Source organism: Kribbella catacumbae DSM 19601, from assembly GCF_000372465.1.
Classification (GTDB): domain Bacteria; phylum Actinomycetota; class Actinomycetes; order Propionibacteriales; family Kribbellaceae; genus Kribbella; species Kribbella catacumbae.
Genome location: NZ_AQUZ01000049.1, coordinates 1 through 57,671 on the forward strand (window position 1 = coordinate 1; position 57,671 = coordinate 57,671).

General features: G+C 67.2%; 45 protein-coding genes and 3 tRNA genes (1 of these 48 running past the window's edge). 20 read left to right on the forward strand and 28 right to left on the reverse strand.

All coding sequences use genetic code 11. The features are described from left to right. Positions 1-125: 125 nt before the first annotated feature. On the forward strand, positions 126-1,535 hold the full coding sequence (locus A3ES_RS0134915; RefSeq protein ID WP_020391488.1) for an IS1380 family transposase: 1,410 nt from the start codon (positions 126-128) through the stop codon (positions 1,533-1,535). 422 nt (positions 1,536-1,957) lie between these two features. Here A3ES_RS0134915 and A3ES_RS49480 read toward each other — a convergent pair whose 3' ends face one another. From A3ES_RS49480 to tenA, 4 genes are all read right to left on the reverse strand, one after another. Next, on the reverse strand, positions 1,958-3,385 hold the full coding sequence (locus A3ES_RS49480) for a helix-turn-helix domain-containing protein (RefSeq protein WP_020391490.1): 1,428 nt from the start codon (positions 3,383-3,385) through the stop codon (positions 1,958-1,960). 271 nt (positions 3,386-3,656) lie between these two features. Then, positions 3,657-3,732, reverse strand: a tRNA-Lys gene (locus tag A3ES_RS0134930). A gap of 69 nt (positions 3,733-3,801) precedes the next feature. Next, complete coding sequence (locus A3ES_RS0134935; protein ID WP_020391491.1) at positions 3,802-5,355, reverse strand: phytoene desaturase family protein; 1,554 nt, start codon at positions 5,353-5,355, stop codon at positions 3,802-3,804. Beyond that, positions 5,355-6,020 carry a thiaminase II gene (tenA, locus tag A3ES_RS0134940; RefSeq protein WP_020391492.1) on the reverse strand — a complete coding sequence of 222 codons (666 nt, stop codon included), beginning with the start codon at positions 6,018-6,020 and terminating at the stop codon, positions 5,355-5,357. Before tenA ends, A3ES_RS0134935 begins: the two co-directional genes overlap by 1 nt. Positions 6,021-6,113: 93 nt before the next feature. On the opposite strand from tenA, the gene A3ES_RS0134945 reads away from it, so the two are divergent. After that, positions 6,114-7,877 (forward strand): aminotransferase class V-fold PLP-dependent enzyme, encoded by a 1,764-nt coding sequence (locus tag A3ES_RS0134945; protein ID WP_020391493.1) that lies wholly within the window; start codon positions 6,114-6,116, stop codon positions 7,875-7,877. Here the strand turns inward: A3ES_RS0134945 and A3ES_RS56840 are convergent, their stop codons facing one another. The 4 genes from A3ES_RS56840 to A3ES_RS0134965 form a co-directional block, all read right to left on the reverse strand. Then, positions 7,878-8,009 carry a hypothetical protein gene (locus tag A3ES_RS56840; protein WP_272944659.1) on the reverse strand — a complete coding sequence of 44 codons (132 nt, stop codon included), beginning with the start codon at positions 8,007-8,009 and terminating at the stop codon, positions 7,878-7,880. 667 nt (positions 8,010-8,676) lie between these two features. Beyond that, a tRNA-His gene (locus A3ES_RS0134955) sits at positions 8,677-8,749 on the reverse strand. Positions 8,750-8,800: 51 nt separating this feature from the next. Then, the gene (orn, locus tag A3ES_RS0134960) at positions 8,801-9,409 is read right to left on the reverse strand and encodes an oligoribonuclease (protein ID WP_020391495.1); all 609 of its coding nucleotides are present in this window, start codon (positions 9,407-9,409) and stop codon (positions 8,801-8,803) included. Between the two features lie 48 nt (positions 9,410-9,457). Beyond that, positions 9,458-10,360 (reverse strand): class I SAM-dependent methyltransferase, encoded by a 903-nt coding sequence (locus tag A3ES_RS0134965; protein ID WP_157630906.1) that lies wholly within the window; start codon positions 10,358-10,360, stop codon positions 9,458-9,460. Between the two features lie 153 nt (positions 10,361-10,513). Between A3ES_RS0134965 and A3ES_RS0134970 the strand changes: the two genes are divergently transcribed. From A3ES_RS0134970 to A3ES_RS0134980, 3 genes are all read left to right on the forward strand, one after another. Further along, the gene (locus tag A3ES_RS0134970) at positions 10,514-13,738 is read left to right on the forward strand and encodes a tetratricopeptide repeat protein (RefSeq protein WP_020391497.1); all 3,225 of its coding nucleotides are present in this window, start codon (positions 10,514-10,516) and stop codon (positions 13,736-13,738) included. Positions 13,739-13,771: 33 nt separating this feature from the next. Further along, positions 13,772-14,140, forward strand: coding sequence for a M23 family metallopeptidase (locus A3ES_RS0134975; protein ID WP_020391498.1), 369 nt, complete (start codon positions 13,772-13,774; stop codon positions 14,138-14,140). Positions 14,141-14,210: 70 nt separating this feature from the next. After that, entirely contained in the window at positions 14,211-14,696 is a 486-nt protein-coding gene (locus tag A3ES_RS0134980) for a GNAT family N-acetyltransferase (RefSeq protein ID WP_020391499.1), read from the forward strand. Between the two features lie 48 nt (positions 14,697-14,744). Here A3ES_RS0134980 and A3ES_RS0134985 read toward each other — a convergent pair whose 3' ends face one another. Both A3ES_RS0134985 and A3ES_RS0134990 read right to left on the reverse strand, forming a co-directional pair. Further along, positions 14,745-14,948, reverse strand: coding sequence for a cold-shock protein (locus tag A3ES_RS0134985; RefSeq protein ID WP_026163488.1), 204 nt, complete (start codon positions 14,946-14,948; stop codon positions 14,745-14,747). A 223-nt stretch (positions 14,949-15,171) separates the two neighbouring features. Beyond that, on the reverse strand, positions 15,172-16,569 hold the full coding sequence (locus A3ES_RS0134990) for an MFS transporter (RefSeq protein WP_020391501.1): 1,398 nt from the start codon (positions 16,567-16,569) through the stop codon (positions 15,172-15,174). A gap of 47 nt (positions 16,570-16,616) precedes the next feature. Between A3ES_RS0134990 and A3ES_RS0134995 the strand changes: the two genes are divergently transcribed. The 4 genes from A3ES_RS0134995 to A3ES_RS0135010 all read left to right on the forward strand — a co-directional run bounded on the left by A3ES_RS0134995 (position 16,617) and on the right by A3ES_RS0135010 (position 21,020). Next, entirely contained in the window at positions 16,617-17,054 is a 438-nt protein-coding gene (locus A3ES_RS0134995; RefSeq protein ID WP_020391502.1) for a MarR family winged helix-turn-helix transcriptional regulator, read from the forward strand. A gap of 353 nt (positions 17,055-17,407) precedes the next feature. Next, entirely contained in the window at positions 17,408-18,223 is an 816-nt protein-coding gene (locus tag A3ES_RS0135000) for a hydroxypyruvate isomerase family protein (RefSeq protein WP_040456296.1), read from the forward strand. A gap of 8 nt (positions 18,224-18,231) precedes the next feature. Then, positions 18,232-19,998, forward strand: coding sequence for a glyoxylate carboligase (gcl, locus tag A3ES_RS0135005; RefSeq protein WP_026163491.1), 1,767 nt, complete (start codon positions 18,232-18,234; stop codon positions 19,996-19,998). 11 nt (positions 19,999-20,009) lie between these two features. Continuing rightward, a complete protein-coding gene (locus tag A3ES_RS0135010) occupies positions 20,010-21,020 on the forward strand; it encodes a 2-dehydropantoate 2-reductase (RefSeq protein WP_020391505.1) in 1,011 nt (336 codons plus the stop codon). Positions 21,021-22,101: 1,081 nt separating this feature from the next. Here A3ES_RS0135010 and A3ES_RS0135015 read toward each other — a convergent pair. Genes A3ES_RS0135015 through A3ES_RS0135035 form a run of 5 tightly spaced genes read right to left on the reverse strand, consistent with a single transcriptional unit; the run spans position 22,102 to position 28,386 of the window. Continuing rightward, a complete protein-coding gene (locus A3ES_RS0135015) occupies positions 22,102-23,850 on the reverse strand; it encodes a glycoside hydrolase family 35 protein (protein WP_020391506.1) in 1,749 nt (582 codons plus the stop codon). Between the two features lie 28 nt (positions 23,851-23,878). Then, positions 23,879-25,231 carry an ABC transporter substrate-binding protein gene (locus tag A3ES_RS0135020; protein ID WP_020391507.1) on the reverse strand — a complete coding sequence of 451 codons (1,353 nt, stop codon included), beginning with the start codon at positions 25,229-25,231 and terminating at the stop codon, positions 23,879-23,881. Between the two features lie 11 nt (positions 25,232-25,242). Beyond that, the gene (locus A3ES_RS0135025) at positions 25,243-26,649 is read right to left on the reverse strand and encodes a ricin-type beta-trefoil lectin domain protein (RefSeq protein WP_020391508.1); all 1,407 of its coding nucleotides are present in this window, start codon (positions 26,647-26,649) and stop codon (positions 25,243-25,245) included. A 13-nt stretch (positions 26,650-26,662) separates the two neighbouring features. Next, a complete protein-coding gene (locus tag A3ES_RS0135030; protein WP_020391509.1) occupies positions 26,663-27,523 on the reverse strand; it encodes a carbohydrate ABC transporter permease in 861 nt (286 codons plus the stop codon). Continuing rightward, positions 27,520-28,386 carry a carbohydrate ABC transporter permease gene (locus A3ES_RS0135035; RefSeq protein WP_020391510.1) on the reverse strand — a complete coding sequence of 289 codons (867 nt, stop codon included), beginning with the start codon at positions 28,384-28,386 and terminating at the stop codon, positions 27,520-27,522. Before A3ES_RS0135035 ends, A3ES_RS0135030 begins: the two co-directional genes overlap by 4 nt. A gap of 98 nt (positions 28,387-28,484) precedes the next feature. On the opposite strand from A3ES_RS0135035, the gene A3ES_RS0135040 reads away from it, so the two are divergent. Continuing rightward, entirely contained in the window at positions 28,485-29,516 is a 1,032-nt protein-coding gene (locus A3ES_RS0135040; protein ID WP_020391511.1) for a LacI family DNA-binding transcriptional regulator, read from the forward strand. On the opposite strand, the gene A3ES_RS0135045 is transcribed toward A3ES_RS0135040, so the two are convergent. From A3ES_RS0135045 to sucC, 3 genes are read right to left on the reverse strand one after another with little or no spacing between them, the layout of a single operon-like run. Then, positions 29,517-30,392, reverse strand: coding sequence for a 2-hydroxy-3-oxopropionate reductase (locus A3ES_RS0135045; protein WP_020391512.1), 876 nt, complete (start codon positions 30,390-30,392; stop codon positions 29,517-29,519). A gap of 14 nt (positions 30,393-30,406) precedes the next feature. Continuing rightward, complete coding sequence (sucD, locus tag A3ES_RS0135050; protein WP_020391513.1) at positions 30,407-31,297, reverse strand: succinate--CoA ligase subunit alpha; 891 nt, start codon at positions 31,295-31,297, stop codon at positions 30,407-30,409. Positions 31,298-31,308: 11 nt separating this feature from the next. Beyond that, positions 31,309-32,463, reverse strand: a complete 1,155-nt coding sequence (sucC, locus tag A3ES_RS0135055) for an ADP-forming succinate--CoA ligase subunit beta (protein ID WP_020391514.1) — start codon at positions 32,461-32,463, stop codon at positions 31,309-31,311. Between the two features lie 140 nt (positions 32,464-32,603). Here sucC and A3ES_RS0135060 point away from each other — a divergent pair, with 140 nt between their 5' ends. Then, the gene (locus A3ES_RS0135060) at positions 32,604-33,995 is read left to right on the forward strand and encodes an OFA family MFS transporter (RefSeq protein ID WP_026163493.1); all 1,392 of its coding nucleotides are present in this window, start codon (positions 32,604-32,606) and stop codon (positions 33,993-33,995) included. A gap of 511 nt (positions 33,996-34,506) precedes the next feature. Here A3ES_RS0135060 and A3ES_RS54540 read toward each other — a convergent pair. Continuing rightward, a complete protein-coding gene (locus tag A3ES_RS54540; protein ID WP_157630907.1) occupies positions 34,507-34,791 on the reverse strand; it encodes a hypothetical protein in 285 nt (94 codons plus the stop codon). A 166-nt stretch (positions 34,792-34,957) separates the two neighbouring features. On the opposite strand from A3ES_RS54540, the gene A3ES_RS0135075 reads away from it, so the two are divergent. From A3ES_RS0135075 to A3ES_RS49490, 6 genes are all read left to right on the forward strand, one after another. Then, complete coding sequence (locus A3ES_RS0135075) at positions 34,958-36,643, forward strand: thiamine pyrophosphate-binding protein (protein WP_026163495.1); 1,686 nt, start codon at positions 34,958-34,960, stop codon at positions 36,641-36,643. Between the two features lie 51 nt (positions 36,644-36,694). Continuing rightward, positions 36,695-37,921 (forward strand): formyl-CoA transferase, encoded by a 1,227-nt coding sequence (gene frc / locus A3ES_RS0135080; RefSeq protein WP_020391519.1) that lies wholly within the window; start codon positions 36,695-36,697, stop codon positions 37,919-37,921. Positions 37,922-37,960: 39 nt separating this feature from the next. Beyond that, positions 37,961-40,105 (forward strand): acetate--CoA ligase family protein, encoded by a 2,145-nt coding sequence (locus A3ES_RS0135085; protein WP_020391520.1) that lies wholly within the window; start codon positions 37,961-37,963, stop codon positions 40,103-40,105. Positions 40,106-40,207: 102 nt separating this feature from the next. Beyond that, complete coding sequence (locus A3ES_RS0135090) at positions 40,208-41,707, forward strand: Nramp family divalent metal transporter (protein ID WP_020391521.1); 1,500 nt, start codon at positions 40,208-40,210, stop codon at positions 41,705-41,707. 1 nt (position 41,708) lies between these two features. Next, complete coding sequence (locus tag A3ES_RS0135095; protein WP_237745147.1) at positions 41,709-42,272, forward strand: hypothetical protein; 564 nt, start codon at positions 41,709-41,711, stop codon at positions 42,270-42,272. Between the two features lie 74 nt (positions 42,273-42,346). Next, on the forward strand, positions 42,347-43,336 hold the full coding sequence (locus tag A3ES_RS49490) for a TerC family protein (RefSeq protein ID WP_020391523.1): 990 nt from the start codon (positions 42,347-42,349) through the stop codon (positions 43,334-43,336). 159 nt (positions 43,337-43,495) lie between these two features. On the opposite strand, the gene A3ES_RS0135105 is transcribed toward A3ES_RS49490, so the two are convergent. From A3ES_RS0135105 to A3ES_RS0135120, 4 genes are all read right to left on the reverse strand, one after another. Further along, positions 43,496-44,254 (reverse strand): GntR family transcriptional regulator, encoded by a 759-nt coding sequence (locus A3ES_RS0135105; protein WP_020391524.1) that lies wholly within the window; start codon positions 44,252-44,254, stop codon positions 43,496-43,498. A 183-nt stretch (positions 44,255-44,437) separates the two neighbouring features. Then, positions 44,438-44,602 carry a hypothetical protein gene (locus A3ES_RS54545; RefSeq protein WP_020391525.1) on the reverse strand — a complete coding sequence of 55 codons (165 nt, stop codon included), beginning with the start codon at positions 44,600-44,602 and terminating at the stop codon, positions 44,438-44,440. A 125-nt stretch (positions 44,603-44,727) separates the two neighbouring features. Continuing rightward, entirely contained in the window at positions 44,728-45,903 is a 1,176-nt protein-coding gene (locus A3ES_RS0135115) for an NAD-dependent formate dehydrogenase (RefSeq protein ID WP_237745148.1), read from the reverse strand. Positions 45,904-45,993: 90 nt separating this feature from the next. Then, positions 45,994-46,944 carry a LysR family transcriptional regulator gene (locus A3ES_RS0135120; RefSeq protein WP_020391527.1) on the reverse strand — a complete coding sequence of 317 codons (951 nt, stop codon included), beginning with the start codon at positions 46,942-46,944 and terminating at the stop codon, positions 45,994-45,996. 478 nt (positions 46,945-47,422) lie between these two features. Here A3ES_RS0135120 and A3ES_RS49495 point away from each other — a divergent pair, with 478 nt between their 5' ends. Next, on the forward strand, positions 47,423-50,461 hold the full coding sequence (locus A3ES_RS49495) for a ricin-type beta-trefoil lectin domain protein (protein ID WP_063746033.1): 3,039 nt from the start codon (positions 47,423-47,425) through the stop codon (positions 50,459-50,461). A 52-nt stretch (positions 50,462-50,513) separates the two neighbouring features. On the opposite strand, the gene A3ES_RS0135130 is transcribed toward A3ES_RS49495, so the two are convergent. The 3 genes from A3ES_RS0135130 to A3ES_RS0135140 are packed head-to-tail and all read right to left on the reverse strand — an operon-like array spanning position 50,514 to position 54,613. After that, entirely contained in the window at positions 50,514-51,257 is a 744-nt protein-coding gene (locus A3ES_RS0135130) for a YdcF family protein (protein ID WP_063746034.1), read from the reverse strand. Further along, on the reverse strand, positions 51,226-53,595 hold the full coding sequence (locus tag A3ES_RS51830) for an XRE family transcriptional regulator (protein ID WP_020391529.1): 2,370 nt from the start codon (positions 53,593-53,595) through the stop codon (positions 51,226-51,228). Before A3ES_RS51830 ends, A3ES_RS0135130 begins: the two co-directional genes overlap by 32 nt. Positions 53,596-53,638: 43 nt before the next feature. Continuing rightward, a complete protein-coding gene (locus A3ES_RS0135140) occupies positions 53,639-54,613 on the reverse strand; it encodes an aldo/keto reductase (protein WP_020391530.1) in 975 nt (324 codons plus the stop codon). 167 nt (positions 54,614-54,780) lie between these two features. Between A3ES_RS0135140 and A3ES_RS0135145 the strand changes: the two genes are divergently transcribed. Further along, a complete protein-coding gene (locus A3ES_RS0135145; protein WP_020391531.1) occupies positions 54,781-55,953 on the forward strand; it encodes a zeta toxin family protein in 1,173 nt (390 codons plus the stop codon). Positions 55,954-55,986: 33 nt separating this feature from the next. Here A3ES_RS0135145 and A3ES_RS54550 read toward each other — a convergent pair whose 3' ends face one another. Beyond that, positions 55,987-56,163, reverse strand: a complete 177-nt coding sequence (locus A3ES_RS54550; protein ID WP_020391532.1) for a hypothetical protein — start codon at positions 56,161-56,163, stop codon at positions 55,987-55,989. A gap of 237 nt (positions 56,164-56,400) precedes the next feature. Continuing rightward, positions 56,401-56,477, reverse strand: a tRNA-Arg gene (locus A3ES_RS0135155). A gap of 197 nt (positions 56,478-56,674) precedes the next feature. Here A3ES_RS0135155 and A3ES_RS0135160 point away from each other — a divergent pair. Next, positions 56,675-57,671, forward strand: partial view of a PrsW family intramembrane metalloprotease gene (locus tag A3ES_RS0135160; RefSeq protein WP_026163497.1) — the 5' portion only. It continues 671 nt past the right edge of the window; only the first 997 of its 1,668 coding nucleotides appear in the window; it begins with the start codon at positions 56,675-56,677; its stop codon lies off the right edge, out of view.

A 57,671-nucleotide genomic window follows, 5' to 3' on the forward strand; every position in this document is an offset into this window, starting at 1 on the left:
GCTAGCCCGGGGCTTTCACGGCTGTTGAGGCGGAGGCTGTGTCCTTGAACTGAAAGGTGCTCCTGACCAGCGACGATGTGGTTTGTCTAGGACCATGTCGTGCGAAGTCGAGGAGCACCTTCGAGGTGAAGACTACTGGGTTGTATCCGTATGTCCGCGTTGATGCGGCCGGATCGGGTGTGGTGTCGCAGGCCGGTGGCTTGTTGCTGACCGAGGCGGTCCGGGCCAGTGGCCTGGTCACGGAGCTGTCGGGGGCGTTGGTGCCGTGGCGTAAGCCGTTGGCCAGGCATGATCCGGCCAAGGTCATCGCCGATCTCGCGATCATGCTCGGGTTGGGTGGGGATTGTCTGGCCGATATCGCGGTGCTGCGTGGTGAACCGGGCCTGTTCGGTCCGGTCGCCTCGGACCCGACGGTGTCGCGGACGGTCGATGCGCTGGCCGGCGACGTCGAGGCGGTGCTGAAGGCGATCAACGCTGCGCGGGCTGCTGCCCGGGCGCGGGTGTGGGCGCTGGCCGGTGAGCACGCACCGGACACCGGACGCGATGGCGAGGATCCGTTGATCGTGGACCTCGACGCGACGCTGGTGGGTGCGCATTCGGATAAGCAAGGCGCGGCGCCAACCTTCAAGCGGGGTTACGGATTCCATCCGTTGTGCGCGTTCGTCGACCACGGATCTGACGGGTCTGGTGAACCGCTGGCGATCAGGTTGCGGCCCGGGAACGCCGGCTCGAACACGGCCGCTGACCATATCGCCGTGGTCCGTGACGCTCTCAAACAACTCCCCGGACACCGGTCGGGGACGCGGCCGGGGCGCCGGGTGCTGATCCGTACCGACTCGGCCGGCTGCACCCACGAGTTCCTCGACTGGATCGTGGCGCAGCGGCTGTCGTACTCGGTCGGGTTCACCCTGCCCGATGACTTCGCCCAAGCCCTGCCGCGGATCCCGAAGCAGGCGTGGACACCGGCGATCGACAGCGATGGCCGGGTCCGTGACGGCGCCTGGGTCGCCGACGTCACCGCCTTGGTCAACTTGTCGAAGTGGCCGGCCGGGATGCGGGTGATCGTCCGCAAAGAACGCCCCCACCCCGGCGCCCAGTTGCGCCTCACCGACATCGACGGACACCGCATCACCGCGTTCGCGACCAACACGGCCCGCGGACAACTCGCCGACCTCGAACTACGCCACCGCCGCCGGGCACGCGCCGAAGACCGCATCCGCTGCGCCAAGGACACCGGACTCAGAAACCTCCCGTTGCACGACTTCGACCAGAATCAGATCTGGTGCGCGATCGTCGCTCTGGCCTGCGAACTCACCACCTGGATGCAGCTACTCGCGTTCACCGACGCCGACGGCACCACCCACGAGGCTCGCCGCTGGGAGCCCAAACGCCTACGCCTGCGACTGTTCTCGACCGCCGCCAGGCTCGCCCGGACCGGCCGCCGCACCATCGTGCACCTCGCCTGCAACGGCGCCTGGACCACGGTGTTGCACACCGGCCTCACCAGGCTCCACACCCTCACCGCGCCCAGCTAAAACAACACCCCACCCATCACAGCAACCGAAACAGACCCGGCCCCTGGAACCGGCGCCCACCCGAGACGACACTCGGGCCACTGTCCTACCCACCTGCAAGAATCAACCCCGAAACCGGCCACCAAGCCGCGAGCCGCCGCCCGCGACAGAGTCACGAAAGATCCGGGCTAGCGCTGCGAAACGCTGAGCGGATCGCTGGCTTGGTCAGCGGCTCGGATTGCTTGGCCGAGCCGCCGCTCCCAGAATTGACGAACGTCAGTTGACGGTTGCATTCACTTCATTCGCGCGGAGTTTGAGCCAGATTTCGAAGCCTGGTCCGAGTTGAGTTCGCGGACCAGGTTGAGGTCGCGGGTGCCGGTGAAGCGGGCTGAGTCTTCGGCGTAGTACTGGGACATGTTGGGGTCGCAACCTGGCAAGCATTTCTAGAGATCGGGGTCTTCGAAGGCTTGTTGGATGGCGTTTGTGGCGGCGGGGTTGGGGGCTTTGCGGTCGTAGTAGTGGTCTTGGGTCATGGAGATGCGGGAGTGGCCTAGTTGGTTGGCGGCTCCGCGTGCTGTTTGGCCGGCGTCGTCGAGGGCGGTGGCTACGGTTTTGCGGAAAGCGTGGGAGGTGATCCAGGTGAGGGTGTCGGTGGGGACTGGGGCGGCTGCCTGGTCGACCTGGGCGAGGAGGGATTCGGTGGTCTCGGGGGTGGGGGCGTAGGCCCGGAGGAGTGTTGTGGCCATGGTGCGGTCGACCTTGATGCGGCCGGTTTCGATGAGTTGGATTCTGGTCTTGGGCCAGTTGAGGGTTTTGGCGACCTCCTCGCGGGAGAGGCCGGCTCCTCGGCGGGCGGCGCGGAGGGCTTGGCCTAGGTCGCGGCGGGTGGTGCTGCCGATGGGGGCTAGGGCTGCGCGTAGGGAGCGGCGGACGTTGTTGGGGTCGCGGTAGCCGCCGATGGTGTCGGTGAAGATGGGGGCGTCGAGGCGGATGCCGGTGGCGGCTCGGGTGCGGAGGGTGGCGATCAGCCAGTTGGGGAGGCCGACCTGGCGGTTGCTTGCCTTCGATTTGACGGGTTTGCGGATGAGGCCTTCGCCCGTGATGCGGACGATGGTGTGGGTGATGTCGACGGTGGCTGCGTCGAGGTCGATTTGGGACCAGAGGACGGCGAGGGATTCGCCGATGCGGGCGCCGGTGCCGAGCATGAAGGTGACCAGGTCGGGGAGGTCGGCGTGGACGGCTGCCTCGTCGGCTTTCAGGTGCTTGCGGAGGAGCGTGACCTCGTCGGCTTGGATGGCCCGAGCGGGTTTCCTGGCGGGGTGTTCGATGCTTTCGACTTCGCGGACCGGGTTGACGGTGATGGCGCCGTAGCGGACGGCGAGCTGCATCATGCCGGAGATGATGGCTCGGCAGGTCTTCGCTGTCGGAGGGCCGGTGTTCTTCTTGATCTTGGAGATGACTGTGTCGACGCGGGGTGTGTTCACCTCGCCGATGCGGAGTTCGCCGAGGGCGGGGCGTATGTGGTTCCTGATGGCCCGTAGGTAGGTGTCCAGGGAGGTGGGGGAGCGCGTTTCGTCGGCGATCTGTTCCTTGAACTTGGTTATCCAGAGGTCGAGGAGGTGGTTGATCTTGTGCATCGCGGTGAGCTCGCCGGATTGGCCGGTCTTGGCGCGGTCCTTGAGCTTGATCAGCAGCTTGTTCTTGGCTGCCGTCGGGGTCTTGCCGAATGCTGATACCAGTCGGACCTGACCGTCATGATCTCGGAACTTCGCTTGCGCCCGGTGGCTGATCGCGTTGCCGTCGTCGTCCGTCTTGATGACCTGGGTTCGGACGTCACCCCAGGTTCCGATGGGTAGAGGTGGTCTCGCCATCTCAAGCCTCCAACCTGTTCGATGGTTGGCTGCTCAACGGCTGGTCCGGTGGAAGATCCGGGGTTGCACGGACGATGCGAAACGATGAGAGATGACGCACAGTTACGATCACATGAAGATCGCCGGGCTGGAGTCGGCGGTCGACGCAGCTCGTAGAGGAGGGCGCCGCTGTGCGGCCGGAACGGGCCGGACGCCAAAGGGGTGCGTAAAGGGTGCGCTGGCAACACAAAGGCCCGGGAACAGATTGCGATGTCTGCCCGGGCCTCGGTGTTGGTGCGCCGCCAGGGACTTGAACCCCGAACCCGCTGATTAAGAGTCAGCTGCTCTGCCAATTGAGCTAGCGGCGCATGTTCTTTTGTTGCTTTCGAACGAAGAGGATCGTAGCAGGGGTTTTGGGTAGATACGAAATCGGTTGTTCAGGGGCGGAGCTCGAGGACTGCCATGGCTGCGTTGTGGCCGGCGATGCCGCTGACCGCGCCGCCGCGGCGGGCGCCGGAGCCGCAGATCAGGAGGTTCGCGACGTCGGTCTCGACGCCCCAGCGGCCGGCTTCGGTTTCGTCGTCTGCCCAGGGCCATTGCAGGTCGCCGTGGAAGATGTGGCCGCCTGGCATGCCGACCGATTCCTCGATGTCGAGCGGGGTCTTCGCCTCGATGCAGAGGTTGCCGTCGGCGTCGCGAGCGATGCACGGTTCGAGTGGTTCTGCCAGGTACGACTCGAGCCCGGCCAGCACCCGGCGTACCGACTCCGTCCGGGCCGTGTCGTTGTCGGAGGCAAACAAGCGCGCGGGGAAGTGGACGCCGAAGACGGTCAGTGTTTGGTGGCCGGAGGCAACCAATGCGGGGCTGAGGATCGACGGGTCGGTGAGCGAGTGGCAGTAGACCTCGGACGGCGGCACCAATGGCAGCGAGCCGTCAGCAGCCGACCGGTACGCCGTCTCGAGCTGGCTGTAGTCCTCATCGATGTGGAAGGTGCCCGCGAACGCCCGGGCCGGGTCGTCACCGGAACGCAGCCGGGGGAGCCGGGAGAGCAGCAGGTTGATCTTCAGCTGCGACCCCTCGGGCTTGTCCACGACGGGATGCCCACGCAGAGCAGCGAGCGTCGCCGGAGCGACATTGGCTAGCACGTAGGAGCAGTCGACGGATCGCTCACCGTCACCACCGATCCAGGTGACCGCGGCGCGCGTGCCATCGGCGTCGACAGAGGTGACAGACGCGTCGACGACCAGGGAGGCGCCGGCGCGACGGGCAGACGCGGCCAGTGCGTCGGTGACCGCGCCCATGCCGCCGACGGGTACGCGCCACTCGCCGGTGCCGTTGCCTATCAGGTGATAGAGGAAGCAGCGGTTCTGAATCAGCGACTCGTCATGCAGCCCAGCGAAGGTGCCGATCACCGAGTCGGTCGCCACAACGCCACGCACGGTGTCGTCGGTGAACAGACGCTCCACAACCTCACCGAAAGGCCGCTCCACCAGCGCCTCCCACAGAGCCGGGTCTACCTGCTTGCGGAGCTCTGCAGCCGAGGCGAGTGGCTCCAGCAGCGTCGGGGCGACTACACCCGCCAGTGACGCCACCGAGCCGTAGAAGGCCGTCCACGCCTCGTACTCCGAGTCGCTGCCGGTCAGGGCCGCAAAGGACTCCCGCGTGGTCGCGCCCTCGGGCCGCTCGACCATCAGGCCCAGGTCGCGCCCGTCCCGGCGTACCGGCGTGTACGACGCCACTGAGCGCGAGCGGAGCTCTAGGGAGAGGCCTAGGTCGGCCACGATCTTGTCGGGCAGCAGACTGACTAGGTACGAGTACCGCGACAGCCGGGCATCGACACCCGGGAACACTTGCTGGCTGACGGCCGCGCCGCCGGTATGACCTTGCTGCTCGAGTACTAGCGTGCTCAGCCCGGCACCGGCCAAGTACGAAGCCGCGACGAGGCCGTTGTGGCCGCCGCCGACGATCACGACGTCGTAGAAGTCCTTCATCAGACCGGCCAATCCAGTTCGCGGTACGCGGCGTCCCAGAACATCCACTCGTACCTGGTCGTAGCGGAAAAGTGCCGGTGGCAACGGTCGCGTTCACTTGGGCCTACCTCGGCGCCGAGCTGGTCCGTCACCGCCAGCACCGACTCTACGACCGCATCGAACTCCTCGGAGCTGTATGCGGCGATCCACTCCGCGTAGACCGGGTCCGGCGACGAGTGCTTGACCAGCTCCCGCCCCACGTCGCGGTAGATCCAGTAGCAGGGCAGCACAGTCGCCACTGCCTCGGCGTACGTCCCAGTGGCGCACACGGCGGTCAGATAGGACATGTACGCCGTTGTAGTCGGCCCGGACCCGATTGAGTCGACGTCGGCAGAGGTGAGGCCTAGTGAGCCCAGCAGCGAGCTGTGCAGCTCCCGCTCGACCTCAATCGCATCGGCGGCGTGCCGGGCGAACATGCTGACCGCGTCCTCGTCCACGGCACGTGCGGCGACCAGGGCGAGTGCACGGGAGTACGAGCGCAGATAGTGACTGTCCTGAACGATGAAGTAACGGAACGCGTCCCGGCTCAGGGTCCCGTCGGTCAGCCCGGTGATGAACGGATGCCGGACGATTTCGGCGTACACCTTGGTGGCGCCGGAATCCCACAGTTCCTCGGAAAACGTCATCCCTGCTCCTCATGCTCGGCTGCGACCGACCCTAGTGCCCAGGCCCTCCAGCTAAACGCGACGAAGATCACTCAGCGGTCGTACTCTGGCGCCATGACCATGCAGGGGGAGAGCCGTACCGGCATCGCCGCTGACCAGGACGGTGGCCGTCACACGATGCCGCCGGACACCGCGCTGCTGGCCCGGATCCGTGGGTCGGTGATCGGTGACGACCAGGTGATGCCGGGGCCGTACGGGCCACGCCGGGTGACGTACGCCGACTACACCGCGTCAGGCCGGGCTCTCAGCTTCATCGAGGACTTCATCCGTGAGGAGGTCCTGCCGCGGTACGCGAACACCCACACCGAGTCCAGCGGCACCGGCCTGCAGACCACCCGGCTGCGCGAGGACGCGCGCAAGATCATCCACGACAGCGTCGGCGGCGACGACGAGACCGCGGTGATCTTCTGCGGCTCCGGCGCGACCGGCGCGATCGACAAGCTGATCGGCGTGCTCGGCCTGCGCATCCCGGCCCGGCTGGACGACGAGTACCACCTGATCGACACGATTCCGCCGGAGCAACGGCCGGTCGTCTTCATCGGCCCGTACGAGCACCACTCGAACGAGCTGCCGTGGCGCGAGTCGATCGCCGACGTCGTGGTGATCGGGCAGGACCACGACGGTCACATCGACATCCCGCAGCTGGAGAGCAAGCTGGCGGAGTACGCCGAACGGCCGCTGAAGATCGGCTCGTTCTCGGCCGCCAGCAACGTGACCGGCATCGTCAGCAACACCCATCGGGTCGCCGCGCTGCTGCACCGGCACGGCGCGCTGTCGTTCTGGGACTGCGCCGCCGCCGCGCCGTACATCGAGATCGACATGTACGGCGGCCGCGACGCGGATCCGCTGGCCTACAAGGACGCGATCTTCCTCAGCCCGCACAAGTTCATCGGCGGCCCCGGTACGCCGGGCGTGCTGGTGGCCCGGCGTGAACTGCTGAGCAACCGCGTTCCCGACGTACCGGGTGGTGGCACGGTCGCGTTCGTGAACCCGACCGAGCACCGCTACCTGGACGACCCGGTCCATCGCGAGGAGGGCGGCACGCCGGCCATCATCGAGTCGATCCGGGCCGGCCTGGTGTTCCAGCTCAAGCGGGCGGTCGGGATCGACGTGATCCGCGCGCACGAGGACGCGTACCTGCGCCGCGCGGTCGAGTCCTGGCGGCACGAGCCGGGTATCCAGATCCTCGGCAACCTGGACGCCGAGCGGCTGTCGATCGTGTCGTTCGTGATCAAGGCGCCGTCCGGCCGCTACCTGCATCACAACTACGTCGTCGCGCTTCTGAACGACCTCTTCGGCATCCAATCCCGCGGCGGCTGTTCGTGCGCGGGACCGTACGGACATCTCTTGCTCGGCATCGACCTGGAGAAGTCGCATGAGTTCGCCGACGAGATCGTGCACGGCTGCGAGGGGATCAAGCCCGGCTGGGTCCGGGTCAACTTCAACTACTTCATCTCCGAGGCGGTCTTCTCGTACGTCGTGGAGGCGGTCAAGCTGGTCGCCCAGGAGGGTTGGCGCCTCCTCAGCGACTACCGCTTCGACCCGGCCAGCGGCCTCTGGAAGCACTACCGCGGCCCGGTGGAGCCACCGATGCGCCTGTCCCAGCTGGGCTACGACGCCGACGGCCAACTCCGCTACCCCCGCCACCACGACACCGCCCCCGAGTCAGCCCTCGAGACCTACCTCGCCGAAGCCAGGGACCTGCTCTCCGCCTGTCAGCAAGCCGACGACCACAACGAGGCAACGGTCAACGCGGAGTTCGACCACCTGAGATGGTTCGACCTCCCCACCGGCTGCCTGGCCCCCACCACCCGCTGACTACGGAGTAGAAGTCCGCAACCCCTCTTCGTAGCCACCGCCGGCAACCCGAGTCCACGGCACCCCGTTGACCAGCAACGTCCGCCCACCAACCGGCGCCTTGGTAGTAACAAGCACAGGCTCAGCCGTCATCGAACACCCACGCCGATAAACCCTCTGAGTAACCCGTACTCCGACCGCACCCGCCCCCTCGGCATACGCAACCGCCCGCACCTTCTGAGCACACCCCGTAGGCGTAGCGACAATCAGCACCAACTGATTCGCCTTCACCGCATAAACGTCCATCACCGCAGCAGCAGTAGGCCGAACCACCTGCACCACCGGAGAACTAGCAACCCCCCGAGGCACCGGCACCGACTCCTCGTCAGCCTCGGACCCCCCAAACACCTTCGCCAACACAAACACGCTGAACGAAAGCACCCCCACCAAAAAGGTCACCACCACAGCAACCCCATACCCAACCCAAACACTCCCCGAAGCCTTCACCCCACGGATCCTCCCAGCCCCCACCCACCAAACCAACCAGACCCGCCCAAACCCAGTTGTTCAGTCAAACCGAGAAGACGAGAGGCGAGCAACTGACAAAGCCAGCCACAACAAGGCGAGTGACAGACGAAGCCAGCCACAACAAGGCGAGTGACAGACGAAGCCAGCCACAACAAGGNGACAGACGAAGCCAGCCACAACAAGGGGGGTGTGGGTGGCGAAGCCCCCACCCGCGCGGAGCGAAGCGACGCGCAAAATAGCGAAGGCGACCCAGGCTCGCGCTGTCCGCGAGCATGGATCGCCGTCGCCTTCGGGTGAGTAACGGGACTTGAACCCGCGGCCCCCTGGACCACAACCAGGTGCTCTACCAGCTGAGCTATACCCACCATGTTCTCACCGCCTGGATCAGCGCGGCTCGGTAATCATAGCGATGAAGGTCAGTTACCTGAAATCGGGGCGTTGACCAGGCTGGCGGCGGCCTTCGCGGTGTCGGTGTCGGGGCCTGGCTGGGGTACGAAAACGGTCTGCCGGTAGTACCGCAGCTCGGAGATGCTCTCGGTGATGTCGGCCAGGGCGCGGTGGTTGCCGGTCTTGGCCGGCGTCGCGTAGTACACCCTCGGGTACCAGCGGCGGACGAGTTCCTTGATCGAGCTGACGTCGACGTTGCGGTAGTGCAGGTGCGACTCGACCTTGGGCATGTCGCGGACCAGGAAGGTGCGGTCGGTGCCGACCGAGTTGCCGGCCAGCGCGGCCTTGCGCGGTTCTTTGACGTAGCCGGAGATGAAGTCGAGGACCTGCTGTTCGGCGTCGGCGAGCGCGATGCCGTTGGGCAGTTCGTCGAGCAGCCCGGAGCCGGTGTGCATGTCGCGGACGAAGTCGCCCATCTGCTCCAGGGCTTCCGGGGGTGGCGCGATCACCAGGTCGATCCCGTCTCCGAGCACGTTGAGCTCGTAGTCGGTGACCAGCACCGCGACCTCGATCAGGGCGTCCTTCGCCAGATCGAGCCCGGTCATCTCACAGTCGATCCACACCAGCCGGTCGTTCATGAGGACCCACCTTACGGCGACCCGCCGACAGCGTCGCGCCCGGCAGCGTCAAGTCCGGGCGTGGCGGTCGGTCTGGCCGATGTGGATGCTCCGCACGGACAGCCCCGCGAGGTCCGTACGCCGGCCGAGGTAGTGCTCGTTTGCGGGGTCGAGCAGCTGTTGCCAGATGGCCAGATCCGCAGCCGGCAGCGCCAATTCCCCGGGGAGCTCAGACCCATGTCCATGCCCATGACCTTGGGTAGCGCCGGGCGTGAGCCGCTCGATCCGATGCTGGAAGCCCGCGACGACGTCGGCTCGGTCCGCATCGGAGAGCGGTACCGGCTTCTCTGTCAGGACACTCTTGGTAGTCACGTCGACCAGTCCTGCTCGGCTGAGGGCATCGGTCCAGCCGTAGGTCATCGGCACCGATCCCGGAAGCGCATCGCGCATGGCTGCGAACCAGCGGTCCTGGGCCAGGTCCAGGCGGAGTTCCAGCCCGGGCTCGCCGAGACCGAGATCCCACGGGAGGCAGCGGGACGGCAGGCCACCTTCGGCGAGGGCCAGGCGACCTCCCGGCGCCAGTAGCGACATCAGCGCATCGATGGCGGCTTGCTGGTCGGCTGCGTGGTGTACGGAGGCCGAAGCCCAGATGAGGTCCGCCGGAGCGCCGATTGCCGCCCGCAACGGTTCGGGTCCGTCATCCATCGAAACCAGCTCACAGCGCACGGCACCGGCAGTATGGGCCCGCGCTTCCTCCAGTACGTCGGCGTCGGCGTCGATAGCGACCACGGTGCCCGCAGGCATCGCCGCAGCCAGCGCCTTCGCCATTCCGCCGGCACCGCACCCCACATCGACGGCCAGCTTGTCGGTCGGCCGTACCAGGCCCGAGGCAACTATTTCGTTCCAGCTCGCGTCGCCGGTCGCGTTCTGCCGGAGGTGCCCGGCCTGCTCCGCCCAATTGATCTCGATCATGCGGTCCATCATGTATTTCCCGCCCTACCCAGGACATCCTTCCTTGCGGAATCGGCAAATCTCCCGCCGAGTTCAGGGCTAACACGGTTGCGGTGTCACTACCCACAGTGCTGTCCTGTTCAACAGCCGGGGGGTTGAACGGGAGGTGGGGCTATGCGGGGCACTGGGGACCGGGAGGCCGTAGAGGGGACTGTCGCGCGGCCGCGGCTGACCAAGCTACTGAGTGAGGGCTCGCGTCGCCGCCTCTTGACGGTGGTAGCCGACGCCGGCTTCGGCAAGTCCACACTGCTCGGCTCCTGGGCCGCTGAGCATCCCTGCGCGTGGTACACGGTCCGTGCGGAGGACCGCTCGCTCGCTGCGATGGTCACCGGCCTGGTCGACACCCTGCGCTTCCAGGTGCCCGCACTATCGGCAGTACTGACCGCTGAACTCCAGGGACCGCGTGGCCCCGACGCTGACGCGGAGCAGGGGACCAGAGCACTCGCGTACGCCACCCTGCTGGCCGACGCGCTCGAACAGAACCTCACTGGCGACGTGGTGCTCGTGCTGGACGACCTCCACGAGCTCAACCCCGGTGACCCGGCGACCCGACTGATCGAGGGCCTGGTGCGGGTAGCACCGCCCTCCCTGCATCTCGTAGTGGCGTCCCGCACGGCGATGCCCTTCGGTATCGACCGGCTGCGCGGTCGCGGCCAGGTGCTAGAGATCGACGCGACGGCGCTGGCCTTTACCGTGCAGGAGACGCTCGCCGTGCTGGACGTAGTACTGGGTGAAGGGGCTGAAGGGCTTGCTGAGCCGTTGCAGGCCGCAGTACAGGGGTGGCCGGCTGCGGTGCGGCTCGCTGTTGAGGCACTGCGGACAGTGCCGGCCCCGGAGCGGCAGGGACGGTTGCGGCGGGCTCTGCGGTCGGACGGCCCGCTGTACGACTACCTGGCCGAGGAGGTCTTCGCAGCAGAGCCTCAGTCCGTACGCCGGTTGGTCGCTGCGGTGGCCGTATTGCCGAAGTTCAGTGCGGAGCTCTGTCAGGCGGTAGGGCTCACCGAGAGTGCGGAGACCCTGCATCAGCTCCGTACTAGAGGCCTGCTCGTCTCGGCCGGTGACGTGGATGGCTATGAGCTCAATCCGCTCGTCCGGGACTTCGCCATCGACCGGCTGTCCGCGAACGAGCTCGGGATGGACGAGCTGACTCTGCAAGCCGGGCAGTGGTTCGAGTCCGTCGGCGAGCAGCGGGACGCTTTGGCCTGCTACCAAGCCGTAGACCCGGCCCATGTGGCCCGAATGCTCACCGAGCGAGGGCAGGGCATGGTGAATGGCGGCCTGGCCGAATCGGTCGTTGTGGCCATCAGCGCCCTGCCGCAGGAGCTGCGGGATGCCGCGATGGACCAGCTGGAGGGTGAAGCACGGCAGGTGCTCGGGGACTGGCAGGGCGCGGAGGACTGCTTCGACCGGATCATCGAGCCGGAGGGCGAGATCCCGGTCGCCATTGCTTGGCGGCTGGGCCTGATCCATCACCTGCGCGGCCGAACGGACGTAGCGGTCGCCATGTATCGGCGAGGGCGGATCGACGGGCAGCAGCCCGCTGACGAAGCACTGCTGCAGGCCTGGTGGGCAGGAGCGCACTGGCTGCGTGGCGAGTTCGACGAGTGCCGTGAACTGATCGCGGGTGCAGAGGTGTCCGCCAAGGTGTCCGGCGACGATCGGGCGCTGGCAATCGTGCACACGGTGCTGGCGATGCTTGCTGCGGTCGACAGTGATCCACGCGGCAACGCGTCCCACTACGTGCGGGCGCTGGAGCACGCGGGGCGCGCTGGTGACCTGCTGCAGTCGATTCGCATCAGGGTGAACCGTGCTTCGCACCACATCGGCGAGGGTGACTACACGCTTGGCCTGGAGGAGCTGGAGGTCGCATTGGAGTTGGCCGACCGCGCCGGCTTCGCAGTGTTCCGAGCACTGGCCTTGAACAACCGAGGCGAGGCGCTACTGCGACTTGGCCGGCTGGACGAGGCAATCGGCGAGCTAGAGGCGTCGCGGGCGCTCTACCAGAAGCTGGAGTCGAAACGGGTCGCGCAGCCGCTCGCAGTACTGGGGGAGGTCTACCGCGAGCGAGGGGACCGGGCGATGGCCAGGGCGTGCTACGAGGAAGCCATAGCCATGGCAGACGACACCAAGGACATGCAGTCGCTTGTACCGTCGCTGGCCGGCCTTGCCAGAGTCCTGGCGGTAGAGGAGCCCGAGCGGGCTGCGGAGCTTGCAGAGATCGCGAGGCAGGCAGTGGCCTACGGGCCGGTCCTTGGACAGTCGGGTGCGCTTGTAGGGCTTGGCTGGGTGACACTGCACGCGGGCAACAAGGCAGATGCTGCCGCTGCTGCAGAGGAATCGGCCGCGCTCTGCCGTCGACGCCGCGACCGAGCAGGGTTGGCCGATGCACTCGAGCTATACGCGGCAGCTGACGGCGGCGAGGTGCTGCACGAAGTACTGAACATCCGGCGCGAGTTGGGCGATCCGCTGGGAGAGGCACGAGCCGAGTTGATGCTGGCCCGGCGTACGCCGGGTCCTGAAGGGCGGGAGTTGGCGTTGCGGGCTCACCAGCAGTTCCTGGCAGCCGGAGCCACCCGGTACGCCGCAGCGGCACTGGCGGCCAGTCAGCAGACGGGACCGGCTCCGGTGCGCATCGAGTGCCTCGGCGGCTTCCGCGTACTACGGGACGGCAAGGCGATCCAGCTGGGGGAGTGGCCGTCCAAGAAGGCCCGTGACCTCCTGAAGATCCTGGTAGCCCGCCGGTGCCGACCGGTCGCGCGGGTGCAGCTCCTGGATCTCCTCTGGCCGGACCAGGGCGAATCAGTCGCATCACCCAGACTGTCGGTCGCGCTGTCGACAGTGCGCTCTGTGCTCGACCCCGAGAAGCGCTACCCGGCCGACTGCTTCGTCGGAGCCGACCGCGCCACCATCTGGCTGGACGGCGACCAGACTTCGGTAGACGTCGAGGGCTTCCTCCACGACGCACGTAGCGGCCTGGACGGCAACAGCTTGCCCGTACTGCGCGCAGCGGAGGCGGCGTACAGCGGGGACTTCCTGGAGGAGGATGTGTACGCCGACTGGGCCGCGGGGATGCGTGAGGAGGCCAGAGCGCTCTACGTCCGAGTGGCGCGGGTGCTTGCCGAGCGCGGCAAGGCAGACCCCGACGCGGCTGCCGGGTATCTGCTGCGGATCCTCCAGCGCGACCAGTACGACGAACGCGCGCATCTGGGCCTGGTGACCGCCTTCCAGGGGAGTGGAGCCCACGGAGAGGCCAGGCGCGCCTACCGGACCTACATCCAGCGGATGGCCGAGCTGGAGGTCGAACCGGCGCCGTACCCGGCCCTGCCGGCCCGGGTTTAAGACTGTCTGAAGGTTTGTCCGCACGCTCAAGCCATGGCAGCTCCGGTACACAACGTGGACGTGACCTGCGAGTTCGGGGTCGCAGGCGACGCACAGCACGGTCTCCACACGGGCCGTGACTACCGCGCCGCCGCCGGTACGCCGATCCGGGCCACTCTGGCCGGCGTCGTCGTCCGGGTGTCGGACGGGCAGGTGGTGGTCGAGTCCAACGCGATCTGGCACTTCTACGGTCACCTGACCGAGCTGGAGGTGAGTCAGGGCGACACGGTCGAGACAGGGGATCGCCTTGGCATGGCGACTGGGCCCCACCTGCACTACGAGGAGCGCGTCACGCCGTACGGGGCAGGAGACCACCGCAACCCACGGTTCGACCTGCATCCGAACACCCGGCTGCACCCGTGAAGGGGGAGGTGGCGTCGGGCGGGCCGGCCGTGGAGGGAGCGGCCGAGCCGCTCGCCGCTACCGTGCATAGATGATCGCGACCAGGTTCGGCACCGAGCGGCTCGCTCTGCTGCCGCTGCGCGTCGAGTACGCCGAAACGATGGCGAAGGTGCTCTCGGACCCCAAGCTCTACACGTTCACCGGTGGCGAGCCGCCGACGGCTGAGGAGCTCTCGGAGCGCTACCGGCGACAGGTAGCCGGCCCTGGGCGCCCGGGGGAGTCGTGGCTCAACTGGGTGATCAGCACGCTGCAGGACGACGAGCTGGTCGGCTACGTGCAGGCCACTGTCATCGGTGACGAGGCGGAGATCGCCTGGGTGCTGGGGACAGCCTGGCAGGGTCGCGGCTATGCGAGGGAGGCAGCGGTCGCTCTGGTCGCCTGGCTAGAGGCTCATGGTGCGCAGCGGATCGTTGCGCACGTCCACCCCGACCACACTGCCTCTGCCACGGTCGCGGCTGCCGCCGGACTTCGCCGTACGGACCTGGTGGAGGACGGCGAGTATCTCTGGGTCCGGTAGACGCAGAACAGGCCCGGCCGAAACGGCCGGGCCTGCTCAAGCGGTGGTTCAGACCGGGCGGACGTTCTCCGCCTGCGGGCCCTTCGGGCCCTGGGTCAGGTCGAACTCGACCTTCTGGTTCTCATCGAGCGAACGGTAGCCGTCCGCCGCGATCGCCGAGTAGTGCACGAAGACGTCGGCGCCGCCGCCGTCCTGAGAAATGAAGCCGAAGCCCTTTTCGCCGTTGAACCACTTCACTGTTCCGCTAGCCATGATCTGCTCCTTGTGTGGGGCGGGTAACAGGTCCCGGCGGTCGCCGGTCCCCTGGTTGCTGAACGAGCCCTCCCACACCGGACCTTGGCCCAGAAATGAGAAAACGCCCTGCGGATCACAAATCCGCGGGCGTTTCAAAAACAAACCGGGAACTGCAAAACTGCAACCGTCAGAAACGGTAGCACACCGTGGCGGCCCGCACCCGGTACGGCGGCCGGAAAAATCACCACGAGCCGCGGTGGTCCGGAACCAGCAGGGTCAGCGGGATGATCAGCAGCAGGACGGCGGCGAAGACCAGGAAGCTGTGCGCCTGAGCCAGCCCGCCGTTGCCGGCGTGGGCCAGAACGGTGGTGGTGACCGAGACAGCGACGATGCCGCCGGATTGCCGGAACATACCCCGCAGGCCCGCGATCGCCGAGATCTGATCCGGCGCGAGTTGCAGGCCGGCGTTGTTGGAAGCGGGGATGGACAGGCCCATGCCGACGCCGGTGATCCCCGCGGCGAGGGCCAGCCATCCGTACGGCGTAAGGCCATGCGGGGCCAGGGCCATCACCGTCATCCCACCGGCGACGAGCAGGAAGCCGCCGATCATCGGCGCCCCGTACCCGGTCCGGCGCAGCGCGAAGACGGCCAGGCCGGCGACGCAGACCATCCCGACAGCCCTTGCCGTGAGCAACGTTCCGGCCTGGAGCGGCGCGATGCCGTAGCGCGATTCGGCGTACAGGGGGACCAGGGCGCCGAAGCCCAGGACGGCGGCGCCGAAGAGGAAGTTGATCGCGTTCATCGCGCCGAAGCCGTGGCCGCGGAGCAGGTTGACAGGGATGAAGGGGGTGCTGTGGCGGTTCGCGTGCCGGATGAACAGAACGCCGAGCGTGACCGCAATCACCTCCGCGGCGATGAAGATCGGGTCCGTGAGCCCGCTGCTGCCGAGGGTGCTGATCCCGTACATGCCGAAGAGGATCGTGAGCGCAAGCAGCACCGCCCCCGTGCCGTCGACGCGCGCCACGGTCTTCGGCTGGCCGCCCGGGATGAAACGCAGGCCGAGCAAGATCAGCAGCAGGCCGATCGGCACGTTGACGATGAAGATCTCCCGCCAGGACCAGTAGGTGACGATCACGCCGCCGATGATCGGGCCGAGGATGCCGCCGAGCGGGAAGATCGAGGTGAACATCCCGATCGCACGGTCCCGGTCGCGGCCGAACTGCTCGGACACGATGCCGGTCGCGGTCGGCATGAAGGCGCCGCCACCGATCGCCTGGAAGGCGCGGAACAGCACCAGCAGATAGATGTTGTCGGCCAGGCTGCAGCACAGGGAGGCGACGGTGAACAGCACGGCGGCGCCGAGGAAGACGCGCTTGCGGCCGAACTGGTCGCCGAGCCGGCCGGCCAGCGGCATCACGATCAGTTGGCCGAGGCCGTAGATGGTGATCGTCCAGCCGCTCCACGTGAGCGGCGCGTCCAGGTCGCCGCGGATGGCATTCAGCGCGGTCGCCACTATCGTCTGATCGATCGAGGCCATCAGCAGGGCGATCGAGACGATGCCGAAGACGATCCGCCGGTGGGCCAGCGGCTCATCCGCGGCCGGGTCGGCGGATCGCTGCGCTGAACTCGACGGTTCCATCGATGTACAGGCTACATTGCTTGCCAGCAGGCAATAAAGGGGTTGAGATGACCGACATCGAGACGTTGAGCAAGCTCCGCGGCGTGATCTCCAAGCTCGCGCGCGAGCTCAATGCCACGGCCACCGGCGAGGGGCTGACGCCGACCCAGGCGTCTGTCCTGGGCCTGATCGCGGTCCGCGGCCCGCTCGGCCTGACCGAGCTGGCCCGGCTGGAAGGGCTGAACCCGACCATGCTCTCCCGGGTGGTCGGCAAGCTGACCGAACTCGGCCTGATCCAGCGCGACGCGAACCCGGACGACCTGCGAGCCATCCGGGTAGAAGCCACCGACGCCGGCCGTCACTTGCACGACCGCGTCAAACTCCTCCGCACCACCGCCATCGGCACCTGCCTCGATCAGATCCCGGCCGAGTCAGCTCAAACGATCATCACTGCACTCCCAGCACTAGAAGAGCTCGCCCAGGCAATGCGCTCGACCCATTCCTGAGGCGTGTGTGCGTAGTCGTTGGGGGTGATCCTCGATCACCCCTAGCCGCGCCTCCCGGGCCCGACGAGTCCGGCACCAGCCACACCGCAACTGTGCGCCGAGTGTCCCGACCGACAGGACATAGTCTTTCGTCGCGCGACCGGCCCGCCTCAGTCGACAGTCCGCGAGCCCACAAATCGGCACTATGTCCTGTCGGTCGGGACGGACGCGCCTTCGGCGAGCGCTTTCCCGAAAACTCTTGTTAGGCAAGGGCTATCAAGTCATCGGAAATGTGAGCTTGGTCATGTCTTGACCCCTCCAGGTGCCCGGCCTACTGTATGCGGTATACCAAGCCCCTCCGGAAGGTGGGACCCATGGAGAGATCGCGCGGCTATCGCATGGCCGTCAACTGCTCGATCCTGTTCACCGAGCTACCCCTACTGCAAAGACCCCAGGCCGCCCGTTCCGCCGGTTTCGAGGCGGTCGAGTTCTGGTGGCCGTTCGACACCGCGCTGCCCGGTGACGCCGAGGTCGACGCGTTCGAACGCGCGATCCGCGACGCCGGTGTTCAGCTGACCGGACTGAACTTCGCCGCCGGTGACCTGCCGGCCGGCGATCGCGGCCTGGTGTCGTGGCCGCAGCGCTCGCTGGAGTTCCGCGACAACATCGCGGTGACGCTCGGGATCGGTGAACGCCTCGGCTGCCGCGCCTTCAACGCGTTGTACGGCAACCGCGTCGACGGCATCGCCCCCGCCGAGCAGGACGAGCTCGCCGTCGAGAACCTAGCCCTGGCCGGTACCGCGGCCGGCTCCTTCGGCGCGACCGTCCTGGTCGAGCCGGTCAGCGGAGCCCCGCGCTATCCGTTGCTGACGGCAACCGATGCGGTCGACGTCATCACCCGGGTCGAACGCGAGGCCGGCGTCACCAGCCTCGGGCTGCTCGCCGACCTTTACCACCTGACCGTCAACGGCGATGACGTGAGCAAGGCGATCACGACGTACGCCGACCGCATCGCCCACGTACAGATCGCCGACGCACCGGGCCGCAACGAACCCGGTACCGGCGAGATCCCGATCGAGCAATACCTCGGTGAGCTCCAAGCCGCCGGGTACGACGGCTGGATCGGACTGGAGTACAAGCCCAGCACGACCAGTACCGAAAGCCTCGCCTGGAGCGCACCGACCGACTAGGAGCTGGTATGCCACGAATGACTGCCGCCCGCGCGGCGGTGGAGATTCTCCGTCGCGAAGGTATCACGAACCTGTTCGGCCTCCCCGGCGCGGCCATCAACCCGTTCTACAGCGCCGTCCGCGCCCAGGGTGAGCTCAAACATGTCCTGGCTCGGCACGTCGAGGGCGCCTCGCACATGGCCGAGGGCTACACCCGCGCCAAGGCAGGCAACATCGGTGTCTGCGTCGGTACTTCGGGTCCCGCCGGCACCGACATGATCACCGGGCTCTATTCGGCCAGCGCCGACTCCATCCCAATCCTGTGCATCACCGGGCAGGCGCCGGTCGCGAAGCTCCACAAGGAGGATTTCCAGGCCGTCGACATCGAGTCGATCGCGAAGCCGGTGACCAAGTGGGCCGTCACCGTACTCGAGGCCGCGCAGGTTCCGGGCGCTTTCCAGAAGGCGTTCCAGCTGATGCGGACCGGTCGTCCCGGACCGGTGCTGATCGACCTGCCGATCGACGTCCAGCTGACCGAGATCGACTTCGACCCCGAGTTGTACGCGCCGCTGCCGATCGCGACGCCGCGAGCCACCGTCGCGCAGGCCGAGCGGGTCCTGCAGTTGCTGGCCGAGGCGGAGCGCCCCCTCATCGTGGCCGGTGGCGGCATCATCAACGCCGACGCGGCGGACCTCCTGGTCGAGTTCGCCGAGCTGACCGGTGTACCGGTGGTGCCGACGTTGATGGGCTGGGGGACGATTCCGGACGACCATCGGCTGATGGCCGGGATGGTCGGCCTGCAGACGTCCCATCGGTACGGCAACGAGACGTTGCTCGCCTCGGACCTGGTGATCGGGATCGGCAACCGGTGGGCCAACCGGCACACGGGTGGACTCGACACCTATCGCGCCGGGCGCAAGTTCGTGCACATCGACATCGAGCCGACTCAGCTCGGCCGGGTGTTCGCGCCGGATCTTGGCATCGCGTCGGACGCGAAGGCGGCGCTCGAAGTACTGATCCATCTCGCTCGGGAGAAAGCTCCGCTCAAGGACCGGTCCGAGTGGACGGCTGATTGCCGCGAACGCAAGCGGACGCTGCAACGGCCTACCGACTTCGACGACGTGCCGGTGAAGCCGCAGCGGGTCTACCAGGAGATGAACAAGGCCTTCGGACCGGACACCCGGTACGTGTCCACGATCGGGTTGTCGCAGATCCAGGCGGCCCAGATGCTGCACGTGTACCGGCCGCGGCACTGGATCAACGCAGGCCAGGCGGGTCCGCTCGGCTGGACCGGTCCGGCGGCGCTCGGCGTGGCGGTCGCGGATCCTGAGGCGACCGTCGTGGCGTTGTCGGGCGACTACGACTTCCAGTTCCTGATCGAGGAGCTCGCGGTCGGGGCCCAGTTCAACATCCCGTACATCCACGTGGTGGTGAACAACGCCTATCTCGGGCTGATCCGGCAGGCGCAGCGTGGGCTGGAGATGGACTACTGCGTACAGCTTGCCTTCGACAACATCAACACCCCGGAGCTGAACGGGTACGGCGTCGACCACGTCAAGGTCGCCGAAGGCCTTGGCTGCAAGGCGTTGCGTGTGTTCGAGCCGGACGGCATCCTGCCCGCCCTGGAACAGGCGAAGAAGCTGATGGTCGAGCACCAGGTGCCGATCATGGTCGAGGTGATCCTGGAACGCATCACCAACGTCTCGATGGGGACCGAGATCGACAACGTGATCGAGTTCGAGGAGCTCGACGACGTACCCAACCCGATCCCGACCTCCTCCGGCCTACGAGACTAGGAGTCCTGCGCATGAAGGTTGCGATTCTGGGCGCAGGGGCGATCGGCGCGTACGTCGGCGCCGCCCTGCACCGCGGCGGTACCGAGGTGCATCTGGTTGGCCGCGGCCCCCATCTGGCGGCGATCCGCAAGCGGGGCGTCGAAGTACTGAGCCCGCGCGGTGACTGGGTGGCCCGTACGCCGGCCACCGACGACCCGGCCGAGATCGGGCCGGTCGACGTCGTCTTCCTGGGGCTGAAGGCGAACTCGTACGCGTCCTGCGGTCCGCTGATCGGGCCGTTGCTGCACGACAAGACGGCCGTGGTGGCCGCCCAGAACGGCATCCCGTGGTGGTACTTCCACGGCCTGCCGGGCCCGTACGAGGGCCGCCGGATCGAGTCGGTGGACCCGGGTGGTGAGGTGACCCGGGTCCTCTCGCTCGACCGCGCGATCGGCTGCGTCGTCTACTGCTCGACCGAGCTGGAGGGGCCGGGCGTCGTACGGCATCTGGAGGGCACCCGGTTCTCGATCGGCGAGCCGGGCGGTGGGCAGTCCGAGCGATGCCTGGAGTTCAGCGAGGCGATGATCGCGGGCGGGCTGAAGTGCCCGGTCGAGGCCGACATCCGCAAGGACATCTGGATCAAGCTGCTCGGCAACGCGGCCTTCAACCCGATCAGCGCGCTGGCCCGCGCCACGATGGTGGAGATCGCCCAGCACGAGGGCACCCGCGCGATGATCCGGCTGATGATGGAGGAGACACTGGAGATCGCCGCCGCTGTCGGCTGTTCGCCTGATATCTCCGTGGACAAGCGGATCGACGGGGCTGAGCGGGTCGGCGAGCACAAGACCTCGATGCTCCAGGACCTTGAGAAGGACAAGCCACTCGAGCTCGACGTGATCCTCGCCGCGGTGGTGGAACTGGCCGACCTGACCGGCACCAAGGCCCCGACCCTCCGCGCGGTCCACGCGGTCACCGACCTCCTCTCGACCAAGGTCGGCATCCCACCGATCGCCCACGCCCCGACGGCGGCGAGGGCCGTCTGAGCCAGGTGGGTCCGGAGCCGCGTGCCCTGCCAGGCCCCTCCGGACCCACCTGTTCCACCTTGTACGCCGTACGCAGGCTCCTCCGTCGCCTACTCCCGCTCCTGCGTCGCAGCTGAGCACAGGCGGCGGTGGTCGGGGCAGGCAGCCGGCCGTGTGGTTGGTGTGCAGTCGGGTGGGGGGTATCGCTCATCATGAGGGTGAGCGAGTCGCGGATGCCGTCCCGACCGACAGGACATAGTGCGATTTTCGGGCCTCGCAAACGCTTGCCCGGGCCGATTCGAGGACTATGTCCTGTCGGTCGGGACAATCCAGGGGTTCACAAGGGCGTGCGCGGCGCTGAGGCGCGGGCTCCTGCGTCGCCGCAGTACACAGGCGGCGGTGGTCGGGCCGCGCAACCGTCGGCGTGGGTTTGGTGTCGACGTGCGGCCGCGTGGGCGGGCTCGCCGCTCCTGTCGTCGCGGCGGCTTGCGCGGTGGGGGTGGATGGTCGCGCACGCACGCACAGGGTTGAGGTTGGCCGGCGACACGCCGTGGTTAGCACTTGCCGTTGGAGTTGGGTGTGCGTGCAGGTCCGCGTCGCCGGACCGGGGTGGCGGATCGGGATGCCAGCGGTGGCATCGGGTACTGCGAGGCGGTTGCCGCCGGCGACGATTGTGGCGGTGCTCGGTCCGGTCATCGGGTAGGCGGCCGCGGTGGGCTCGCCGCTCCTGCGTCGCGTCTCGTAGTACGCGGGGCTCCTGCGTCGCCGCTGGACACTGGCTGCGGTGGGCGGCGCACGCAACCGCCGGCGTGGCCCGGTGTCGACGTGCAGCCGCGCGGGCTCGTCGCTCCTGCGTCGCGTCTCGCAGTGCGCGGCTCCTGCGTCGCCGCTGAGCACAGGCGGCGGTGGTCGGGGCAGGCAGCCGGCCGTGTGGTTGGTGTGCAGTCGGGTGGGGGGTATCGCTCATCATGAGGGTGAGCGAGTCGCGGATGCCGTCCCGACCGACAGGACATAGTGCGATTTTCGGGCCTCGCAAACGCTTGCCCGGGCCGATTCGAGGACTATGTCCTGTCGGTCGGGACATAGTCGGCCATTCGAGGGGTCAGAGCTCGAGCGGGCCGAGCGAAGCGCCAGGGACGAACCGAGCCGTCCGATCCGCCATCGTGTCCAGCTCCAGGACGATCAGTTCGTTGGATCCCTGGCGGATGGCAGGCGCAGGTATGTAGAGCGTGTGCTGCGGACCCCGCCGCCAGTAGCGGCCCAGGCAGAAGCCGTTCACCCAGACGAATCCCTTGCCCCAGGCATCGGTTCTCACGAAGTGGTCGGCGGGTGCGTCGGCCGAGAAGGTCGCCCGCCAAGCGGTCGGGCCGGGGGACGGGCGAACCTGGCCCTCGGTTGATTCCCACAAGCCGGGGATGCTGTCGAGGTCGATAGCGCAGGTCGACCAGTCGGTGACGGGTTCCGAGTCCAGCAGGACAGGGCCGATGAGCCCCTTAGGTTCGCCGATACGAGGTCCGTAGTTGACCCGGCCCTGGTCCTCGACAACCAACTCCAGGCGGCCGCCGTGGGGGAGCAGGATGGCGCGGTCGTGGTTCTCGCGTTCGAGCACGCCGACCGGGTGACCGTCGAGATAGACCTGAGCGCGGTCGCGGATCTCCCCGACATCGAGCAGAGCCGGACCCTCGCCAGAGAGCTCAGAGAGCTCAGAGAGCTCAGTCCGGTAGATCGCGACCTGGGCATCCAACTCGTCGAGGGTCGGCAGCGACTCGTGCGTGGTCCACTGGCCGTTAACAGGCAGCGAGATCGGCGAGCCCAGCAGGACGGAGAACGCCGGCGCCGGCTCCACAGGGTCAGAGGCCAGAGCCGGCACAGCCGCATAGCGCGAGATCACCTCCCGAAAGGCGTGGAATTTCGCAGTGAAGTTGCCTGCCTCATCCAGTGGCGCGTCATAGTCGTACGACGTGATCGTCGGCCGGTAGACGCCCTTGTCGTTGGCGCCGTTGGTCAGCCCGAAGTTCGTGCCGCCGTGGAACATGTACACGTTGACGGACGCGCCCGCCGCCAGCAACGCATCCAGCTCCGCGGCCGCATCCTCGACCGACGTCGTGTGGTGAGGACCGCCCCAGTGGTCGAACCACCCGTCCCAGAACTCCATGCACATCAGCGGTCCCGACGGTTGGTGGGCCCGCAGCGTGGCCAGCCTCTCGGCACTGCGCGAACCGAAGGACGCGGTACGCAGTACGCCGGGCAAGCCGCCGGCCTCGAGCATCTCGTCGACCGGCTGGTCCACGGTGACCAGCGGCACCGTGATGCCTGCCTGGCCGATCATGTCGGCCACTGCCTTCAGGTAGACCTGGTCGTCACCGAAGGCGCCGTACTCGTTCTCGACCTGGACGAGGATCACCGGGCCGCCTTGCTGGACCTGGAGCGGCTCGACAATTCGCAGTACCTGCTGGAGGTACTCCTCGACCGCTGCCAGGAACTGCTTCTCGTGCCGGCGGACCCCCACGCCCGGCTCCCGGAAGAGCCAGGCGGGGAGGCCGCCGTTGTCCCACTCCGCGCAGATGTAGGGCCCGGGGCGGACGATCGCGTACATCCCGGCTTCGGCCACCAGCCGCAGGAAGCGGTCGAGATCGAGCATTCCCGTGGTGTCGAAGACGCCGCGCCGGGGACTGTGGGCGTTCCACGGCACGTAGGTCTCGATGGTGTTGAGCCCCATCAGGCGGGCCTTCTCGATCCGGTCCGCCCAGGATTGCGGGTGGATCCGGAAGTAGTGCAGCGCGCCGGACAGGATCCGGAACGGCGCACCGTCGAGGAGGAAATCGGACTCACCGATCGTGAAGTCGGACATGCTTCTCTTTCTGCGCGGGGGTAGGGACTCAGCCGTTGGTCTGGAAGCCCTGCTGGTTGCCGTAGCTCACCAGCGCGTCCTGCCAGGCCTTGAGTCCCGGGTCGAGGGCGGACTTGGCCTGGTAGGCCTTGCCGACCGTGTCGCCGTAGATGCTGTTCGCGTACAGCTGGAACGGCAGGTAGCTCCAGTCCTTGACGACCGTGCTGGCCGCGCCGGTGAGGACCTGGTTGATCTGCTGGCCACCGAAGTATGCGCTCGGCTTGTCGACGAAGGCGGGATCCTTGAGGTCGGCAACGGTCGACGGGAAGCCGCCGCTGGCCAGGAACGGCTTCACGCCGCCGTCGTGGTTGAGCCACTGCACGAAGCCGGCCGCCAGCGCGGGGTTCGCGCTCTGCTCGAGGACCGACTGGGTGCTGCCGCCGTTCTCCGCGGTGGCCGGCTGTCCGTCGTACGTCGGCATCGGGGCGACCCGCCACTTGCCGAGGCCGCCCTTGACCGACGACTCCAGCACGCCCGGCATCCAGGCGCCGATCGGGAGGGTCGCGATGCTGCCGTCAGCCAGTCCCTTGAACCACTCGTCCGTCCAGCCCGGGATGCTCGACACCAGACCGCCCGTGACGAGCTGGTCCCAGACCCCGGTCCACTTCTTCGTGCCATCATCCGCGAGGTTGATGGTGACGTTCTTTCCGTCGGTCTTGAACGGCTTGCCACCGGCCTGCCAGATCATGCTGGTGGTGAAGCCGGCGTCACCGGCGTCGTTGGTGATGTACTTCTTGGGGTCGGCAGCATGCAGCTTCTTGCCAGCGGCAACGTACTCGTCCCAGGTCTTCGGTACTGCGATGCTGTACTTGTCGAAGACCTCCTTGTTGTAGAACAGCGCCATCGGTCCCGAGTCCTGCGGCAAGCCGAACAGACCTTCACCGGCATGCACTGCCGTCCAGGTCGACGCCGTGTAGGCGGACTGGAAGCTGTCGAAGCCGTACTGACGCAGGTCGACGAGCGAACCCGGCAACGCGAACTGCGGCAGCGCCTGGTACTCGATCTGCGCGACGTCCGGTGCTCCCGAACCGGCCTTGATGACGTTCTGCAACTTCGTGTAGTGGTCGTTACCCGTGCCGGCGTTGACGTAGTTCACCTTGACGTTCGGGTACTCCGTCTGGAACGCCTTCACCTGAGCCTCGGCGGACGGCGTCCAGCTCCAGTAGGTGATGGTGCCGCCCTTCTCGAGTGCGGCCTTCACGGCATCCGGCGAGCCGGACGGCTCCGAGCTGCTGCCCGCGGTGTCCGAACCACCGCAGGCGGCGAGCAGAACCGACGCGGCCGTGACTGCGGCGGAGGTGGCGACGAGTTTCCGCAGGCTGCGCCGATGACTGGTCTTCATGATGTTTCCCTTCACTGTTCCCACTGCTGGTTGCTTTGGCCGTTGCAGATCGCGACGATGACCGCGCTGCCGTTACCGGTGCCGGCTGCTTCGAGGCAGAGCCCCGGCTGGCCGATACTGCTGATGGTCTTGTCCGCGTTGATTTCCCAAGCCTGGTTGGGTGCGCCGGTGCACGCGTCGATGATCGCCGGGCTCCCGGCGCCGGCTCCGCCGATGGTCAGGCACTTGTTGCTGTACACCGTCAGTTGCTTCTCGGCCGTCCGGTTCCAGGACTGGTTGCCGCCACCGTTGCAGTCCCAGAGGTCCAGGGCAGTGCCGTTGGTGGTGGAGAAACCCGGTACGTCGAGGCAGCGGCCGCTGGCGACTCCGCGCAGTCCTTCGCCCGGCGGGGCGGGCGGCAGATCGTTGACCGGCTCCTTCTTGAGCAGCCCCCAGCCCCACTGCAGTTGCGCCAAACCGCTTGCACTGTTGACTTCCAGGTCGCGCTCGCTGACCCGGGTCGTCATCGAGTAGGAGTCACCGTCGCGCAGGCCGGGCCAGTAGACGACGCCCATCTTCTGCTCGCGGGCGACCTGGGTGAGCGCACCGAAGTACGCGGTGGAGACGTTGCCCTCGTGGTTGCCGTAGTTCAGGCCGATGGTCATCGGCGAGCCGGCCTCGTCGATGATCGTGCGCCAGCCGTACTGACCGATGCGCGGCCGCAGGTTCTCGAGCCACTCCGCCTCGGTGGTCGCGTCGTCCCAGAAGCCGTAGAAGTGCAGCGACAGCAGGGTTCCCTTCAGCGCGGCAACCGCGCCGACGCCGGTCACGTTGTCGTTGTACCCCGTGCCGGAGATGACGACCCGGCCGCGCGGTACGTCCCGGTGCCGGGCGAGCCAGGAAGTCGTGACACCGACCCACTCGTCGAGGGAGTAGCCGAACGGCTCGTTCATCGGCTCGAAGTACACCTTGGGGTTCTTGCCGTACTTCTTCACCACCGTGTCCCACATGGCGGCGTAGGCGGTCGGGTCGTCGACCCGGCCGTCCTTGGCGTTGTTGGCTTCCCAGTAGCTGAGGATCACCTTGTAGCCGTTGGCGGTGGAGGCGTCGATCGCGGCCTGGTAGGAGCGCCACCAATCGGTGCCGACGCTCGACGGGTTGATCGGCAGCCGGATCGTGTTGGCCTTCAGTTCGGTGCGGAACTCCTGCACGATGCCAGTGGCCTTGCGGTACGTCGTCGCGTAGTTGTCTGTCTTGCTGAGACCGGACGGCACGACTTCGTCCGCGGCGTAGTTGTCGCGGGGATCCGCCCAGTTCACGCCACGGAAATCGCTCGTGTTCACGGAGGAGGCGGTGGCCGATGAGGCGGGTAAGGCGGCCAGCCCGCCGGTCACCAGGACCAGCGCGGCGGCGGCGTTCCGCCAGAGTGCGCGATTCATTCGATTCCCTTCACTATTTGACGCCACCCGCGGTCAGACCCGACTGCCAGAACCGCTGCAGCAGGAGGAAAGCGACGACGAGAGGCACGATGGTCAGCAATGACCCCGTGATCACCAGGTTGTAGATGGGTCGTGCGCCGACACCGGTCGCCTGGTTGCTCCATTGAGTGAGCCCGACGGTGAGCGGGTAGAGATTCGGCTTGCTGAGCATGATCAGCGGCAGGAAGTAGTTGTTCCAGGTCGACACCACCGCGAACAACAAGGTCGTGACGATGCCCGGCGCCAGCAGCCGCAGCGCGACGGTGAAGAAGATCCGGACCTCACCGGCGCCGTCGATCCGGGCCGCCTCGAGCAGGTCGTACGGAACGGCATCCGTCGCGTAGACCCACATCAGATAAAGCCCGAACGGGCTGATCAGGGACGGGATGATGATCGCCCAGATGGTGTTCGTCAGCCCCAGGTTGGAGAACATCAGGAACGTCGGTACGGCGAGCGCGGTCCCCGGGATGGCGACGGCACCCAGCAGTACGGCGAAGACGGCTCGCCGCCCGGCGAACTTGTACTTCGCCAGACCGTAGCCGGCCGCCGTGGCGAGCAGGGTCGCACCGCCCGCACCCACAACGACGTACAGCACCGTGTTGCCGAGCCAGCGAAGGAAGATGCCGTTGTCGTAGGTCAGCGTGTCGCGGATGTTGGCGAACAACGCGAACTTGTCACCGAACCAGAGGCCCGGACTGGACACCAGGTCGCTCTGCGTCTTGGTTGCGCTGAGCAACAACCAGACCAGCGGGACCAATGTGTACACGAGATACAACAGCATCAGGCCGGTCAGCAGCGGCGAACGCTTCGGCCGCAACGGCGACGTGGTACTCACAGAGCCTCCCGCGATCCGCGCAGCTGGACGACGTACGCGATGATGGCGGTGATGACGCCCATCACGATGGCGACCGTGGCGGAGTAGTTGAACTGCTGACCAGCGAAGGACAGGTTGTAGGCGTACATGTTCGGTGTGAAGTAGGTGGTGATCACGTTCGGCGCCAGCGTGCGCAGGATGTTCGGCTCGTTGAAGAGCTGGAAGCTGCCGATGATCGAGAAGATGGTGGCGATCACGATGGCGCCGCGCAGGGCCGGCAGCTTGACCGCCCGGATCGTCCGGACCGTGCCCGCGCCGTCGATCGCTGCCGCTTCGTACAACTCCTCGGGCACGGTGCGCAGGGCCGAGTAGAAGATCAGCATGTTGTAGCCGACGAACTCCCAGGTGACGATGTTCGCGATCGACGGGAGCATCCAGCGTCCGCTGAGCGGCTGGATCGACGTCGTGTTGAACAGGTCGTTCAGGTCGGCGGCCAGCCCGAAGTTGTTGCCGTAGATGAAGCCCCACATCAAGACGGCGACCACACCCGGTACGGCGTACGGCAGGAAGATCACGATCCGGAAGAAGCTCGCCGCGTGCAGCCGGGCGCTGTCGATCGCGAGCGCGGCCAGCAGGGCGAGGATGAGCATCACCGGCACCTGGACGACCAGGAACGCCAGCACCCGGCCGAAGGACTCCCAGAACTTCGGGTCCCGGATCACGTCGACGTAGTTGTCCAGCCCGACGAACACGGTGCCGCCGAAGAACGCCTGGTCCCGGAACAGACTCAGGTAGATCGCGTACCCGATCGGCGCCAGGAACGTCAGCGCGAAAACGGCGAGGAACGGCCCGACGAAGAGCCATCCCTTGGTATCTCGGTGCATCTGCCCACTGCCTCCGATGTTTACGTCAACATTTCTGACCGGGAAGCTAGCGTGTTTACGTCAACATGTCTATAGTTCAGCGGGAGAGGGGAGTGCCGATGACAGCGGACGAGACGCCGGTACGGCGTCGGCGCGGGCCGTCGATGGCTGACGTGGCCCAGTTGGCGGGGGTTTCCGGGCAGACCGTTTCCCGGGTCGCGAACGGGCGGCACAACGTCGACGCGGCGACCCGGGACCGGGTGCTGGCCGCGATGCGCGAGGTCGGCTACCGGCCGAACAGCGCGGCGCGCGCGTTGCGCAACGGGCAGTCCCGCAGCATCGGCGTGATCGTCTTCGGCCTCTCGAGCTTCGGCAACACGCGGACCCTCGACGCCGTCGCGACCGCCGCGACGGCCAGCGGGTACGCCGTCAACCTGATCCCGGTACCGGACGCCACCCAGAGCGCGCTGGCGGGGGCCTTCGACCGGCTCGGTGCGCAGGCTGTGGACGGGGTCATCATCCTGATCGAGGCGCACCGGCTCGACGAGGCCGACGTCCGGATGCCCGAGGGGATGCCGGTCGTGGTGATCGACTCGAACGCCGACCTCGACTACCCGGTCGTCGACACCGACCAGGCCCAGGGTGCCCGGCTCGCGACCGAGCACCTGCTCGACCTCGGGCACCAAACGGTCTGGCACCTAGGCGGACCGGAGGACTCCTATGCCGCCTCGCGCCGACTGCGATCGTGGCGGCAGACCCTGATCGATCGCGGCTGCCCGGTACCACCCGTACTGACCGGTGACTGGACGGCCGGCTCCGGGTACGACGCCGGCCGCCGGCTCGCCGCCGATCCCGACGTCACGGCGGTCTTCGCGGCCAACGACCAGATGGCCCTCGGCCTGCTGCGAGCCTTGCACGAGTGCGGCCGGGCCGTTCCCGGCAACGTCAGCGTGGTGGGCTTCGACGACATGGAGGAAGCCGCGCAGTTCTGGCCGCCGCTGACGACGATCCGGCAGTTCTTCGGCGAAGTCGCCCGCCGCAGCGTCGACGCGCTGGTCGAGGAGATCCAGGCGGGCGAGCACCACCACCAGCCCGTTGCCGTAGGCACCGAGCTGGTGGTGCGGGCCAGTACCGCTCCGCCGCGACCCTGATCAGCGGCCAGACAGCTGCTCGACGACCTTGAGCAGGGCGGAGTGGTCGAGAGATCCGTTGCCCTGGGCACGGGCCGCGGCGACCAACTGAGCGACCACGCCGGTGACCGGTAGCGAGACCCCGGCGCTGCGGGCCGAGGCGAGGGCGATGCCCATGTCCTTGTGGTGCAGGTCGATCCGGAAGCCGGGCTCGAACTGGCGGGCCAGCATCGAGGCCGACTTCAGGTCGAGGATGCGGTTGCCGGCCAGCCCACCGGCCAGTACTTCGAGGCCGCGTTCGCCGTCGACACCCGAGGCCTCGAGCAACACGATGGCCTCGGCGACCAGGCTGATGATGCCGGCCACCATCAACTGGTTGGCCGCCTTCACCGTCTGGCCCGCGCCATGCCCGCCGACATGCACGATGGTCCGCCCCAGGTCCTCGAAGATCGGCTTGGCCGCCGCGAAGTCCTCGGTGGCGCCACCGACCATGATCGACAATGACGCCTTGATGGCCCCTTGCTCACCACCACTCACCGGAGCATCCAGCACCCGTACTCCGCGCTGCGCGCCGGCCGCGGCGACGTCCAGCGAGGTCTCCGGGGCGATCGAACTCATGTCGATCAGGAGTACGCCGGATGTCGTTGCCTCGAGCACCCCGCTCGGCCCGAGGACCACCTCGGCCACCTGGGGCGAGTCGGGCAGCATCGTGATCACCACCTCCGCGCCGGACACCGCCTCGGTGATGTTCGGCGCGGGTTTACCGCCGGCCTGCAGCAGCTTCTCGACGGAGGCGGGCACGACGTCGTACCCGGTGATCTCGTGGCCGGCCCGGATCAGGTTCGCGGCCATGTGCGAGCCCATGATGCCGAGCCCGATGAATCCGATTTTCGCCACGGTGCAAAGCCTTTCTAGTGGACGAGGAGTTGTTCGAGCGCCTCGCGCATCAGCCGGGCCGCTTCGCTCGGCGTCTTGCCGACCTTCACGCCGACCGCCTCGAGCGCCTGCTGCTTGGCGACCGCAGTACCGGACGAGCCGGACACGATCGCGCCGGCGTGGCCCATCGTCTTGCCCTCGGGAGCGGTGAAGCCGGCGACATAGCCGACGACGGGCTTGGTCACGTACTCCTTGATGAACGCCGCAGCGCGCTCCTCGGCGTCACCGCCGATCTCGCCGATCATCACGATCGCCTCGGTGTCGGGGTCGTCCTGGAAGGCCCGCAGTGCGTCGATGTGCGTCGTCCCGATGATCGGGTCGCCACCGATCCCGATCGCCGTCGTGAAGCCGTACTCCCGCAGCTCGTACATCATCTGGTAGGTCAGCGTGCCCGACTTCGACACCAGCCCGATCCGGCCGGGACCGGCGATGTCGGCCGGGATGATGCCGGCGTTCGCCTGGCCGGGGCTGATCAGGCCGGGGGAGTTGGGCCCGATGATCCGGGTGCCGGCCGCCTGGGCGTGCGCGAAGAACGCCGCGGTGTCGTGCACCGGTACGCCTTCGGTGATCACCACGACCAAGGGGATCCCGGCGTCGACCGCCTCGATCACCGCACCTTTGGTGAAGCGAGGCGGGACGAAGACGATCGAGACATCCGCGCCGGTGGACTTCACCGCGTCGGCACACGAGCCGTAGACCGGGATCGACCGCCTGGCGAAGTCGACCGACTGGCCGCCCTTGCCGGGCGTCACGCCGCCGACGATGTTGGTGCCCGCGGCAAGCATCCGGGAGGTGTGCTTCTGCCCCTCCGACCCGGTCATGCCCTGGACGACGACTCTGCTCTTGTCCGTCAGGAAGATAGCCATGTCAGTTCTCCTCAGGCCGTCGCGGCCAGCTCGGCGGCGCGGTCAGCGGCGCCGTCCATGGTGTCGACCACCGTCACCAGCGGGTGGTTCGCCTTCGCGAGGATCCGGCGGCCCTCGTCCACGTTGTTGCCGTCCAGCCGGACCACGAGCGGCTTGTTCGCCTGGGCGCCGAGCAGTTCGAGCGCCTGCACGATGCCGTTGGAGACGGCGTCGCAGGCGGTGATGCCGCCGAACACGTTCACGAACACGCTGCGTACCTGCGGGTCGCCGAGGATGATGCTCAGCCCGTTCTTCATCACCTCGGCTGACGCGCCGCCACCGATGTCGAGGAAGTTGGCCGGCTTGACCCCGCCGTGCGCCTCACCGGCGTACGCGACGACGTCGAGCGTCGACATGACAAGCCCCGCACCATTGCCGATGATGCCGACCGAGCCGTCGAGCTTGACGTAGTTGAGACCCTTCTCCTGGGCCGCGGCCTCCAGTGGATCCGCGGCAGCCTTGTCGTCGAAGGCTGCGTGATCCGGATGCCGGTACCCAGCGTTCTCGTCCAGCGTGACCTTGCCATCGAGCGCCTCCAGCGAACCGTCCGCCAGTTTCACCAGTGGGTTCACCTCGACCAGTGACGCGTCTTCCGCGATGAACACCTCCCACAACGCCTGTACTACGGACGCCGCCTCGGCGGGGAAGCCAGCGGCGGCGACGATCTCGGCCGCCTTCGCTTCGTCAACGCCGGTCGCCGGGTCGATAGAGACCTTCGCGATCGCGTCGGGATTGCTGTGCGCGACCTCCTCGATCTCGACGCCGCCCTCGGTGCTCGCGATGCACAGGTAGTTGCGGTTGGCCCGGTCCACCAGGAAGGAGAAGTAGTACTCCTCGGCGATGTCCGCGGCAGGCGCGAGCAGCACCCGGCGGACGGTGTGGCCCTTGATGTCCATGCCGAGGATGTCGCCGGCGCGCTCGGTCGCCTCGGCCGGAGTAGCGGCCAGCTTGACGCCACCTGCCTTGCCCCGGCCGCCGGCCTTCACCTGAGCCTTGACCACCACCCGGCCACCCAGCTCTTCGGCAGCCGCCGCGGCGTCGGCCGCGTCTTCGACCACCCGGCCGAGCGTGACGGGCACCTTGTGGCGGGCGAAGAGTTCTTTGGCTTGGTACTCCATCAGATCCACAGAAGTCCTCCTCGGTGAGCGTGCTGACGACTGTATGCTGTATGCACTTTTGTCACAAGACCCTCTCAACTCTGGACAAGCAGTAGCGCAGAGGAGTACCAAAGTCCCATACGGTATGCAGTAGTCAGGAGGCGGATCTAATGAATGATGTATCCACCAGCACGCCTCCACGGGACGTGCGCGACGTGTACGGCCGCCGGTACCGCATCGGCGAAGACGCCCAGGAGCTCACCGGCCACCCACGGCGGTGGCAACTCTGGGCTGCCTGGGCCTGCATGGTCGCGATCAGCCCGCTGCAGTACTCCTTCGGCGCGGCCGCGCTCGACCTACAGTCCAGTCGCGGTTGGGGGCCGGTCCAGACGATGTGGCTGCTGGCCGTGTTCGTCGCCTGCCAAGCGCTGGTCGCGATCCCAGCGGCCTGGCTCCAGCGCGTACGCCGGGCCTCGCCGACGCAACTCGTAGTACTGGGTGGCATGTTTGCTGCTGCTGGTCTGGCGACGTTGGCGCACGCCGACAGCTTCGCCGCTGTGGTGTTCGGTTACGCGTTGATCGGCGGGACCGGCGCCGGTCTGGTGTACGCCGCCTGCATCACGACGGCAGCTCGCTGGTTCCCTGACAAGCGGGTCGCCACGATCGGGTTCGTGACCGGGGGATTCGCCGTCGGTGCGGTGCCGAGCATCGCGTTGCTGACGATCTTCAACTCCTCCAGCGGTCAACGGCTGGTCTTTGACCTCGCGGCTGCAGTGGCGCTGCTGGTCGTGATGACGGCCGGCGGCGTCCTGAAGGATCCGCCGCGGCACTGGTGGCCCGCCGAGCTCGATGCGCAGGCGTGGGCCGTCGACCGCAAACTCAACCGCAGCATCCCGAACAACATCCCAGCCGCCCGGCACTACCGCCCGGGCGAGGCGATGCGCACTGGCGCACTGCCGCTGATGTGGCTGACGCTCGCACTCTGTACTGCGCTGTCGTTGTTCGGCATCGCCTTCGTCGTCAGCTACGCGATGCAGGCGCAGCTCGGGCTGGCCGTCGCCGGCTTCGCGGCCGGAATGCTTGCCGCAGTCAACGGTCTTGGCCGCTCCTTCGCCGGCCACCTGTCGGACCAGTTCGGCCGTCGCCGGGTGCTGGCCGCAGTACTGATGATCGAAGGGCTCGCTCATGTCGGACTCGTGCTGGCGGGCGAGTCCGGCGCGGGCTGGGCGTTCGTGTTCTGCGCGATGTTCGCCGGACTCGGCGGCGGCGCGTTCTACGCGATCATGGCGAACCTGGTGCTGGAGTTCTTCGGCGAGAACAGCCTGCTGCAGAACCAGGCGATCCTGTACTCCGCCAAGGCCGTCGGTGGTCTCGTCGGCATCGGAGTGACGGCCAGTTTGGTCGAGGCGATCGGCTATCGACCGGTGTTCCTCGGAGCAGGCTTCCTCGGACTTGTGACGGCGTTGAGCGTCCGCTTCCTGAAGCAGCCGGGCAGGCCTTCACTACCTGTCCGACCTCAGCTAGGCACGCCCGTCGCTGGAATAGTGCGGCCGGGCGAGTGACTTACGGTCGGGTGGCGCGGCCCGATCCGTGTGTGCTGGAAGTCGTCTCCAAGCTGGCGCGAGAGCCTTGGACGGATCGCCCGACGTGCGTGCATCCCGTCCTCGGCTCGATCGCCCGGATGGTCCACGACCACAGTACGAAGGCCGGGCGGCGGGCTCTCATACCGCTGGCGCCGGCCTTCCTGGAGACCGCCAGGGCTGGGTTCGAAGGCTCGGCTCGGCTGGTCGCGCTCTGTGTGTCAACGGCTCTCGCGACCACGGGGGAGCTGGCGAAGGACGAACTAGAGCGCTTGGCAAATGCGCATCAGACGGCGCTCTACCTGCTCGGGTCTGACCCGCAGCCGGCCGGGATGGCCTGCTGGTGGCTCCCCGTGCTGGGCCGGGTCGCTCTGAGTGAGCCGTTCTATCGCAACTTCGTGGCCACCGAACAAGCGGCCGAAGCCGTCGCCGTCACCGCGCGAGCGGCGGACGACGTACGGCTTCGGCAGTTGCTGAAACAGTGTTTGGCGGTTCAGGGGGCTCGGCGGCCTGGTGCGCCCAACCCTTCGTGGTCCGCGTCGCCAGTGGCCCAAAGAACATGGTCGTAATCGTCGTCAGGGATCACTACCAGCTCGTGCCGGCGCGGGGCGCCGACCTGTTCCTCGAGCCGCCGCAGGTCGCTCGAGCACCTCGCCACGTCGTCGAGCAGGCGCAGTACGTCGAGGTGCGGACCGAGCTGATTCCGCAACCCCGCAAGGGCTTTCTCGAGGTTCTGGACCGCACGGCGGGTCTGACCGAGTTCGTCATGGATCGTCATGGCAACTCCCTGCTGAGCACTGGACAACGGGATCGGCAATGCGATATGACTACGACTACCACATACGGTATGCAATCTACAGGCTGATATTCCAGAACGGCCTTCCTCCGAGGAGATGACTGCACAGATGGCGCAAACAGTGTCGGAATCAAACGCGGTTACGCAGGTGACCGAGCCGGAACCGAGTACCGCCACGATCTCGGGCGGGCATCTGGTGGCCAAGGCCCTCAAGGCCGAGGGAATCGATGTGATCTTCACCCTCTGTGGCGGCCACATCATCGACATCTACGACGGCTGTGTCGACGAGGGCATCGCTGTCGTCGACGTCCGGCACGAGCAGGTCGCGGCGCACGCCGCGGACGGCTACGCCCGGATGACCGGCAAGCCCGGTTGCGCTGTCGTCACCGCCGGCCCGGGTACCACCGACGCCGTCACCGGCGTCGCCAACGCGTTCCGGGCCGAGAGCCCGATGCTGCTGATCGGCGGCCAGGGCGCGCTGAACCAGCACAAGATGGGGTCGCTGCAGGACCTGCCGCACGTCGACATGATGACGCCGATCACCAAGTTCGCCGCCACCGTGCCGCACACCGCGCGAGTGGCCGACATGGTCTCGATGGCGTTCCGCGAGTGCTACAACGGCGCTCCCGGCCCGTCCTTCCTGGAGATCCCGCGCGACATCCTGGACAACTCCGTCCCGGTGGAGTCCGCGGTCGTCCCGGAAGCCGGCCGCTACCGGGCGTCCACCAAGAGCATCGGCGACCCGGCGAACATCGAAGCACTGGCCGATCTGCTGGCCCGCGCCGAGAAGCCGGTCGTCCTGCTCGGCACCCAGGTATGGACCGCGCGTGGCAGCGACGCGGCGATCGACTTCGTCCGGCAGCTCAACATCCCGGCGTATATGAACGGCTCGGCTCGCGGCACCCTGCCGCCCGGCGACCCGCACCACTTCCACCTGTCCCGGCGGTACGGGTTCAACAACGCCGACCTGATCCTGATCGTCGGTACGCCGTTCGACTTCCGGATGGGCTACGGCCGCCGGTTGCCGAAGGGCGCCACCGTCGTCCAGATCGACATGGACTACCGCACGGTCGGCAAGAACCGCGACATCGACCTCGGCCTGGTCGGCGACCCGGGTGCCATCCTGGCCGCGGTGACCCAGGCGTCGTCGGGCCGGATCGCCAAGGCCGGCGACCGCAAGGCGTGGTTCAGCGAGTTGCGGGCCGAGGAGGACGCGGCGTACCAGAAGCGGCTGCCGCGGCAGCTGTCGGACGCCAACCCGATCCACCCGCTGCGGCTCGCGCACGAGATCAACGAGTTCCTCACCGAGGACTCGATCTACATCGGCGACGGCGGCGACATCGTCACCTTCTCCGGCGGCGTAGTACAGCCCAAGTCGCCCGGCCACTGGATGGACCCGGGCCCGCTCGGCACCATCGGCGTCGGCATCCCGTTCGTGATGGCGGCCAAGTACGCCCGGCCGGACAAGGAGGTCGTCGCGCTGTTCGGTGACGGCGCCTTCTCGCTGACCGGCTGGGACTTCGAGACGCTGGTCCGGTTCAAGCTGCCCTTCGTAGGTGTCGTCGGCAACAACTCGTCGATGAACCAGATCCGGTACGGCCAGGAAGCGAAGTACGGGCACGACCGGGGCCGGATCGGCAACACGCTCGGCGACGTCAAGTACGACCAGTTCGCCAAGATGCTCGGCGGCTACGGCGAGGAGGTCCGCGATCCCAAGGACATCGGGCCGGCCATGCAGCGGGCCCGTGAGTCGGGGCTGCCCTCGCTGATCAACGTGTGGGTCGACCCGGACGCGTACGCGCCCGGAACGATGAACCAGACCATGTACAAGTAGCGATCACGTGGCCGGCCGCCTTGCGCAGCCGGCCAGTACTGGAGGACCACTATGGGCAAGGCCCTTGAAGGCGTTCGCGTACTCGACATGACCCACGTGCAGTCGGGACCGTCCTGCACCCAGATTCTCGCCTGGCTCGGCGCTGACGTCGTGAAGCTCGAAGCGCCCACCGGTGACATCACCCGCCAGCAGCTGCGCGACCTGGCGGGAGTCGACAGCCTCTACTTCACGATGCTGAACTGCAACAAGCGCAGCATCACCTTGAACATGAAGTCCGAGCGGGGCAAGGAGATCTTCACCGACCTGGTGAAGAACTCCGACATCCTGGTGGAGAATTTCGCGCCCGGCGCGATCGACCGGATGGGCTTCACCTGGGACCGGCTCCAGCTGCTCAACCCCGCGCTGATCTACGCGTCGATCAAGGGCTTCGGCCCGGGCCGCTACGAGGACTTCAAGGCCTACGAGGTGGTCGCCCAGGCGATGGGCGGCGCGATGAGCACGACCGGGTTCGAGGACGGCCCGCCGATCGCCACCGGAGCTCAGATCGGTGACTCGGGAACCGGCATCCACCTGGTCGCCGGCATTCTCGCCGCCCTGTACCAGCGTGTTGCCACCGGCAAGGGTCAGCGGGTCAGCGTCGCGATGCAGGAAGCCGTACTGAACCTCAGCCGGGTCAAGCTGCGTGACCAGCAGCGGCTCGCGCACGGCCCGCTGAAGGAGTACCCGAACGACAACTTCGGCGACGAGGTCCCGCGGTCCGGCAACGCCTCCGGCGGCGGCCAGCCCGGCTGGGCGGTCCGTACCGCACCCGGCGGCCCGAACGACTACATCTACGTGATCGTCCAGCCCCCGGGCTGGGCCCCGATCGCGAACCTGATCGGCAAGCCCGAGCTCGCCGAGGACCCGGACTGGAGTACGCCGGCCGCCCGGCTCGACAAGCTGGACAAGATGTTCGCGCTGATCGAGACCTGGACCGAGCAGCACACCAAGTTCGAGGTGATGGAGAAGCTGAACGCGCTGAACGTGCCGTGCGGCCCGATCCTGTCCACCAAGGAACTGATCGAGGACGAGACGCTGGCCGAGCTGGGCGCCGTCGTCGAGGTGAAGCACCCGCAACGCGGCACGTTCAAGACCGTCGGCTGCCCGATCAAGCTGTCCGACTCGCCGGTCCAGGTGGAGACCTCACCGGGGCTCGGCGAACACAACTCCACCATCTACGGCGGGCTCGGCATCGACACGGCCGAGCTGGAAGAACTCAAGGCCGCCGGCGTCGTCTGAGAGTACGACCCACAACCACGCTTCTGAGGAGCTTCAGGCATGACTTATGACAAGGCAGCTGTCCAGACCATCCTCGATCAGGCTCTGGCGGAAGGCCGCACCTCGCTGAGCGCACCCGAGGCCAAACTGGTCGCGGACGCGTACGGCATCCCGACCCCGGGTGAGGGGCTGGCCACGACTGCCGAGGGGGCTGCCGGTCTGGCGGCCGAGATCGGCTTCCCGGTCGTGCTGAAGATCGTTTCGCCGGACATCCTGCACAAGACCGAGGCGGGTGGCGTGGTGGTCGGCGTCGACAACGCCGAGGCCGCGGTCACGGCGTACCAGCAGATCGTCGCTAACGCGAAGACGTACAAGGCCGACGCGGACATCACCGGTGTGCAGGTGCAGAAGATGCTGGTCACCGGCGGTGATGTGCAGGAGGTGATCGTCGGCGCGGTCACCGACGAGACCTTCGGCAAGATCGTCGCCTTCGGTCTCGGTGGCGTCCTGGTCGAGGTACTCAAGGACGTCACCTTCCGGCTCGCGCCGACCTCGCCCGAAGAGGCTCGCTCGATGGTCGACGGGATCGGCGCGCACGAGATGCTGAACGGCGTCCGTGGCTCCAAGCCGGTCGACAAGGACGCGATCGCGGCCATCATCAGCAAGCTGTCCGACCTGGTCGAGGACTTCCCGCAGTTCGCCGAGGTCGACCTGAACCCGGTACTGGCCGGTCCGGACGGCGCCACCGCGGTGGACTTCCGGATCATCGTGGACGCGGAGGCCGGCCAGCCGGTCGAGCGCTACAGCCAGGACGAGATCCTGACCGCGATGACCCGGATCATGAAGCCGCGTGCGGTGGCCGTGATCGGTGCCTCGAACGAGGACGGCAAGATCGGCAACTCGGTGATGAAGAACCTCGTCAACGGGGGCTACAAGGGTGACATCTACCCGATCAACCCCAAGGGCGGCGAGGTCCTCGGGCTGAAGGCCTTCCCGAGTATCACCGACGTCCCAGGCGACGTGGATGTCGCGGTGTTCGCCGTACCGGCCAAGTTCGTCGGCGGAGCGCTCGAGCAGTGCGGTCAGAAGGGGGTGGCCGGGGCGATCCTGATCCCGTCCGGCTTCGCCGAGACCGGTGAGCAGGAGTTGCAGGACGAGGTCGTCGCGATCGCGAAGAAGCACAAGGTCCGGATCCTCGGCCCCAACATCTACGGCTACTACTACCTGCCGGAGAACCTCTGCGCGACGTTCTGTACGCCGTACGACGTCAAGGGCAGCGTGGCGCTGTCGTCACAGAGCGGAGGCATCGGGATGGCGATCCTGGGCTTCAGCCGGTCCAGCCGGATGGGCGTCTCGGCGATCGTTGGGGTAGGCAACAAGGCCGATATCGACGAGGATGACCTCCTGACGTTCTTCGAGCAGGACGACAACACCAACCTGATCGCCATGCATCTGGAAGATCTGAAGGACGGCCGGGCCTTCGCCGAGACCGCCTCACGGGTGTCGAAGAAGAAGCCGGTCGTGGTGCTCAAGGCCGGCCGGACCGCCATGGGCGCCAAGGCGGCGAGCTCGCACACGGGCGCGCTAGCCGGCAACGACAAGGTCTACGACGACATCCTGCGGCAGAGCGGCGTGGTCCGCGCGCCGGGGCTGAACGAGATGCTCCAGTACGCCCGGGGCATCCCGCTGCTGCCGACGCCGAAGGGCGAGAACGTCGTCATCATCACCGGTGCCGGTGGCTCGGGTGTCCTGCTGTCGGACGCCTGCGTCGACAACGGGCTGCAGCTGATGACGATCCCGCCGGACCTCGACGCGGCGTTCAAGAAGTTCATCCCGCCGTTCGGTGCCGCCGGCAACCCGGTCGACATCACCGGCGGTGAGCCGCCGTCGACGTACCGCAACACGGTTGCCCTCGGCCTCTCCGACGACCGGATCCACGCGCTGATCCTGGGCTACTGGCACACGATCGTGACGCCGCCGATGGTGTTCGCGAAGCTCGTCTCCGAGGTGGTCGAGGAGTATCGGGCCAAGGGCATCGACAAGCCCGTGGTCGCCTCGCTGTCCGGTGACGTCGAGGTCGAGGAAGCCAGCCAGTACCTGTTCGAGCACGGCATCGTCGCCTACCCCTACACCACCGAGACACCGGTCCAGGTGCTCGGCGCCAAGTACCGCTGGGCCAGGAATGCGGGTCCGCTCGGTTCGTGATCCCACCCCTATAGTCGGAAGGCCGGTGATGCGTTTGGTCCGGGGGGAGTGCACGGGGGAGCGATAAGTCTCGTCAGCTGGCGTCGATCTAAGGAGTCCGCCTTGGACGTCACAAGCAAGACCTCAGAAGTACCCGAAGAGCCCGCGGCGGCAGCTGTCACCGACCGGGTCTGGAAGGCCGGCCGGCTCGAACCGATGCCGATCCGGCCGCTGCCCCCGGCTCCGCCCTCTCTGCACATCCTCGGTCCGACCGTGTTCCTGGTCGCGCTGGGCGTCGGCATGGGCGAGTCCTACATGTGGCCCCGGCTCGTCCTGGTGTTCGGTCCGGACATCCGCTGGCTGTTCATGATCGGTGTCACCCTGCAGGCGTTCGTGCTGCTGGAGATGGCGCGGTACGCGATGGCGACCGGCGAGAGCATCTTCTTCGGTGCGGCCCGGGTGTTCAAACCGATGATGTGGTTCTTCTACGTCGCGGCCATCCTGATCTACATCTGGCCAGGGCATCTGTCGGCCGGTGCGGCCGCGTTCGAGGAGATATCGGGGATTCCCTGGCAGGTTTCGGCCTGTGTCGCCCTGGTCTTCGTCGGGGTGCTGTTCAGCATGCTGTCGGTGATCTACAACTTCCTGGAGAAGTTGCTCGGCTTCCTGATCGGCTTCCTGGTGGTCGGTACCTCGATCATCGCGGCGATCGTCGGCAGCTGGGACGACCTGGCCCAGACCATCTCCGGCATGTTCGCGTTCGGGTTCCTGCCCGACAAGGCGTTGTCGGATGTCTGGTTCCCGATCCTGGTCGGCTCGATCGCCTTCGCCGGACCGTCCGGTATGCAGCAGATGTGGTACACCCTGCAGTTGCGCGACAGCGGGGCCGGCATGGGTGCCCACATCCCGAAGATCCGTGGACTGCGGTCGGCGGACGAGGCGGAGTCGATGCCGTCGCGGGGCTACATGTTCGACACCGAGAACCCTGAGGAGATGAAGAAGTGGAAGGGGTGGCGCAAGTGGGTCACCTTCGACGCGCTGCTGCTCTTCTGGGGTATCACGATGCTCGTCACGATCTCCTTCACCGTGCTGGCCATGTCGGCGGCCCGGGAGAATCCGAACGTGGCGAACCTGATCGAGGGCGGTGACCGGGAGGCTGCGCTGAAGGCCATGTCGGATGCCTTCGCCTCGGCCGGCAGCCCGATCCTGGGCACGCTGTTCTTCGCTTTCATCGCGCTGATCGGCCTGAACGCCACGCTGGGTCTGTTCGACTCGTTCTCCCGTGGCCAGGCGGACATGACGTACTACTTCATCCCGGGCGCCAAGCGGTTCTCGATGTCGCGGCTGTACGCCGGGTTCCTGTGGGGTGTGATCACCTTCGGCATCCTGATCCTGCTGTTCGGGCCGGCCGACGGTCCGGCCGGGATCCTGGACATCCTGGCCTTCCTGTCCACGTTCGCGATGGGCGCCTACTGCATCGTGTTGCTCCTGGTGAACAACAAGTTGCTGCCCAAACCGATCCGGCCCGGTCCGATCCGGAACGTGATCATCGGCTTCGGCGCGGTGTTCTATCTGGGCATGCTGTTCTACAGCCTGGTTCGCTTCGGCGTGGTTGTGGGCTGACATGGCTCTGTCAATGGATGGCCTGAAGGCTCGGCAGCTGGCGGAGTTCTCCGTGCCCGCCGCAAGTGTGGGAGTCGCAGCCGGCCTCGTCGCCGGTGGGTTGGCCGCTTTCGTCGGCCGGCCCATCGGCGAGGCGTTGCTGACCGGCCTCGGCCTGGCGATCCCACTCGCCCTGTTCGGAGCCGGGTACGCCGTACTGCTGGCGCTCGGCAAGATCCCCGCCGGGGTGTTCGCCCCGGCGGCGGTCTACTGGGTGATCGGGTTCCCGCTCTCCCTGCTGGTGCATTCGGTGGTCACCGAATGGACCGTGGCCGGTACGCCGGGCCTGCCGGCGGAACCGTTGAAGTTCCTCGCGTTCCGGGCCCTGCTCAGTATGGGGTTCGCGATCGGGTTCATCTGGATGCACGAACAACTCGGCCGGCACTGGTGGCCGAGGATCCTGGAGCACAACCCGTACTCGCTGCGGGTCGTCAAGCAGTACGTCGAACTCGCCGACTCGCTGGCCGAACGCAAAGCAGCCACCGACCGGCACCGCACCAAGAAGAGGCGGGAACGCACCGCCTAGCAAAGTCTGCCCCTCAGCCGCCCGCGTCTGTCCATCCACAGCCGCGGGCGGCCGCATATCCAACGGAGGAGCTCATGCACGTATCGATGTCGGCGTGGATCATCACCATCGCCGCCCTGCTGGCCCTGCTGGTGCTGGACTTCCTGATCGTGGCGCGGAAGCCGCACGAACCGTCCCTGCGCGAGGCGACCCTGTGGGTGACCTTCTACGTCGGCATCGCGCTGGCCTTCGGCGTCGGGCTGACGCTGGTGGCCGGGGGCCAGTCCGGTGGGGAGTTCTTCGCCGGCTGGCTGACGGAGTACTCGCTGTCGGTCGACAACCTGTTCGTCTTCATCATCATCATGGGCCGGTTCGCCGTCCCCCGGCAGTACCAGCAGAAGGTGCTGCTGGTCGGCGTCGCGCTCGCCCTGGTGATGCGCGGCATCTTCATCGCCCTCGGCGCTGAGGCGATCTCGCACTTCAACTGGATCTTCTTCGGCTTCGGCGCCTTCTTGATCTTCACCGCGTGGAAGCTGGCCACCTCGAAGGAGGAAGAGGAGTTCAAGGAGAACATCGTCCTGGTCAAGGTGCGCAAGGTGCTGCCGACGACCGCGGAGTACCACCAGGCGAAGCTGACCACGAAGGTCGACGGCAACCGGTTCGCGACCCCGATGCTGATCGTGATGATCGCGATCGGTACGACGGACCTGCTCTTCGCGCTCGACTCGATCCCGGCGATCTTCGGGCTGACCGACCATGCGTACCTGGTGTTCACCGCCAACGCGTTCGCGCTGATGGGGTTGCGGCAGCTGTTCTTCCTGATCGGCGGCTTGCTGGATCGGCTGGTCTACCTGTCCTACGGGCTGTCCGTCGTGCTGGGCTTCATCGGCGTGAAGCTCATCCTCGAGGCGCTGCACCACCAGGGCGTCGGCTGGGCGCCGGAGATCCCGATCGTCGTTTCGCTGTCGGTCATCCTCGGCACGCTCACGATCACCGCCGTCGCCAGCCTGCTGAAGTCCCGCCACGACGACCGCGCCGCCCTGAACGAGCCGGTCCCCGTAGCGGAAGAAGTCCCCGCCGAGTGATCAGCTCTTTGGTGTGCAAGCCCACGTGTGGTGGGCTTGAACACCAAACGGTGGCCGTGAACAAGGTGTGCGGTGTTCACAGCCACCGTTTGGTGTTCAAGGTGTCAGCTTCGGGCGCGGCGCTTGCTTGCGGGCGCGGCAGCCCGTAGTACGGGTGGGTCAGTCTGTGGTGCGGCGGCGGCGGGTGGGCTTCTTCTCGACGACCGGTGTCTGCTCGGGCGCGGCGCCGGCCTGGAGTTCGTGGTAGGCCTTGCGGGTGTGCTCGGTGTGCTCGCGCATGATCTGCGCGGCCTTGTCCTCGTCGCCGTCGCTGATCGCCTTCACCAGCCGGGTGTGCTCACGCCAGGAGGCGGCACCACGGACCGGCGCGACGGGCGTGTAGTACCAGCGCACGCGGCGGTCGACCTGACCGGCGAAGTCGACCAGGAAGCGATTCCCGGACATCTCGGTGATCAGCCCGTGCAGCTCGGCGTTGGTCCGGACGGCACCGTCGATGTCGCCGCTCTCCTGCAGACCCGCGCCGACCTTGCAGAGCTCCTTGAGCTTCGCCACGGCGTCCTTGTCGGGGTTGCGGGCGGCCAGTCGCGCGGACTCGGACTCGAGCGCGGCGCGGGCGGCCAGCAGTTGATCCACCTCGTCCTCGGCAGGCACGTGCACCATCGCGCCGAAGCCCGGCCGCAGATCCACCCAGCCTTCGTTGTTGAGCCGCTGGAGAGCCTCCCGGACCGGCTGACGGGAGACGCCGAGCATGCCGGCCAACTCCACCTCGACGAGGTGACGGCCACGCTCCAGCGTGCCGTCGATGATCATCTCGGTGAGGGCCTCGTAGACCGACTCACGCAGCGGCGTCGGGCGCTTGACGTGCCGGACGCCGGGGGAGTCGGAGGTGGCATCCGGGCCCGCGCTGATTGTCGTCATGAGGTCCTTCCCCGCTGGTGGTGGAGAAACAAATGGCACTTGGTAGACAGTCTACCAAGTGCCAGGGCTACTGCGCTTCTTATCGGCCTGCTCCCGGTGCTCCGGATCCTGCATTCTGCCCCGCGGGGAGTCCGCCGCCACGGATTGAACGCGTCTGTCCGGAGCACCGATCGGGTCTATTGATCAGGCGGCGGAGGTCACGCGCTCCGACTGCCGCTCGCCATCGGTGTGCTGGTTGTCGTCGTGCTGCTGGAGCTCGACGTCGATGTCCAGCTCCTTTTGCAGCTCCGGTGCATCCGGGAACTGCGGCCGGGCCGCCAGAGCGCCGAACCTACGGGTGAAGATCATTTCTGCCTCTCCTAGTCGCTAATACTGGCTACTGCATACATTCAACCAGCCGTACTCGCCGGTTATGCCCGCATCTCACGTGATCCCGGTTACGTGCGACGTGATCCCGCTTACAACACAGGGCACTAGGACTTGGTGGAGTACGAGTGGGCGCCGGCACCGGCCAATCGGCCGCCGTCGACGATCAGGTACTCGTCGCGGATCGGCGTACCGGCGAAGAACGACTCGAGGATCTCCCGGGTGCCGGCGGCGTACCGGGTCTGGGCGGACAGCGACGAGCCGGAGATGTGCGGGGTCATGCCGTGGTGCGGCATGGTCCGCCACGGGTGGTCCGCCGGTGCGGGCTGCGGGAACCAGACGTCACCGGCGTACCCGGCGAGCTGGCCGCTGCGCAGGGCGCGGTCGATGGCGTCCCGGTCGGCGATCTTGGCGCGGGCGGTGTTGATCAGGTAGGTGCCGCGCTTCATCGTGGCGATCAGGTCGTCGTTGAACAGTCCCTCGGTCTCGGGGTGCAGGGGAGCGTTGACGGTGACGACATCGCAGTACGGCACCATGCTCGCGGTGTCGGGGTGGAAGGTGAGGTTGAGCTCGCGCTCGATCGACTCGGGCAGGCGGTGCCGGTCGGTGTAGTGCAGCTTGACGTCGAAGGGCGCGAGCCGGCGCAGTACGGCCAGACCGATCCGGCCGGCCGCGACGGTGCCGACGTGCATGCCTTCGAGGTCGTACGACCGCGAGACGCAGTCGGCGATGTCCCAGCCGCCGTCCAGCACCACCTGGTGGGACGGGAGATAGTTGCGGACCAGGCCGAGGATCATCATCACCACGTGCTCGGCGACGCTGATGCTGTTGCAATAGGTGACCTCGGCAACGGTTACCTGGTGGGCGATCGCGGCGTCCAGGTCGACGTGGTCCGAGCCGATGCCGGCGGTGATCGCGAGCTTGAGGTTCGGCGCCTTGGCGATCCGCTCCGCGGTCAGGTACGCCGGCCAGAACGGCTGCGAGATCACCACGTCGGTGTCGGACAGCTCCTGGTCGAGGACCGAGTTCTCGCCTTCCTTGTCGGACGTGACGACGAGCGTGTGGCCATGGCTCTCCAGGAAACTGCGCAGTCCGAGTTCGCCGGAGACGCTGCCGAGCAGGTGGCCTGGGGTGAAGTCGATCGCCTTGGGAGTCGGCGCGGTCTGGCCGCCCGGGTAGGAGCTGATGGTCGGGATGTCGTCCCGCGCATAGCTCGTGGGGTAGCCGTCCTTCGGGTCGTCGTACAGCACACACAAGACCTTGGCCATGATGGGCAACTCCAACGGTTGAAGGGTCTTCGGTCCTTCAACCGTGCGCGCTGATGCCTGCCGGCGTCCAAGACTTGCTCGCTATCTCGGGATAGGTCCGCGCTATCAGGTGAGCTGAGGGGAATAGCCCGAACCCATCAGGTGAACGTCGAGGAGCTCGTCCAGTGCGGTGTGTACGCCGGCCTGGCGGGCGACGTCGAGCAGGGCGCGGGCCAGGACGGGTTCGGGGCTTCGCGCGGCGATCACCAGGCCGACGCGCGGGCCGTGCGCGGGACTCTTCAGCGGGACGACCTTCATCCCGGCCGGTACGCCGAACATGTGCAGCCACGCGTGCGAGATGACCGTCGACCAGTGGTTACCGCGCAGGTGGCTGTAGAGCCCGGAGACCGTGTCGCTCTCGATCGCGGGGGTTGCCGTGACGCCGTCGTCGGTGAAGTACCCGTTCATGATCCGGCGGTTCCGCATCTGTGGCGACAACAGGCACAGCGAGAGCTCGGACACCTGCGCCCAGGTTGCCACCGGCAACTCGGCCAGCGCGCCCTCCTCGGGGGTCAGCAGCAGATACCGCTCCTCGTACAAAGGGGTTTTGCGGACCTGGCCGAGGGTGTCGTCGTCGAGGTACGTCATCGCGACGTCGAGCTCGAACTCGGCGAGCTTCTGGGTGATGTCGCGCGAGGAGAGCGACTCCAGCGTCACCCGCGCCTGGCCGTGCCGCTCGCAGAACGGGGTGGTCAGCAACGAGACGACGGGCATCGCGGTGGGGATCGCGCCGAGCCGGAGCGTGCCGGTCAGGCCGCCGCGCATCACGGACAGCTCGTGCCGCAGCGCGTCCCGCTCGGCCAGGATTCGCTGCGCCCAGAGCAGTACGCGTTCGCCCTCGGGGGTGAGGCCCTCGAAACGGCGGCCGCGGCGGACGATCGGTACATCCAGTTCCTGCTCGAGCTTGCGGATCGCCGCGGACAGCGACGGCTGGGACACGTAACAGGCGTCAGCGGCCCGGGCGAAGTGCCGCTCCCGGGCAAGCGAGACGAGGTACTCGAGCTGGCGCAGCAGCATGGCGGCTCAGCCCGCGCTTCCCGGACTGCTGCCATCGATCGAGGCGACAGAATACCGTTCGTCTGTATACATAATCCAACACTACGCGGTCTCGCCAAGCGCGGGAAGACGCCAGCTGTGATCCAAGTCACAATGAAGGTCCAGGGAGTTGACCGAAGCCGATGCGGACGATGCCTCAGCCGGTCTCGGATCGGCTAGGGCGGGTGCGGACCGCCACCACTGTCGAACCCGCCGCCAACGCCCCGATACGCCGAGGGAAGCGTTTGCTGGCGAGGTTCGGTAGTGGTGGCCGTCCGCATCGCAACCGGCAGTACTCGCTCAGAGCCGTAGCGGAGTCGGGGCAGACCACTAGTCGTTCTGGTCTTGCGCGCGGCGGGATGCGTTGTCACTCTGAGCTCACCTCGATGCGTCTTCGCCGGGGGGCGAGGAATGGCCTGGACATCGAGGTATCGGCAGCTTGTTGCCAGTGGGGGAACAGATGCGCGGCTCGATTTTTCCTGCTCGCCTGCTGGCGACAGCTTTCGTCTTGATGCTTGTACCGCTGGCGGTCGTGGCTGGACCCGCAGCTCCTGCAGGCGCGGCGGTCGTGCCGAGCGGCTTCAGCGAGCAGGTGGTCTTCAGCGGTTTGGTGAACCCGACGAACGTCGCGTTCGCGGCCAACGGTCAGGTGTTCATCGCCGAGAAGAGCGGTCTCATCAAGGTCTTCGACTCGCTGGAGGATATTACTCCGACCGTGTTCGCCGACCTGCGGACCAAGGTCCACAACTATTGGGACCGCGGAGTGCTCGGACTTGCGCTGCATCCCGGTTTCCCAGCGGACCCACGGGTGTACGTGCTCTACACCTACGACGGTCTGATCGGTGGGCCGTCCCCCAAGTGGGGAACTCCTGCCACGACTGACGACCCCTGCCCGTCACCACCGGGCCCGACGAGCGACGGCTGCCAGGTCAGCGGGCGGTTGTCAGTACTGACGCCAACGGGTACGGCGATCGCCGAACAGGTGCTCGTCGAGGACTGGTGTCAGCAGTTCCCCAGCCACTCGATCGGCTCTATCGGGTTCGGATCGGACGGCATGCTCTATGCCACCGGCGGCGACGGGGCCAGTTTCAGCTACGCCGACTACGGTCAGGACAGCTACCCAGCCTCGGACGCCACTCCCGACAATCCGTGTGGCGATCCGCCGTCGCCGATCGGTACTGCGCTCGCACCGCCGGCTGCCGCGGGCGGCGCCTTGCGTGCTCAGGATGTGCGGACCGCTGGGGATCCCACCGGACTTTCCGGCTCGCTCATCCGGATCGATCCAGACACCGGTTATGCCGCGCCCGGCAACCCGCAGTACGGCAGCACCGATCCCAACACGCGCCGGATCGTGAGTCACGGCCTCCGCAACCCGATGCGGTTCGCCTTCCGGCCGGGGACGAACGAGATCTGGATCGGAGATGTTGGCTGGAATGCCTGGGAGGAGATCGATCGGGTGGTCAGCCCGACCGCAGGGGTGACCAACTTCGGCTGGCCGTGCTACGAGGGGACCGGCCGTCAGAGCGGCTACGACGGGGCCGATCTGACGCTTTGTGAGAATCTCTACGCCGCCGGCAGCGGAGCCGTGGCAGCCCCGTTCTTCGCCTACCAGCACGACGCCAAGGTCGTGGCGGGCGAGAGCTGCAGCAGTGGCAGTTCGTCCATCGCCGGCCTGGCGTTCTACCCGGACGGCAACTACCCCGCGGCGTACGACGGAGCACTCTTCTTCGCCGACTACAGCCGCAAATGCGTGTGGGCGATGCGGCCTGGAGCCAACGGGCTTCCCAACCCGTCGGACATCGTCACCTTCGCCTCGGGCTACGGCACCACCGCGCTACAGGCCGGGCCAGGTGGCGACATCTTCGCCGTCGACTACGACAACGGCCGGCTTGTCCGCTACGTCTACAGCGCCACCAACAACCCGCCCACCGCGGTGATCGACGCCAACCCCGACAGCGGAAACACCCCGCTCACCGTGTCGTTCGACGCGACCGCCTCCAACGACGCCGACGGCGATCCACTCACCTATGCCTGGGATCTGGACGGGGACGGTCAGTACGACGACTCGACCGCGGCGACAGCGCAGTACACCTACACCACGGGCGGCACCGTCATGGTGGGGCTGCGAGTGGACGACGGCCGGGGCGGGACCGATACCGTTGCGACGCAGATCAGCGTGGGCAACACCGCACCGACCGCGACGATCACCGCGCCCAGCCCTGGGACCACCTGGAAGGTCGGCGACAAGATCGCGTTCTCCGGTACGGCCGGCGATCCGGAGCAGGGCACCCTGCCGGCCTCGGCGTTGACGTGGACGCTCATCATGCAGCACTGCCCGAGCGACTGCCACGCCCATCAGATCACCACGATGACCGGCACGAGCGGCACCTTCACCGCACCTGATCACGAACACCCGTCCTACTTGGAGTTGCGGCTCACCGCCACGGACTCCGGTGGCCTCGTCGACACCAAGAGCGTCCGGCTGGATCCGAAGACCAGTGCCCTCACGTTCGCGTCGCAACCATCCGGCCTGCCGCTGACCTACCTGGCGACCACGGCAGCAGCACCCTTCACCCGTACGGCGATTGTGGGATCCAGCGGCTCCCTTTCGTCCGCGTTGCTGCAGCTCTCCGCCAACAACATCTACCGCTTCTCGTCGTGGTCCGACAGCGGGACCCGCACGCACAACTTCATTGCTCCCGCGTCTCCGACGACCTATACAGCCATCTACCGCGCCAAGCGCAACCTGGCGCTGAACCGCCCGGTCACGGTATCCAGCTTCGCAAGTACGGCTGCCGGAGGGCCGAAGGCGGTCGACGGTTCCATGTCCACCGCATGGACGAGCGCCGGCGCCGATCCACAGCGGCTTCAGATCGACCTCGGCATCGCCCACAGCGTTGACCGGGTCATGCTCAACTGGGCGGCGGCGTACGGTAAGGCCTACGCCATCCAACTGTCGACCAACGGGACTACTTGGGTCCCCGTCTACTCGACCACCACCGGAGACGGCGGTGTCGATCACGTCACCTTCGCCGCGACCGAGACCCGGTACGTGCGGATCGAAGGCACCACGCGCGGCACCGCGGGCGGCTACTCGCTCTCGGAGGCGGGTGTTTTCGGCGACACCGGCGTGATCACCGGAGTGGCCGGCCAATGTGTCGACGTGTATCGAGCCGGTACCGCCAATGGCACCGCCGTCATCCTCTGGACCTGCCACAGTGCTGGGGTCAACCAGCGGTGGACTCAGTTCGAAGATGGCACGCTCCGTTCGCTGGGCAGGTGCCTGGATGCACGCGGCACCGCAATCCGCAGTGCGGTGGTGTTGTGGACCTGCGACAGCAGCGGCGGCCAGAAGTGGGTACCCCGCGCCGACGGGACGCTGCTCAACGTCCGCTCCGGACGCTGCCTGGACGCCACGGGCGGCTTCAGCGCCAACGGCACAAAACTGATCATCTACGACTGCCACACCAAGCCCAACCAGAAGTGGGTCCTGCCCTGACCAGTGGGCGCCGCGGCCCCGCCGGCCGAGGACACCTTCTGGGGCTGACCTCTCACCCACCGCCCGCCCGCACCAGCCCGGGGTACCGTTCCGAGAGGTTGCCATAGGCATCTAGTACTACGGCTGGCAGGTCCACGTGGTCGATGAAGTCCCGGCCGCGTGGACCGTAGCCGTGCTCGTCGTCGCGCAGCCGCCGGATCTCGCCGAGCACCAAGGACGCGAATCGCTCCCGGCCCCAGATCGCCGGTCCGCCGGGTGTCGCGGCGACGCCGTACGGGCCGATCCAGGGGATCACCGGCGCGAAGCTGATCAGCTCGGTGCCCGGGAGATCCCGGAACGAGCGCACGAACGACGCATGGGTCCGTCGCTGCATGGTCGGGTCCTGCACCAGCACGATCCGCTGCGCCCGGTCCACGAACGGCCGGCTGAACTCCGCGTTCTGCCCGCAATTCGTGGACCGGTCCTCGATCTCGATCGCCGCCGCCGGTACGCCGTACTCGCGGGTCAGCAGGTCGCGGAAGATCTGCGACTCCGGCCGGAGTTCCCGCTCTCCGACCTTCGTCACCAGATGCCGCGTCGAGTGACCGACGCCGCCGCTGATCAGAATCCGCGGCACCAGCCCGTCCTGCCACGCCCGCGCAGCCACCTCGACGGATTCGAGCACCGCGCTCCCCATCAGCACCAGCAAATCGGCCTCGCCGATCTCGGCGACATCGCGCCGGGCGAGGTAGGTCGAGATCAGCGTCAGCTCCTCGGTGTCCACCTCAGCTTGCCCCGAGCAACGCGCGGAGCTCATCCGATGGGGCGTCATGTCCCTCGCAGAGGCTCAGGGCGAGCTTCCATTCGGTCCGTGCCTCGGCCGCCCGGCCGGCCGCGGTATGGCTCTCGCCGAGCCGTGTTCGGGCGAGCACCTCCTGATCCCAGATCTCGTACTCGACGACGAGTGGCAGGCTCTCCTGGAAGCAGGTGACCGCATCCTCGTGACGGTCGAGTGCCTGATAGACCGCCCCGAGGTCTGACAGTGCCTCGGCAAGGCGGCCGTCGGCCCGGTCCGGTAGTTGCCGATAGAGGTCGACGCACTCCTGAATCAGCTCGAGCGCCTCCTCGTGCCGGCCGCACTCGCGCAATGACTCGGCGATGAAGCGAAGGCGGTAGGCGAGGTGTTCCGGCAGGCCGTTGGTGCGTAGAGGTTGTGCGGCAAGGACGAAGGCTTCTGTCTGGAGCGTGAAGTCGCCGGTCTCACCGGCGAGCGAGCCAATCATCAGGTAGGCGGCCGATTCCACGCCGGGTTGCGCGTGGGCCTTCGCCAGCTCCAATGCCTGTTCTGCCCGAGCCAGCCCGTCCTTCGGCCGGCCCACTCGCTGCAGGGTGTAGCTCAGATTCACCAGCAGCGAACCCTGCAACTGGTAGTTGCCGATGGCTTCGGCGTACTTGAGGGCGCGTTCGCGGTAGCCCACTGCCGGCAAGTAGTCGCCGTAGCCCGAGCTCGCGTTGCTGAGGTCGGCAAGGATCAGGGCCTTGGGCACCGGATCGGTGATCTCGTCGAAGATCTCGTGGACGGCCTGGAGGGCGCTCTGCCACTCGGTCCAGCGACGTCGGGCCGAGCCGAGCTGCCCCATGCCGGCAACTAGCCGTACTGCCGCGAGCCGCTCCACCGGAGATCCTGCGACCGCCTTTCGAACCGCCGCCAGCAAGGCGAACCGCTCGACGTCGAGCCAGTCCAGGACGGTCTGCAGGTCGGTCTGATCGGCGGCCGGTTCCGCCCAGGACGGGTCGGGCCAGCCAGGTCCGTACTCACGGAGTACCGGCGTCAGCTCCTCCGAGCGCCACAGCATGGCCTGGTAACAGGCGAGCACTCGCTCCCACGCGGATCGGCGATCGGCCTCGGTCAGGGTGGCGTAGGCGCGTTCGCGGCCGACCTCGGCGACCAGGTCGTGGAGGCGGTACCGGTGCAGGGCGGGCGTTTCGAGCAGGTGGACGTCGACCAGCTTCTCCAGCACGTCCTCGGCTTCGTCGAGCGGGAGGTTCAGTGCGCTCGCGGCCACCCGGAGGGAGAAGCTGTCGCCGTCCAGCAACGAGCACAAGGGCAGCGCTGTTGCTGCCGCTTGATCTGTTGCGCGTTTGCTCTTGGCCAGCGCGTCGATCGACACGGCGATAGTGCTGCGGACGCTCACGTCGGGTGAGGTGAGGACGTCCAGCCTTGCCTGGTCGTCGCCGAGGCGGGCGGCCAGCGTCGCGAGATCGGCGGCTGATCCGCCAGCCAGTTGACCTCCGGCGACGCGAATGGCGAGCGGGAGGCATCCGCAGCGGCGTACGAGGTCGGTGGCTGCAGCGGGCTCCGCATTGACCAGGTCGGCGCCGACGATCTCCGCCAGGAGTTGGAGGCTTTCCTGCTCGGAGAGGACTTCGAGGAGGAGATGGCGGGCGCCGCTCAGGTTGGTGAGTCTGTTCCGGCTCGTGATGAGGGCGGAGCAACCCGCAGTACCGGGGATGAGAGGGATGACCTGGGCGGAGTCGGCCGCGTCGTCGAGGAGGACCAGGACCCGTTTGCCGGCGAGCGCCGTACGGTAGCGGGCCGAGGCGCGGTCGAGGTCGCCGGGAATGTCGCCGGCCGGTACGTCGAGGGCCTGGAGGAGGACGGTCAGTGCTTCGAGTGGAGTCAGTGGCGCCTGACCGCCGTTGCCGCGCAGGTTGAGGTAGAGGCGGCCGTCGGGGAAGCGGTCGGCCATCAGCCGGGCTGCGTGCACGGCCAGGACCGTCTTCCCGACGCCGCCCATGCCACCGATGGCGGACAGCGTGACGGCTCGGCCGACGGCCTCGTCGAGCACCTTCGTCAACTGCTCGACCTGGGCCGAGCGGCCGGTGAAGTCTTCGAGGTCGAAGGGGAGGTCGGTCGTGGTTGCCCGGGCGGATCCGGTCGCGGCCTGCTGGAAGGCCTCGACCTCGGCCGGCGACAGCGAAAGTGCTGCCGCCAGCCGGGTGATCGTCGGTTGGCGCGGGCGACGGCGGCGGCCGGTCTCGAGCATCCGGATCGCCTCGACGCTCAGGCCGGCCCGCTCTGCAAGCGCCTCCTGGGTCAGGGCGGATCGCGCCCGGAACCGCCGCAAGAGGTCCGCTACTGCCCCAGGCTCCATCGCCGAAGCCTAAGGCGGACCTCCAAATGGTTGCCAGTGCGCACTAGTCGGACGGGATGGCGTCGAGGATGGCCAGTTGGTCGGGGGAGAGTTGGATTGAGCCGGCGGCGACGTTCTCGGTCAGGTGGATGGGGTTGCCGGTGCCGGGGATGGCCAGGACATGGGGGCCCTTGGCAAGGGTCCAGGCGATCCGGATCTGGGCGGGAGTCGCGCCGTGCTCGCGGGCGATGGCGACGACCGGGTCAGTGTCGGCCACTCCACCGGCCTCCCGTCCGGTCGCCGTGACCGCGAAGAAGGGGACGAACGCGATCCCTTGCCGGCCACAGGTTTCGAGCATGCTGTCGTTGACGCGACCGAAGCCGACGCCGTAGCGGTTCTGTACTGCGACGACCGGCGCGATCTCCTGCGCCTGGGTGAGGTGTTCGCCGCGGATGTTTGACAGGCCGAGATGCTTGATCAGACCGGCTGCGCGCAACTCGGCCAGTACGCCGAAGTGCTCGGCGACCGAGGTGAGGCCGGTCTGGCGGAGGTACACCAGATCCAGCGTCTCGAGCCCGAGCTGACGCAGGTTGCCCTCGACCAGCCCGCGCAACTGGTTCGGCCGGGCCAGGCCGTGCTCCATCGGCCCGACCTTGGTCGCGATCACTAGGTCGTCGGGGTAGGGGGCGAGCGCCCGGCGGATGGCGTCGTTGGCCCAGTCGAGGCTGTCGAAACCGTGGGTCTCGCCGGATCTGCCGAACGAGGGGTAGAAGGCAGCGGTGTCGATGTGGTTGATGCCGAGCTCGATGACGCGCCGGAGGAGGCTGGTCACCTGCTCGGCGCCGGTCCGCGTGCCCGCCGTACCGGCTGTCGTGTCGGCGGTCGCGCCGCTGCCGCCGAGGCGTTTGGCGCCGAATCCGATCCGGTTGACGGTCAGGTCTCCTAGCGTCCAAGCCCCAGCGATCGCGGGGGACTTGCGCCCTGCATTCTTTGGTGCTACAGTTGAGCTTAGATCTGCGTTCGAATCCGTCTTATGCATGAGGACAGGATAAGGCTAGTGCCCCTTCTAGGGCTAGCCCGCAGCTCATCCCGTTGCTCGGCCGCGGACCGCCACGCAGTCACAACCGGTCAGGCGGAAATCGGAGAGGACAGCGACGGCCTCGGCTGTGAGGGCTGAGCGGACCTGTGCTTCGGTAGCTTCTGCTCATGGTGAGCGGTGTGTTGGGCGGGCTGGAGCCCGCCGGTGGGGCGTGGACGCGGAAGGTCGCCTACGAGGTCGCGCTCGAGGGGACCGGGCAGGCGATCGGGTTCTACGCGGAACTGATCGCGAACGAGGAAGCCGATCCCGACAAGATCGAGCAGTGGCGGGCCGAGCAGCGGGCCTGGGCAGCACGACGCCGGCGGTTGCGCCTGGACGACGGGCCGGAGATCGACGCGATCTACTCGGAGGGCGAGGTACTGCTGGCCGAGCCTGACGAGAAGGTCGGCGAGACGGTACGCCGTAAGCAGGAACTGAGCGAGGACGAGAACGAGCGGATCTTCCGGGAGCGGATCGTCCCGGACGAGTTGACCAGTACGCAGCAGGAGCAGCCGGTCGCGGTGATCGTCGCAGGGCAGCCCGGGGCCGGCAAAGCGACGGTCAACGCGCTCGCATGTGATGTCCTGCTCCGCCATGGACGCCATCCGCTGACGATCGGCCCGGACCGCTATCAGCCACACTGGCCCGTCTTCCGCACGCCGATCGACGACGGACCCACCGGCTACCTCAGCGCAGACGGTCTCAGCTGGATGGCGAAGGCGCTGACCTACGCGCGTACGCAGCGTTTCGACGTCGTGATGGAGGCGCCCCTGCTCGCTCAGGATGACGTGGAGCACGCGGCTCGCGAGTTCAAGTCGGCCGGATATCGGGTCGAGGTCGCGATCCTCGCCGTACCGGAGGCTGCAAGCCGGTTCGGCGTACTAGATCGTCATCTCCGCGGGCTGGAGGTCTATGGCTACGGCCGGCTCGCCGATCCTGAGCTGCACGACAGCGCCTATCGCCGGGTGCTCGAAATGGCCGAGACGATCGATCGGGAGCAGTACGCCGATCACGTGGCCGTGCTGCGCTCGGACGGGCAGGTGCTCCATCAGCAAGTGTCAGGTACGGCGGAAGTGGTCGAGCGCGAACGGAGTCGCCTGTGGACGGCCGCGGAGTCCCGGCAGTTCCTTGAGGGAGTTGCGGAGCTCCGGCGGATCGGGAGGTCGGCACCGATCGAATGGATCCAACGGGAGGCGGCCGAGGCGGAACGGCTGGTGCGGAAGCTGGTTGCGCCGTACATCCACCCGGATGCCGTCACGCTGCACATCGCTACCGCGGGAGTACTGCCGCCGGACGCGTAGGAACACGTCCGGCGGCGGCGCGACCGGACGGCGTCAGACGCCGTGCTCGTTGGTTTGCTTACGGGTGCGCTTGGAGAAGTCGCCGGTCACTCGGCCCTTCGTGTCGCGGACCTTCTCGTCGTCTCCCAGGCGGCCGGCTTGCTTGGCAAGCTTCTCGGCCTCTTTCCCAGACATCCAGCCCTTTTCCTTGGACCTCTTTCCGAACGCCATGACTCCTCCTCAGATGTCACCCCGTTCCAGCAATCACGTCGATGGTAGTGACGACGTGGTTCACCGGACGCTCGGCCGGGATTGCGGCCGAGGTGGGCGACGATCCGATCCAGGGATCGTTGCCCGACCACGGTACGTCGGGACCGAACGGCGAGCCCGGGTCAGCCGGAAGTCGCCGGCGGGGACGATCATCCTGGCTTCTGCTAGGTGGTCTGACGCCTGACCTGCAGGTTTGGGTGGCGCGCCCGGCAGGATTCGAACCTGCGACCAACGGATTAGAAGTCCGACGCTCTATCCAGCTGAGCTACGGGCGCATTGCCGGGGCTTGAGCCGCGGCACGGATCAGAGTCTCTCAGATGGTGGGCCGATCACGCTCGTGGGTTCCTCCCGGCGGGGCGTACGCCCGACCGGGTGGCTCTGGCTACTGCGAAGTACAGGGTTGTCGTTCCATCCGGGTAACGCTGAGTGGGCGGTCCTGCCGTGGTGGGGGCTCTACAACTAGGCTGCGGGCATGAGTTACCCCTCAGGAGGCCCGCCCGAGTCGCCGCAACCCGCGGTGGAGTCCGTCGGCGAGCCCGGCGGACAGTACCCCCAGCCCAACCTGCTGGGCACCCATCCGGTGCCCGGACAGCGGCGGAACCAGGGCATCCTGATCGGGGTTGTCGTAGCGGTCGCCTTCGCGATCGCCGGCCTGGGCATCTTCGCGATCGTGGCGAAGTCGACCGGCGCGGGCGGGTTCATGTGGGGCCTGGGCTTCGCGTTCATCCCGGTGATCCCGGTGATCGCGCTGTACCTGTGGCTGGACCGCTACGAACCGGAGCCGGCCAAATACATTCTGGTAGCACTGTGCTGGGGTGCGTTCATCGCCACCCTCGCGGCGATCTTCATCAACACCCAGGTGTCTGAGTGGATGCACGAGACCGGCAGCGGCGGCAACCGGTCCGCGGTGTTCGTGGCACCGCCGGTGGAGGAGTTCGCGAAGGGCTCGATCATCTTGTTGCTGGCGCTACTGCGCCGCAAGGAGTTCGACGGCATCATCGACAGCCTGGTGTACGCCGGCATGGTCGGCGTCGGCTTCGCCTTCACCGAGAACATCCTGTACTACGGCCGCATCTTCCGGCAGCTGTCCGAGGAGGCCGGCAGCGACGAAGGTCTGCGCGGCGCGTTCGTGCTGTTCGTGATCCGCGGGCTGATCTCGCCGTTCGCGCATCCACTGTTCACCTCGTTCACCGCGATCGGGATCGGTATCGCGGTCCGGCATCGCAGTACGGTCGTGCGCTACCTCGCCCCGATCGTCGGCTACCTCGGCGCGGTGCTCGCACACGGCCTCTGGAACGGTGGCGCGAGCTGGGCCGGTGGCGGCGGCTTCATCACCGTCTACCTGTTCCTGATGGTGCCGATCTTCATCGCGATGGTCGTCTTCGCTTTGGTGATGCGATCACGCGAAGGGCAGATGATCGCCTCGCGGCTCTATGACTATGTGCGGTTCGGCTGGCTGGTCCCGCAGG

Excerpts from the sequence above, each read along its gene's own strand:
- A3ES_RS49480 (WP_020391490.1), bottom strand. The coding sequence starts at position 3,385 with ATGGCGAGACCACCTCTACCCATCGGAACCTGGGGTGACGTCCGAACC.
- A3ES_RS0134935 (WP_020391491.1), bottom strand. The coding sequence starts at position 5,355 with ATGAAGGACTTCTACGACGTCGTGATCGTCGGCGGCGGCCACAACGGC.
- tenA (WP_020391492.1), bottom strand. The coding sequence starts at position 6,020 with ATGACGTTTTCCGAGGAACTGTGGGATTCCGGCGCCACCAAGGTGTAC.
- A3ES_RS0134945 (WP_020391493.1), top strand. The coding sequence starts at position 6,114 with ATGACCATGCAGGGGGAGAGCCGTACCGGCATCGCCGCTGACCAGGAC.
- A3ES_RS56840 (WP_272944659.1), bottom strand. The coding sequence starts at position 8,009 with ATGACGGCTGAGCCTGTGCTTGTTACTACCAAGGCGCCGGTTGGTGGG.
- orn (WP_020391495.1), bottom strand. The coding sequence starts at position 9,409 with ATGAACGACCGGCTGGTGTGGATCGACTGTGAGATGACCGGGCTCGAT.
- A3ES_RS0134965 (WP_157630906.1), bottom strand. The coding sequence starts at position 10,360 with ATGATCGAGATCAATTGGGCGGAGCAGGCCGGGCACCTCCGGCAGAAC.
- A3ES_RS0134970 (WP_020391497.1), top strand. The coding sequence starts at position 10,514 with ATGCGGGGCACTGGGGACCGGGAGGCCGTAGAGGGGACTGTCGCGCGG.
- A3ES_RS0134975 (WP_020391498.1), top strand. The coding sequence starts at position 13,772 with ATGGCAGCTCCGGTACACAACGTGGACGTGACCTGCGAGTTCGGGGTC.
- A3ES_RS0134980 (WP_020391499.1), top strand. The coding sequence starts at position 14,211 with ATGATCGCGACCAGGTTCGGCACCGAGCGGCTCGCTCTGCTGCCGCTG.
- A3ES_RS0134985 (WP_026163488.1), bottom strand. The coding sequence starts at position 14,948 with ATGGCTAGCGGAACAGTGAAGTGGTTCAACGGCGAAAAGGGCTTCGGC.
- A3ES_RS0134990 (WP_020391501.1), bottom strand. The coding sequence starts at position 16,569 with ATGGAACCGTCGAGTTCAGCGCAGCGATCCGCCGACCCGGCCGCGGAT.
- A3ES_RS0134995 (WP_020391502.1), top strand. The coding sequence starts at position 16,617 with ATGACCGACATCGAGACGTTGAGCAAGCTCCGCGGCGTGATCTCCAAG.
- A3ES_RS0135000 (WP_040456296.1), top strand. The coding sequence starts at position 17,408 with ATGGAGAGATCGCGCGGCTATCGCATGGCCGTCAACTGCTCGATCCTG.
- gcl (WP_026163491.1), top strand. The coding sequence starts at position 18,232 with ATGCCACGAATGACTGCCGCCCGCGCGGCGGTGGAGATTCTCCGTCGC.
- A3ES_RS0135010 (WP_020391505.1), top strand. The coding sequence starts at position 20,010 with ATGAAGGTTGCGATTCTGGGCGCAGGGGCGATCGGCGCGTACGTCGGC.
- A3ES_RS0135015 (WP_020391506.1), bottom strand. The coding sequence starts at position 23,850 with ATGTCCGACTTCACGATCGGTGAGTCCGATTTCCTCCTCGACGGTGCG.
- A3ES_RS0135020 (WP_020391507.1), bottom strand. The coding sequence starts at position 25,231 with ATGAAGACCAGTCATCGGCGCAGCCTGCGGAAACTCGTCGCCACCTCC.
- A3ES_RS0135025 (WP_020391508.1), bottom strand. The coding sequence starts at position 26,649 with ATGAATCGCGCACTCTGGCGGAACGCCGCCGCCGCGCTGGTCCTGGTG.
- A3ES_RS0135035 (WP_020391510.1), bottom strand. The coding sequence starts at position 28,386 with ATGCACCGAGATACCAAGGGATGGCTCTTCGTCGGGCCGTTCCTCGCC.
- A3ES_RS0135040 (WP_020391511.1), top strand. The coding sequence starts at position 28,485 with ATGACAGCGGACGAGACGCCGGTACGGCGTCGGCGCGGGCCGTCGATG.
- sucD (WP_020391513.1), bottom strand. The coding sequence starts at position 31,297 with ATGGCTATCTTCCTGACGGACAAGAGCAGAGTCGTCGTCCAGGGCATG.
- A3ES_RS0135060 (WP_026163493.1), top strand. The coding sequence starts at position 32,604 with ATGAATGATGTATCCACCAGCACGCCTCCACGGGACGTGCGCGACGTG.
- A3ES_RS54540 (WP_157630907.1), bottom strand. The coding sequence starts at position 34,791 with ATGACGATCCATGACGAACTCGGTCAGACCCGCCGTGCGGTCCAGAAC.
- frc (WP_020391519.1), top strand. The coding sequence starts at position 36,695 with ATGGGCAAGGCCCTTGAAGGCGTTCGCGTACTCGACATGACCCACGTG.
- A3ES_RS0135085 (WP_020391520.1), top strand. The coding sequence starts at position 37,961 with ATGACTTATGACAAGGCAGCTGTCCAGACCATCCTCGATCAGGCTCTG.
- A3ES_RS0135095 (WP_237745147.1), top strand. The coding sequence starts at position 41,709 with ATGGCTCTGTCAATGGATGGCCTGAAGGCTCGGCAGCTGGCGGAGTTC.
- A3ES_RS49490 (WP_020391523.1), top strand. The coding sequence starts at position 42,347 with ATGCACGTATCGATGTCGGCGTGGATCATCACCATCGCCGCCCTGCTG.
- A3ES_RS0135105 (WP_020391524.1), bottom strand. The coding sequence starts at position 44,254 with ATGACGACAATCAGCGCGGGCCCGGATGCCACCTCCGACTCCCCCGGC.
- A3ES_RS54545 (WP_020391525.1), bottom strand. The coding sequence starts at position 44,602 with ATGATCTTCACCCGTAGGTTCGGCGCTCTGGCGGCCCGGCCGCAGTTC.
- A3ES_RS0135120 (WP_020391527.1), bottom strand. The coding sequence starts at position 46,944 with ATGCTGCTGCGCCAGCTCGAGTACCTCGTCTCGCTTGCCCGGGAGCGG.
- A3ES_RS49495 (WP_063746033.1), top strand. The coding sequence starts at position 47,423 with ATGCGCGGCTCGATTTTTCCTGCTCGCCTGCTGGCGACAGCTTTCGTC.
- A3ES_RS0135130 (WP_063746034.1), bottom strand. The coding sequence starts at position 51,257 with ATGAGCTCCGCGCGTTGCTCGGGGCAAGCTGAGGTGGACACCGAGGAG.
- A3ES_RS51830 (WP_020391529.1), bottom strand. The coding sequence starts at position 53,595 with ATGGAGCCTGGGGCAGTAGCGGACCTCTTGCGGCGGTTCCGGGCGCGA.
- A3ES_RS0135140 (WP_020391530.1), bottom strand. The coding sequence starts at position 54,613 with ATGCATAAGACGGATTCGAACGCAGATCTAAGCTCAACTGTAGCACCA.
- A3ES_RS0135145 (WP_020391531.1), top strand. The coding sequence starts at position 54,781 with ATGGTGAGCGGTGTGTTGGGCGGGCTGGAGCCCGCCGGTGGGGCGTGG.
- A3ES_RS54550 (WP_020391532.1), bottom strand. The coding sequence starts at position 56,163 with ATGGCGTTCGGAAAGAGGTCCAAGGAAAAGGGCTGGATGTCTGGGAAA.